Genomic DNA, 55,976 nt, shown 5'->3' on the forward strand with positions numbered 1-55,976 from the left:
GCAGTTTCTGGACGACCTCGGGCTGCAGTCGCTCGACCAGTTGCCCGTGATGGAAAATCCGGCCGTGCAGGCCAGCGTGCTCGAAGCGCTGGGTTCTGGCGGCACCTTGCCGCTCGACGCACCTGCCGAGCCGGCGCCGGGGGATCACCCCCCTGTGGCAGAGGCGGTGCCTTCGGTGCCGCAGGGCTCCGAAACGGAGCCGGTCACCGGCCCATCCACAGAAGACACGCCGCGCCCATCCGACGAAGAAGACGTGCTGGCCCCCTCGCACGAGAAGCCAAAAGACGCCGACAACGGCACACCAGAGAGTCTCCCATGAACGATCCCATTTCAGAACCTGCCGACGACCAGCCCGCGTTGCCCGCCGAGGCAGACGCCAGCGTGAAGAAGCCCGCGGCCCGCAAGCCGCCCCGCAAGAAGGCGCCGAAGGCGTCCGACGCGGCAGCAGGCCAGCCGGTGGAGGCTTCTGCCGAGTCAGCGCAGGATGTCGAGGCTGTCGCTGTACCGGCCGGGACGGCGGTGGAGGCTGCCCCTGCGCCAGTGCGGACTGAGCCCGCTTCGCCCAGATCGGAACGTTCTTCGGGGCCTCGCCCTGCCGCGGGGGCGCGTACCACACCGGGCTATCAGTTCGCCGACGTGGTGTCCGGCCGCCTGGATGAGGACGAGACGGCCGCCGACGCAGTGCCAGCGCGTCGCGTCCTGCTGCCGCAGGTGGAAACGCCCAAGCTGCACAAGGTGCTGGCCCAGGCGGGGCTGGGCTCGCGCCTGGAAATGGAGCAATTGATCCTGGAAGGCCGGATTTCGGTCAACAACGAGCCGGCGCACATCGGCCAACGCGTGCAGTTCGGCGATCAGGTGAAGGTGAATGGCCGGCCCATTCGCTACCGCATCGATCCCCCTCCGGCCCGGGTCATCGCGTACCACAAGCCAGCGGGCGAAGTGGTGACGCACGACGATCCCCAGAATCGGCCCACCGTGTTTCGCAAGCTGCCGCGGCTTGCCCACGGAAAGTGGCAGTCCGTGGGGCGGCTGGACCTGAACACCGAGGGCTTGCTGCTGTTCACCAGTTCGGGCGAGTTGGCCAACCAGTTGATGCACCCCCGCTTTGGCCTGGAGCGTGAATATGCCGTGCGGGTGCTGGGCGCACTCAGCAACGAAGAAAAGCAGCGGTTGCTCGACGGCGTGCAGCTCGACGACGGCATGGCTTCGTTCGGCTCCATCGAGGATGGCGGCGGCGAAGGCTCCAACTGCTGGTATCGCGTGACCATCTCCGAAGGCCGCAACCGTGAGGTTCGGCGCATGCTGGAGGCCGTGGGCCATGCGGTCAGCCGGCTCATCCGCATCCGCTACGGCGCGATGATGCTGCCCCGCGGGCTCAAGCGCGGCGCGTGGCTGGAACTGGACGAGCGCGATATCCGCGCGCTCATGCAGGCCGTGGGTGGTGGCAACAAGGCCCCCAGAGAGACGGTCGAGGCACCTGCCGGACCTGCGGACCGCAAGAGCGGCTTGCGCCGTGGCGGGCCCCGTGGTCGCAACAATGGCGCGCCGCGCGATGCGGCCGCGCCATCTTCTGCGCGCAAGCCGGGCTATGGATCTGGCGCAGGGCGCGGCAAGGACGGCGCACCCGGTGGGCGCCAGGGCGGCGGTGGCGGCGCTGGCAGCCAGCCGGATCCGATGAAGACGTCGGTGGGCTACATCGGCACGGACAGCTTGTCGCGCTACCGGCAGGACCAGAAACGCAACGGCCCGCCGCGCCGCGGCGGTCGCTGAGCCTTCGCGCCTTGGGGAATTAATCCGCCCAGTTAGAATCGAGGGCTTTGTCCGCAGGGCGAAAAATTCAAATAGATCAACCACTCTCCAGGAAAATCAACATGGCTATCGAACGCACCCTCTCCATCATCAAGCCCGACGCAGTGGCCAAGAACGTCATCGGCCAAATTTACGCCCGCTTCGAAGCCGCTGGCCTGAAGGTTGTCGCAGCACGCATGGCCCACCTGTCGCGCCTGGAAGCCGAACAGTTCTACGGCGTGCACAAGGAGCGTCCTTTCTTCAAGGACCTGGTGGACTTCATGATCTCCGGCCCGGTGATGATCCAGGCCCTGGAAGGCGAGAACGCCATCCTGAAGAACCGCGAACTCATGGGCGCCACCGACCCCAAGAAGGCAGAAGCCGGCACGATCCGCGCTGACTTCGCAGACAGCATCGATGCCAACGCCGTGCACGGTTCCGACGCCGTGGAAACCGCTCAGGCAGAAGTGGCTTTCTTCTTCCCTGGCCTCAACATCTACTCGCGCTGATATGCGATCCACCCTTGCGCCGGAGCGCTGCCCAGGCCGCGCGCCCAGCGCAGGGGGCGGTGATCGACGTGAACAGCCTTCGCTCCGATGACCACCAATCTCCTTGACTTCGACCTCGACGGTCTGGCTGCGTTTTGCGAGCAGCTGGGGGAGAAGCGTTTTCGGGCGACCCAATTGTTTCGCTGGATTCACCAGCGGGGCGCGCACGATTTCGACCAGATGAGCGATCTGGCGAAGTCGCTGCGGGAAAAACTGAAATCCTGCGCCCATGTGCAGGCATTGCCGGTGGTGAGCGAGCATGTCTCGACGGACGGCACGGTCAAGTGGCTGTTCGACGTGGGTGACGGCAATGCGGTCGAAACCGTGTTCATTCCAGAGGATGACCGGAGCACCCTGTGCATTTCTTCCCAGGCCGGATGCGCCGTGGGATGCCGTTTCTGCTCTACCGGACACCAAGGTTTCAGCCGCAACCTGACCACAGGCGAGATCATTGCCCAGTTGTGGTTCGCGGAGCATGCGCTGCGCCGAAGGCTGGGCAGCGAAGAACGCATCATCTCCAACGTCGTGATGATGGGCATGGGTGAGCCGCTGCAGAATTACACCGCGCTCGTGCCCGCGTTGCGTGCCATGCTGGACGATCACGGCTACGGCCTGTCCCGGCGCCGCGTGACGGTGTCGACCTCGGGCGTCGTTCCCATGATGGATCGGCTTTCCCAGGACTGCCCCGTGGCACTCGCCGTTTCGCTGCACGCGCCCAACGATCCGCTGCGTGACAACCTGGTACCGCTCAATCGCAAGTACCCATTGCAGGAGCTTCTGGATGCCTGCCAGCGCTATCTGGCGCATGCGCCGCGCGATTTCATCACCTTCGAATATTGCATGCTCGATGGCGTGAACGACCAGGCAGAACATGCCCGGCAACTCATCGATCTGGTGCGACCCCGCCATGGGCAGGGTGTTCGCTGCAAGTTCAATCTGATTCCATTCAATCCCTTTCCCGCTTCCGGCCTCCACCGATCGACCCCGCAGCAAGTTGCGGTTTTCGCAAAGTTGTTGAGTGATGCGGGTATCGTTACGACCGTGCGCAAAACGCGTGGCGACGATATCGACGCCGCGTGCGGCCAACTGGCGGGAGATGTGAAAGACCGCACCCGGGCCGCCGAGCGCATGGCCAAGCAGCGCACCATCGTGCTCAAGCCTGTGATGTGATTTTCGGTGCTGCGTGACCCCCATGGGCCCGCCATCTCGGAGAGCGCCGTGACGGGCAAAGGGGTGAAGCGATGCCGCCATTGGGATTTTCAAATCACCTTTTCCGGAAGCTGGCGCATGGCACGCATTGCCCTTAAGCAGGAAGGATCTACATGACGAGATCGGTCGCGGTTGTTGAGCGGCATGCCCGATGGGCGATGGCCTTGTGCCTTGCCGCGGTCGGGTTGGCGGGCTTGAGTGGGTGCGCAGCGCCTGGCGGCTCGAATGCCTCGTCTGGCAGTGCGGAGTACGTCACGCCATCGGAAGAGACGGAAACCCGCCGCCGCGCCAGGCTCCGGTTGGAACTGGCTGCCAATTATCTCGAGATGGGCCAGACCACGGTGGCGCTGGACGAAGTGCGCCAATCGCTGACCACCGACCCGTCGTACGGCGATGCCTACAACCTGCGCGGGCTGATTTATCTGCGCCTGGGGGATCTGCCGCTGGCGGAAGAGAGCTTCCGCCGTGCACTCGGCTTTCACCCGTCCGAGCCCAACCTGCTGCACAACTATGGCTGGCTTTTGTGCCAGCAGCAGAAGTACGCGGAAAGCCAGCAGTATTTCGAGCGAGCCCTGGCCAGCCGGACCTATACCGCTCGCAGCAAAACGCTCATGGCCCAAGGCCTTTGCCAGGAGCGTGCCGGGCAGATCGCAGAAGCCGAGCAGACATTGCTCAAGGCGTATGAACTGGATGCGGGCAACCCTGTGGTGGGATACAACCTGTCGTCGCTCATGTTTCGCCGCGGCGAGATCAAGCGTGCTCAGTTCTACATTCGCCGCCTGAACAACAGCGAGTTCGCCAATGCGGAATCGCTTTGGCTGGGCATCAAGATCGAGCGGGCGTTGAGTGATTCGGTGGCGATGCGGCAGCTCGCCGAACAACTGCGCAAGCGTTTTCCTGACTCCAAAGAATTGATGGCATATGACCGAGGGGCGTTCAATGAATGAGCCGGTGGTGGGGCACGAGGGACAGCCTTTGAACAGTGAAGTCTCGCCAACCCAGGACAGCGTGGCTGCGGGCCTGATGCTGCGTCAAGCCCGCGAATCCGCAGGTGTGCACATCGCGGCGCTGGCCGTGGCCCTCAAGGTGCCGGTGCACAAGCTGGAAGCCTTGGAAGCGGGTTATTTCGAGGTTTTTCCGGACGTGGTTTTTGTGCGTGCCCTGGCCTCCAGCATGTGTCGCACGCTCAAGGTGGACCCTGCGCCCGTGCTGGCGCTGCTGCCGCGCAATGAGCCGCCTGCACTGTCGGCGCACCGAGGCATCAACGCATCGTTCAAGCCTGGCAGCGGCCAGTTGGCGTCGTCTTCCAGCGGGTCGGGTTCACGCACCGCCATCTTCGCGGTGATCGTGTTGCTGGTGGGCGCTGCTGCCGTTCTGCTGTGGCCCCATCGGCCCGATGGCGTGGCCGGAAATGAAACAGTTGCGGTGACAGGCACGGCCCCGGAAGCCGAAGGGACCAAAGGGGCTGATCCTGCCAGTCCCGCTCAGCCAGTGACTGCACTTTCGGCTCCAGCCCCGTCGGCTTCTTTGCCATCTTCCATGGCAAGCCCATCGGGCGTATCGCCCGCGGCGACGGCTGCAGTGGCCGCGCCTGAGGCCCCGGCATCTGCACCGGCAGGTAGTCCGGATGCCGCCCTGGTCATTCGCACGCGCGGAGAATCGTGGGTTCAGGTGCGCAGTGCGGCGGGAGCCACCGTCCTTCAACGTGTCCTGGCGGCCGGCGAGAGCGTGACGGTTCCGGGAACCCCGCCATGGTCCGTGGTCATCGGCAAGGCCGACGTCACCGAAGTGGTCGTCCACGGCAAGCCTTTGGAGCTCAAAGGCGTTTCGCGCGAAAACGTTGCCCGATTTGAGGTGAAACCGTGAATCATTTCTTGACCCCCACTTTTCCGATCGCGATGGCGGCGCCCCAGCCGCGACGCTCGCGGCAAGCCCGAATCACATGGGGCTCGCGTGTTGTCACGGTGGGTGGAGACGCACCCGTTCGCGTGCAATCCATGACCAATACCGACACCGTTGATGCAATTGGCACTGCGATACAGATCAAGGAACTGGCGCAGGCCGGCTCCGAGTTCGTCCGGATCACCGTGAACACGCCCGAAGCGGCTGCGGCGGTTCCCTATATCCGTGAACAGCTCGATCGCATGGGCGAAACCGTTCCGCTGGTGGGCGACTTCCATTACAACGGGCATCGGCTGCTGACTGAATACCCCGATTGCGCCCAGGCGCTGTCCAAGTACCGCATCAACCCTGGCAATGTCGGCAAGGGCGACAAGCGCGACCGCCAGTTCGGCCAGATGATCGACGCGGCCATGCGCTGGGACAAGGCCGTGCGAATCGGTGTCAACTGGGGCAGTCTCGACCAGGAGTTGCTCGCCGAGCTCATGGATGCCAACAATCGACGGCCGTCTCCTTGGGATGCGCGGCAGGTCATGTATGAAGCGCTGATCACTTCGGCCATCGAATCGGCAAAGCGCGCCGAGGAAATGGGTCTGGATGGCAACCAGATCATCCTCTCGTGCAAGGTCAGCGGAGTGCAGGATCTGGTGTCCGTTTACCGTGAGTTGGCAAAGCGCTGCGACTACGCTTTGCACCTGGGCCTGACCGAGGCGGGCATGGGCACCAAGGGAACCGTGGCATCCACCACGGCCTTGTCGATTCTTTTGCAGGAAGGCATCGGCGACACCATCCGCGTCTCCCTCACGCCGCAGCCTGGCGAGGCCCGCACCCAGGAAGTCGTCGTGGCTTCGGAAATTTTGCAGGCGCTGGGGTTGCGCATGTTCGTGCCCAGCGTGACCGCTTGCCCCGGTTGCGGGCGCACGACCAGCACCACCTTTCAGGAATTGGCCAAGCAGATCGATGACTTTCTGCGGTCGCAGATGCCGGTCTGGCGACTCAAATACCCCGGGGTCGAAAAGATCAAAGTGGCAGTGATGGGCTGCATCGTGAACGGCCCGGGTGAAAGCAAGCACGCCGACATCGGCATCAGCTTGCCAGGCACCGGAGAGGCCCCGGCCGCGCCTGTCTTCATTGACGGAGAGAAGACCTTGACCCTGCGCGGCGACAATATCGCGCAGGAGTTCCAGCAACTCGTCGAACGCTACATCGCCGACCGCTTCAGCACGGCGGTCGCTGCTTCTTGATCTGAATTGAAAGCCGCCTTCCGAGCCTGCGCATGCGCAGGCCGCTGCTGGCGTGCCAGTCACTTAACCCATTGATGCATTCCGTGAGCAACAAGACAAGCAATCCTCTGCCAAAGACCGGCAAATTGGTGGCCGTCAAAGGCATGAACGATATTCTTCCCCCTGACTCGGCGCGCTGGGAATGGCTGGAAGACAAGGTGCGGGCACTCATGGCCCGATATGCCTATCGCAATGTGCGAACGCCCATCGTCGAACCGACGGCGCTGTTCGTGCGTGGCTTGGGCGAAGTGACCGATATCGTCGAAAAGGAAATGTATTCGTTCGAGGACCGTTTGAACGGCGAGCATCTGACGCTGCGTCCCGAGGCGACGGCAGGCGTTGTTCGTGCCGCAGCGGAGCATTCGATGCTGTACGACGGCGGCAAACGCCTGTACTACATGGGTCCGATGTTCCGCCATGAGCGTCCCCAGCGGGGCCGATACCGGCAGTTTCATCAGATCGGTGCCGAAGCCATGGGTTTCCATGGCGCTGAGGTCGACGCCGAGCTGATCCTGCTGGCGTATGCGCTCTGGAAGGAACTGGGCCTGAAAGACGTTCGCCTGGAACTCAACAGCCTTGGGCAACCTGAAGAGCGCAAAGCCCACCGCGCTGCACTCATCGCCTATCTGGAAAGCCATTCCGAGCTCTTGGACGAGGATGCTCGCCGCCGCCTGCACAGCAATCCCCTGCGCATCCTGGATACGAAGAATCCAGCCATGCAGAGCTTGGTGCAAGCGGCCCCCAAGCTCCTGGACTACCTTGGCGAAGAATCCAGGCGCCACTTCGATACCGTCAAGGCCATCCTCGATGCGAATGGCGTGGCCTGGACCGTCAATCCGCGCCTGGTCCGGGGCATGGACTACTACAACCTCACGGTCTTTGAGTTCGTGACGGAGCAACTCGGCTCCCAAGGCACCATTTGCGGCGGGGGGCGCTACGACTATCTCTTCGAGCAAATTGGGGGCAAGCCCGCGCCGGCGGTGGGATGGGCCCTTGGAGTCGAGCGTGTGCTGGAACTCGTCAAAGAGCAAGAAGCGGCCCCACCCATGCTGGTGGCCGATGCCTATGCCATCGTGCCGGACGAGAAGTCGTTGCCCGCAGTCATGGCCGTGCTGCAGCAGTTGCGGGCCTTGGGTGTGAGCGTGCAGATGCACAGCCCTGCGGTTCGGGGCGAAGGCATGGGCAGCATGAAATCGCAGTTCAAGAAGGCCGATGCCAGCGGCTGCAGGCATGCATTGATCTTTGGTTCCGACGAGCTTGCGCGATCGGCCGTGACGATCAAACCACTGCGGGAAGGCGGGGGTGACCAAGTGGAGCGGGCGCTCGATGCGCTGCCCGACTGGGCGCCCACTCTACAATCCCCCCGCTAACAGAGACCCTACATGGCAAATCACCTCGATCTTGAAGAACAAGAGCAGCTTGACCAACTCAAGCATTTCTGGAACACCTGGGGCACGCTGATCAGTGGCATCCTGGTGTTGGTTTTCGGCGCGTTTGCGGCATGGAACGGATACCAGTATTGGCAGAACCGACAGGCGGCACAAGCCGCTGCGCTGTCCGATGCCGTGGAAACGGCTGCGCAGGCAAAAGACACCGCGCGTTTGGAGCAGGCTTTCGGCGACCTCAAATCGCGGTATGGCGGTACGACAAAGGCGGGGCAAGCCGGTCTTCTGGTGGCCAAAAGCTTGGTGGAAAGCGGCAATCCAGACGGTGCCAAGGCGGCCCTGGCTTGGGTTGCCGACAATGCTTCGGATGCGGGCTACAAAGCACTGGCCAGACTGCGACTTGCCAGCCTACTGATGGACCAAAAGGCATACGACGAAGCGCTGAAGCAGTTGTCTGGAAGTTTTCCTGCAGAGTTCGATGCCTTGGTTGCGGACCGCAAGGGCGACGCATTGGCGCTGCTGGACAAGAAGTCGGAAGCCATCGCTGAATACCAGCGTGCCTACAAATCGCTGGAAGAAGGCATGGAGTACCGCCGCTTGGTCGAGGTGAAGCTCCATGCCCTGGGTGTGCAGCCACAATTCGTGGCCTCGGCAGCGACTGCAGGAGACTCCAAATGATGCGCGGTCACATGGGTTTCCGTGCAATGCGTTTGGGTACGCCACGCGCAGCGGTCGCTGCCGTGGCAGCGGCGTGCTTTCTCCTGGCCGGCTGCTCCCTGTGGAGCGGTCCCTCAAAGCCGAAGCCGGCTGAGTTGGGTGCAAACGTGCCGGTGATCGGTGTGCGTCAGGCGTGGACGTCGAAAGTGGGCGGCATCGGTCGCCTGCCGCTGGATGTGCATGTCAATGGCAACACAGTGACGGTGGCTTCTTCGGATGGCGTGGTCGCTGCCGTCGATGCGCGCACCGGCGGTGATGTCTGGCGAGCCAGCCTTGGCACGCCTTTGTCTGCTGGTGTGGGCAGCGACGGCAAGTGGGCCGCTGTGGTTTCCGTCGATAACCAGTTGATTGCCTTGTCCGATGGCCGCGAGATCTGGCGCAAGCCGCTGTCCGCGCAAGCGTACACAGCGCCGTTGGTTGCGGGCAATCGCATCTTTGTCTTGGCGGCCGATCGGTCCGTTTCGGCGTTTGATGCTGCGACCGGGCTTCGTTTGTGGAATCAACCCAGGCCGGGAGAGCCTTTGGTGTTGCGCCAGTCGGGTGTATTGACGGCGGTGGGCGACACGCTGGTCGCGGGACTGGCGGGCCGGATGGTCGGATTCAATCCCGACAATGGCACGGTACGTTGGGAAGCGCCGCTGGCCAGCCCCAGAGGAACCAATGACGTCGAGCGGCTGGTTGAATTGGTCGGCCGCACCAGCCGCGAGGGCGACAGTGTTTGTGCCCGTGCTTTTGTGTCCACGGTGGGCTGTGTGAACACGGTGCGAGGTACCGTGGCCTGGACACAGCCGGCCAACGGAACGGAAGGCATTCACGGCGATGACACCACGATTTTCGGCACGGAGAGCAATGGCGTGGTGGTTGCCTGGCGGCGTGCCGATGGCTCGCGCGCTTGGTCTTCGGACCGACTTCAATACCGCCGCTTGACCGCACCGCTGTTGCTTGGCAGGTCGGTCGTCGTCGGAGATGACACGGGTTTGGTGCACCTGCTTTCGCGTGAAGATGGTTCACCGCTGAATCGGATGACGACGGATGGTTCGGGCATCGCTGCAGCGCCGGTGTCGGCCGGGGGCACTCTGGTGGTCGTAACGCGCAATGGCGGCGTTTACGGCTTTCGCCCGGATTGACGGGTTGATCTGGATGAAGCCAGTCATCGCTTTGGTCGGTCGCCCCAATGTGGGGAAATCCACACTCTTCAACCGGCTGACGAAATCGAGAGATGCGATCGTTGCCGACTTTGCAGGCTTGACGCGTGACCGGCACTACGGGAACGGAAAGCAGGGCAAGCACGAATACATCGTGATCGACACCGGAGGCTTCGAGCCTGATGCCGCCAGCGGCATCTACCGCGAGATGGCCAAGCAGACGCAGCAGGCCGTTGCGGAGGCCGATGTCGTCATCTTTGTTGTCGATGCCCGCGCCGGGCTTTCTGCTCAGGACCATGACATCGCCAACTACCTGCGGCGCCTGGGCAAGCCCTGCCTCCTTGTCGGCAACAAGGCCGAGGGAATGCGCGAGGGGGTGCAGCTCGTCGAGTTCTATGAGTTGGGGTTGGGCGAGATCTATCCCATTTCAGCAGCCCACGGACAGGGTATTCGCAGCTTGGTTGAGTTGGCTCTGGAGCCTCTGCACTTGCCGGATCCGGATGAAGACGCGGAAGCCGAAGACAAGAGCGTGGTCAAGCTTGCGGTAGCTGGTCGCCCGAATGTCGGTAAGTCCACCCTGATCAATACGTGGCTGGGCGAGGAGCGCTTGGTGGCATTCGATATGCCAGGGACCACGCGGGACGCCATTTCCGTTCCTTTCGAGCGCAATGGCCAGCGTTTTGAGCTGGTCGACACCGCAGGCTTGCGTCGAAAAGGCAAGGTGTTCGAAGCCATCGAGAAGTTTTCGGTGGTGAAGACACTGCAAGCCATTGAGTCTGCCAATGTGGTGCTTCTCGTCCTCGATGCGACACAGGGGGTCACCGACCAGGATGCGCACATCGCTGGATACATTCTTGAAAGTGGCCGCGCGGTGGTTTTGGCGGTCAACAAATGGGATGCCATGGACGACTACGGTCGCCAGCTGCTGGAGCGCTCCATCGAGACGCGGTTGTCGTTTCTCAAGTTTGCGTCGTTGCATTTCATTTCGGCAAAGAAGCGCCAGGGGTTGGGCCCTTTGTGGACATCCATCGTGCAGGCCCAGAAAGCGGCGATGTGCAAGATGTCCACGCCCGTATTGACGCGGTTGTTGCTGGAGGCGGTGCAGTTCCAGGCACCCAAGCGTTCTGGCATGTTCCGGCCAAAGTTGCGATACGCCCACCAAGGCGGCATGAATCCGCCTGTCATCGTGGTTCATGGCAATTCGTTGGAGCATGTCACGGAAGCGTACAAGCGCTTCCTAGAAGGCCGTTTCCGCAAAGAGTTCGATCTGGTCGGGACCCCCCTTCGCATCGAGTTGAAGACGTCGCACAATCCCTTCACCGACAAGGGTGACCACTAGCCCAGCGCTTGCGAGGGGTTTCGTCGGTTTTCCTTCGATACCCTTGCAGCTGTGGTAAGGTGCCGCTTTACAACAATATTCCTGAACACGGAGAATATCGTGAGCAACAAAGGCCAACTTCTTCAAGATCCCTTCCTGAACGCGCTTCGTCGCGAGCATGTACCCGTCTCGATCTACCTCGTGAACGGCATCAAGCTTCAGGGCCAGATCGAGTCATTTGACCAATACGTGGTGCTGCTGCGTAACACGGTCACCCAGATGGTCTACAAGCACGCCATCTCCACCATCGTCCCAGGTCGCGCTGTCAATTTCTCGACGGCCGAAGCGCCCGACGCCGAGGCCGGTAACTCTTGAACGAAGGTGGTATGCCCGACGGGCATGTAACGGATACGCCTTTGGGCGGATCGTCTTGAGTTCATACGATACGCCTGACTCGCCGAAGACGCCAGTCATCCTGGTTGGCGTTGATTTTGGTTTGCCCCATTTCGACGGTGAGTTGGAAGAGTTGGGTCTGCTTGCTCAGACGGCGGGCTTGAATCCAGTGGCGCGAATCACCTGCAAGCGCAAAGCCCCTGATGCTGCCTTGTTTGTAGGCAGTGGCAAGGCGGACGAGATCCGGCTGCTCGCGCAGATGCATCAGGCCGTGGAAGTGCTGTTCGACCAGGCCTTGAGTCCGGCGCAACAACGCAATCTCGAACGGCATCTGGATCTCCCGGTCAATGATCGAACGTTGTTGATCTTGGAAATCTTTGCCCAGCGTGCCAGAAGCCATGAGGGCAAGCTGCAGGTAGAGTTGGCAAAACTCCAATACCTGAGCACTAGGCTTGTCAGACGCTGGTCCCATCTGGAGCGTCAGCGCGGGGGCATTGGAGCCCGGGGTGGGCCAGGCGAAACACAGATCGAGCTTGATCGAAGAATGATCGGTGAGTCGATCAAGCGCACGCGCGAAAGACTCGAAAAGGTCAAGCGTCAGCGCTCCACACAGCGACGCCAGCGCGAGCGCCGGGATACCTTCAACATATCGTTGGTGGGGTACACGAATGCCGGTAAATCCACACTGTTCAATGCACTGGTAAAAGCGCGAGCGTACGCCGCAGATCAGCTGTTTGCCACATTGGATACGACGACTCGCCAGCTCTATCTTGCAGAGGCAGGGCGATCGGTGTCTTTGTCGGACACCGTGGGGTTCATTCGTGATCTTCCCCATGGACTGATTGATGCGTTCCAGGCCACTCTCCAGGAGGCAGTGGATGCAGATCTTTTGCTGCATGTGGTGGATGCATCTAATCCCAACTTTCCAGAGCAAATTGCGGAAGTCCAGCGGGTGCTCTCTGAAATCGGCGCTGCGAACGTGCCCCAGATACTGGTCTTCAACAAGCTGGACATGTTGTCGCCCGACCAACGGCCGGAAGTCCTGAATGACATCTACGACATGCAAGGTACCCCCGTTCAGCGGTTCTTCCTGAGTGCTGGCTCTGGAGAAGGGCTTCCTTCCTTGAGGCGCGGATTGTCGGACAGCGTGCCCAAGGCCCAGCCGACATCCATGACCCTAGGTGCCGATGCTGAATTGCCTCCAGACAGTGCCTGATTGGGCACAATGCCGCTTTGTTCACGTATTCAGAGAAACAGAGATTTTGCGAATGAATCCTCAAAGCCGTACCCCGCGCTGGGCCATATTGCCTGAGCGCATCCGGGGAATGTTGAATCTGAATGACCCCCGGTGGGGTCGTGGCGATGATAAGAACGATGGCGCGGGAAACTCCGATTCGGAGCGTCCTCCATCTACGCCTCCATCGGGTAATCGAGGACGTGACAAAAATACGGCCGGCCAGCCTCCTGACCTGGATGAACTCTGGCGTGACCTCAATCGCAAGCTGGGCGGTCTGTTTGGTGGGAAGCAGGGTGGAGGCCGCGGTCCTTCCGGCGGGGGGTTTCAGCCAGATATGAAAAATGCGGGTTTCGGCGTCGGCTTGATTGCTGCAATTGCGGTGCTGATCTGGCTTGGGACCGGTTTTTTCATTGTGCAGGAAGGTCAGCAGGCCGTCATAACACAGTTCGGGAAATACAAGAGCACGGTGAATGCCGGTTTCAACTGGCGGTTGCCTTATCCAATTCAGCGTCACGAACTCGTTTTCGTGACGCAGATTCGGTCTGCCGATGTCGGTCGGGATGTGGTGATCAAAAGCACTGGCTTACGTGAATCGGCAATGCTGACTGAAGACGAAAATATCGTCGAAATCAAATTTGCTGTGCAATATCGTTTGAACGATGCCAGGGCTTGGTTGTTTGAGAGCCGTAACCCAGCAGATGCCGTGGTGCAAGCAGCCGAAACAGCGGTGCGGGAGATCGTCGGCAAGATGCGGATGGACACCGCCTTGGCTGAAGAGCGAGATCAAATTGCGCCAAGGGTGCGTACCCTCATGCAGACGATCTTGGATCGCTACAAGGTTGGTGTAGAGGTCGTGGGCATCAATTTGCAGCAGGGGGGAGTGCGTCCTCCTGAGCAAGTACAGGCAGCTTTCGATGATGTTCTGAAAGCGGGGCAGGAGAGAGAGCGGGCCAAGAACGAAGCTCAAGCGTATGCCAACGATGTCATTCCCCGCGCGGTCGGGTCTGCCTCTCGGTTGGCTGAAGAAGCTGCAGCTTACAAGTCGCGGATTGTGGCTCAGTCTCAAGGCGATGCGCAGCGGTTCAGTTCGCTGCTTGCCGAATATCAAAAGGCGCCTCAGGTGACAAGGGACCGCCTGTACATTGAATCAATGCAGCAGATCTACACGAACGTCACCAAAGTGCTGGTGGAGTCCCGTCAAGGGTCGAATCTCCTATACCTGCCCTTGGACAAGATCATGCAGGGTGTCGCACAGACTGGTGCTGCAGCCTCGAATGATTCCTTGCCGCCAGCAGCGGCTTCGTCTGCTGTTCCGCCTTCGGGAACTGCTTCCACTTTCCCCGCTGACCCCCGTGCTCGGGACTCCAGCCGTACGCGTGAGCGCGAGTCTCGATAGGAGCGCATTGTGAACAGAGTCGGATTTTTTGTTTCCACTGTCTTGGTTTTGCTCGCTCTTTTGAGTTCGACCTTGTTTGTAGTGGACCAGCGCCAATTCGGTGTGGTCTACCAGCTTGGACAGATCAAAGAGGTTATTACGGAGCCAGGTCTGAACTTCAAGATGCCTCCACCTTTTCAAAATGTGCGATACATCGACAAGCGGTTGCTCACACTGGATAGCACTGATACCGAATCGATGCTCACTGCAGAAAAGCAGCGGGTTGTAATTGACTGGTATGTACGCTGGAGGATCTCCGATCCATCTGCTTACATTCGCAACGTTGGTCTTGATGAGAATTCTGGAGCTTTGCAGTTGAATCGGGTCGTGCGCAACGCCTTCCAAGAAGAGGTCAACAGGCGGACAGTCAAAGAACTGTTGTCTCTTAAGCGCGATGCATTGATGTCGGACGTGAAGCGCGAGGTGCTGGAGGTTGTTCAAGGTGCCAAGCCTTGGGGCGTTGACGTCGTTGATGTGCGCATCACTCGGGTTGACTATGTTGAAGCCATTACGGAATCCGTCTACCGTCGTATGGAGGCGGAGCGGAAGAGGGTGGCCAATGAATTGCGGTCCACAGGGGCTGCAGAAGGCGAAAAAATTCGTGCTGATGCGGACCGTCAGCGCGAAGTCGCCATCGCCAATGCCTATAGAGATGCGCAGAAGGTGAAGGGCGAAGGTGATGCAGAAGCCGCTCGTGTTTATGCAGAGGCGTTTGGACGTGACCCTCAATTCGCGCAGTTCTATCGTAGCCTGGAAGCCTACAAGTCAAGCTTCAATAAGAAGAGTGATGTCATGGTTGTAGACCCGTCCTCCACTGAATTTTTCAAAGCTTTCCGTGGAGGTGTGGCCAGTCCTGGTGCTGCACCTTCCCCCACTACACGCAAGTAGAAGACACGGATAGCGCGCTCTCGCTGGGCGCGCTTACTTTTTTGTGAATTCTGACACTGCTGTCTTGGTGCAGCACGTGTTCCGTCGATCCATTGCCTCGATGGCGCGTGCATTTGAGCGCTTGGTCAGTTCGCAGCGCTCTGTGGAGGCAGTCACTGCCGACTGTCATGCCGGTAGAATCGCGTTTTTAACAGCCTCCCACTTTCCATGTCTGCCTGGGTCCTGCCGGATCACATTGCCGATGTCTTGCCCTCCGAGGCTCGCCACATCGAAGAACTACGTCGCGGGCTGATAGACACCGCTCAAGGCTACGGCTACGAACTAGTCATACCTCCCTTGATGGAGCACTTGGAATCATTGCTGACGGGCACGGGCGAGGCGCTCGACCTTCAGACCTTCAAATTGGTGGATCAGCTGTCGGGACGATCCTTGGGCGTACGTGCGGACATGACACAGCAGGTTGCCCGCATTGATGCCCATTTGCTTAACCGCAAAGGTGTCACGCGGCTTTGTTATTGCGGGCCTGTGCTGCATACGAGGCCCGATCGACCCCATGCTACGAGAGAGCCGCTGCAGTTTGGTGCTGAAATTTATGGTCACGCTGGTCTAGAAGCTGATCAAGAGGCGGTTTTGCTGGCGTTGCACTGTCTGCGTGTGGCTGAAGTTCGTGATACCAGTGTGGATTTGGCTGATGTGCGCATCGTGCGGCGCCTTCTCGCTGACCTCTCTTTGGATGCGCTAACGGTACGCAGAGTCCATGCCGCACTTGCTGCCAAGGATGCGAGCGAATTGGCAAGTCTCACTCGCAGCTTTCCTTCCGCATCGCGTGATGGGCTGAATGCGCTACTGAAGTTATATGGTGACGTTTCTGTTTTGGACGAGGCGCAAAAAGCGCTTCATCACGTTCCCGGCGTAGACGAAATATTGTCCAACTTACGATCTTTGGCCGCTCACCTTGTAGGGTCCAGCGTCACGTTCGATTTGGCGGACTTGAGGGGATACGCCTACTACAGCGGAACTCGCTTCACCATCTATGCCAAGGGGGCAAGCGATGCTGTGGTTCGTGGTGGTCGGTACGATGAGGTTGGAGCGGTGTTTGGCCGCAACCGGCCGGCAGCCGGGTTTAGTTTGGACATCAAACAATTGGTAGGAGTCGTCTCCCCACGGGCGTTGAAGACTGCTATCAGGGCTCCGTGGATACAAGATCCCGGAGTGAATGAGGCCGTTGCCGATTTGCGAAGCCGCGGTGAAACCGTTGTGTGCGTTTTTCCTGGTAATGAGAGCGAGTTCGACGAGTTTCGTTACGACCGAGAGTTGGCCAAAGTTGCTGACCGTTGGATCGTAAAAGTTATCTGAAGCATTAGCTATATTGAATCGGGTTTGAAATGAAAGCAACCAAAGGTCGAAACGTAGTCGTTGTAGGCACCCAATGGGGTGATGAAGGCAAGGGAAAGCTAGTAGATTGGCTTACTGAAAGCGCCCAAGGCGTTGTTCGTTTCCAAGGCGGCCACAATGCAGGCCACACTTTGGTCATCAATGGCGTCAAGACGGCATTGCACCTGATTCCAAGCGGCATCATGCGGCCGGGCGTCAAATGCTACATCGGCAATGGTGTCGTACTGTCGGTTGCGAAGTTGTTTGAAGAAATAAAAGGCTTGGAAAAAGCTGGGGTCGAGGTTCGATCGCGCCTTCGAGTAAGCGAAGCCTGCCCACTTATTTTACCTTTTCACGTAGCCATCGACGTGGCCCGTGAGGCTGCGCGCGAGCACCAGGGGACCGAAAAAATAGGAACAACAGGTCGTGGCATTGGTCCTGCTTACGAAGACAAAATTGCTCGACGCGCACTTCGTGTCCAAGACCTGAAGTATCCAGCCCGTTTTGCTGAAAAGCTGCGTGAGTTGCTGGCACTGCATAACCATGTTCTAAAGACTTTTTTAAACTCCGGCTCTTTTGTTTTTGGCGAGTCGTTGGCACCCTATTTGGTTGACGGAGAAGTGCAATTCAATACGGTCTTCGACGAGGCTATGCAACATGCGAAACTGCTTGGTCCCATGATTGCAGATGTATCTAGCGAATTGAATGCCGCCCATGTAGCGGGAGCCAATTTGCTTTTTGAGGGTGCACAGGGAACCTTGCTGGATGTCGACCATGGCACTTACCCCTATGTGACATCCAGCAATTGTGTCGCTGGCAATGCTGCTGCGGGATCTGGCGTGGGGCCCAACCTGCTTCACTATGTTTTGGGCATCACCAAAGCCTATTGCACGCGGGTTGGAGGAGGTCCTTTCCCCACGGAGCTGGATTGGGAGGTTCCTGGTACACCGGGTTATCACATGAGCACGGTAGGCGCGGAAAAAGGCGTCACTACAGGCCGCAGTCGCCGTTGTGGTTGGTTCGATGCAGCACTTTTGAAGCGAAGTGCCCAAGTCAATGGACTGACAGGGCTTTGTATTACGAAGCTGGACGTGTTAGATGGGTTGTCGGAACTCATGCTTTGCACAGGGTATGAGCTTGATGGAGCACATATCGAAATTTTACCGATGGGTGCAGAGGAGATTTCCCGCTGCACTCCCATTTATGAGTCGATTCCCGGCTGGGCTGAATCGACTGTGGGGGTGACAAGATATGAAGAGCTACCTGCTAATGCGAGAAGGTATTTGGAGCGAATTGAGGAGGTGACTGGGGTTCCAATTGCTATGATTTCCACAAGTCCTGATCGAGATCACACCATTACATTGCATAACCCATACTTGGTAAGTTGAAATTTACTAGTTAGTCACTGTGTGAGGTTGGTGCGTGAATCAGGAGTAATGAATGTTAACGGAAGACGGTAAGCATCTATATGTGAGTTATGATGAATATCATGGCTTAATTGAAAAATTGGCACTTAAGATTCACCAGTCTGGTTGGGAGTTTGATACGATTTTGTGTCTCGCCCGTGGCGGGTTGCGTCCTGGTGATATTTTGAGTCGAATATTTAGCAAGCCGCTTGCAATCATGTCCACTAGTTCATATCGCGCAGAAGCGGGGACAATTCAAGGGCACTTGGATATAGCGAGATTTATCACTACACCAAAAGGCGAAATCGCAGGTAAGGTACTTTTGGTAGATGATTTGGCTGATTCTGGGCATACTTTGAATGCGGTTATAGAATTGCTGAAGACTCAATATGCTCCCATTGTGGAGTTGCGGAGTGCTGTAATTTGGACTAAGGCAATTTCAAGCTTTACCTCGGATTATTCCGTTGAATTTTTGCCTACTAATCCTTGGATTCATCAGCCTTTTGAGGGGTATGATAATTTGAGTCCTGAGAAATTAATGGATAAATGGCGATTGTGATTTTGGCTGCAACCTATATAAAGAGTTTTCTAGGGAAGCTCTGCAGAAAGCACGCACGAACGTGCTGATGCCCTGAGCCAGTTGGAATGCGATGCGGCCAACCTGATTTATCTCAGCTCCGGTGCCTGTGGCACGAACTGGCGGCCTGAATGGCCGGTTTGGCGAACTACGGGCGCACTCATGCCGATGCTCCCAGCAGTTTGCGCCGCACCATCCATAGATTGGCCAGCGCAAACAGCGTGTGCAACTGTGCGGTGTTCTTGCCTAGCCCTCGGTAGCACACCTTGATGTGGCCGAACTGGCGCTTGATCACTCGGAAAGGGTGCTCCACCCGCGCCCGAATGCTGGCCTTCACGCGCTCCAGTTTCCCGGTCAGGGCCTCGATCGGTTTGGCCGGGTCGAGCAGGCGACGTTTGCCGGGCCGCATGGCGATGTGCCAATTCACGTCGCGCCTGGCATCTGGGCGTTGACCCGCGCCTTGGTAGCCGGCATCGGCATAGACATCCCGGTCGCTTGCGCGCACCAGACGGTTGGTCTCGATCACATCATTGACCGCGCCACTGGTGCCGCGCACGGTATGCACCAGGCCCGAGTCGGCGTCCACTCCGATATGGCACTTCATACCGAAGTACCACTGCGGTCCCTTGCGGCTTTGTTTCATCTCCGGGTCGCGCTCTCCGCTGCTGTTCTTGGTCGAGCTGGGTGCTGCGATCAAGGTGGCATCCACCACCGTGCCGCTCTTGAGCATCACGCCCTAGGCGCTGAGCAGATCGTTGACGGTCTGCAGGATTTGCGCAGCCAATTTGTGCGTCTCCAGCACATGCCGGAACCGAAGGATCGTGCTCTCTCGTCGGGCAGCCGCTCGTCCCAGCCTTCAAGCCCTGCGAACTCGCGGAATACCGGCATGTCGTGCAGCGCTTCTTCCATCGCCGGGTCGCTCAGCGCGAACCACTGCTGCATGAAATGGATACGCAACATGGTCTCGCACGGGAACGGAGGACGCCCCCGCTTGCCTTCGGGTAGGTACGGCGACACCAGGGCCACCAGTTCGGCCCACGGTACGACCTTCTCCATCTCATCCAGAAATTCCCGCCGCCGCGTTCGCTTCGCCGTCATTCCCAAGCCCAGGCTGTGCTGCTTCATGTGACTTATCGTCTCAGTGCTTCACGCCGGTGCCAAGGATGCCGCGGGGCGATTTATGCAGACCTTCCCTAAGCGTCAGGTCCTGCCACCATACCTGCCACGGCGCGATGTTCAACACGAGACTGAAAACATCACCTGCCGCACCCCGGGCTGCGGCTGCCAGTTCAAGCGCATCGGCGAAGACATCTAGGAGAAACTCGACTACCTATCGGGCAGCTTCGCGGTCGAGCGGCATGTGCTAGGCCAGTGGGCTTGCGCCAAATGCCAGATGCTCATCCAGGCGCCGGTGCCGGCGGCTGTCATTGGCAAAGGCATCGCAACTGCCGGCCTGATGGCGAATCTGGTCGTGTCCAAGTACATTGACCACCAACCACTATTCCGCCTGGAGGCCATCATGGGTCGCTCGGGTGTGTCCGTTTTCCGTTCCACTCGGCCGAGTGGGTGGGCACCATCGGCGTGCAACTGGCGCCAAATGATCCAGGCCATGCTTGAGGACCTTCTCATCAGGCCATGTATTGCATGCCGACGAGACACCGGTGGTCATGCTTAAGCCGGGCCTTAGCGAGACGCATCGTGCTTACCTCTGGAGTTACTGCACCATGGTCTGGAATGACATCAATGCGGTCGTCTTCGACTTCACCGCGAGCCGGACCGGGCGCACAACGCCCGTCGCTTCCTGGGCATCGGTGACGGCGGGGTGGGCGGCTGGCGCGGCACGCTCATCTGCGATGACTACTCGGGCTAAAAGCAATCCCTGAATGCAGGCGTGACCCAAACGGGTTGCCTGGCACATGCACGTCGCAAATTGCATGAGTTGTGGTCAGCCACACCAGTATCCTGGCCGAGCGCGCCTTGAAGCTGTTCTGCGTCCTCTACGACGTCGAGCGTGAGGTCAAGTAAATGGACGGGCAGCAAAGGCTGCGCATCCGCCAGATCAAGAGCCGGCCGGCGGCTAATCTGCTGCATGCCATCGTTGATGGCCAACCAGCAGAAACCCACTCGATGGCAGCGCGACAGCCAAGGCCGTCGACTACAGCCTCGAACGCTGGGCGGCGCTGACGCGCTTCATTGACAACGGCGATCTGGTAGCCGACAACAACCGCATCGAAAACATGATCCGCCCAATCGCGTTGGGACGCAAGAACTGGCTGTTCGCTGGCAGCCTGCGCGCGTGCCAGAGAGCTGCAGCCATCATGAGCCTGCTGCACACACCGCACGACTTAACGGGCTGGAGCCCTACGCTTATCTCAAGAACGTGTTGGAACGACTGCCGAAGCAACTTAATACCTGCATCAGAGATCTATTGCCATACCGCGGGCAACCCTGATCAAATTCATCCCTGGCGTCCACGTCACTGTGTCGCAAAACGCGAGCGCACGATGAACTGGAAGGTGCTTGGTGCAGCGTGGTTTTCCCCTTACGCCAGCCCCCGCAGCGGCAAGCTGATCGTGAATACGCATCCCTTGCCCGGCCTGTCTTGCACTGTCAACCGCCCGCGATCTGCCTCGACACTGCGCCTTGCGATTGAAAGTCCCAGTCCGAGGCCCCGCTTGTCGTCGAAGCCTTGCTTGAAAGGCTTGAACATCGTGTCAGCGCTTCCTTCGGGAAGCCCACCACAGCAATCTTCGACATCGATGTTGATCGAATAAGCGGACGTCTGCGCGCGCAGCGTGACCTCGCTACCAGGACGAGTGAACTTGAAGGCGTTCTGTAGCAAATTGCCGAGTGCCGCCATTAGCAGTTCGCGATTGCCTTCAATCGCGAACTGGGCATCCACTTCCGAGATGCGAAGCACGCACCCCGTGTCGGCCGCATAGAGCTGCGCAACGCGACCGGCATCGGCCAAAAAGATTGCGAGCGAGAAGATTCGCGGATGCAAGGGTGCAAGAGCCGCGTCGCGAACAGCCGCCAAGGAATCGTTGATCAAACCTTCCATCGAGCCAAGGCTGCGTCTGAGAACCGCACCAGTCGAGCCGCCAACCGGAAGCCTGCCTGACTCCAGGGCTGCGAACGCGAGCTTGGCGACGTGCAAGTGGTTGCGCAACTCGTGCGCGAAAAAGCCAAGCCGTTCGTTCTCATCCTCGACCTGCCGTCTTGCCACTTCGACGTCGCGCTGGGCAGCAAATTCGGTCACTGCATCGGCGATGGCATTGTCCAGGCAGCGGTTCAGCGTACGGAAATGGTCTACCGAAAATGGGGCGTCACGTTCAACGGCGAGATCAGTGATTGCCTGACACAGGTCGCCATAGTCATGGACAACTTGATCTACGGTGTAGCCGAGTGCAAGCAGTTCGCCGCCATGAACTGTCGCCGAGACGCCCATCTCAGTGAGCGCCGAGCCTTCGCCCCCAGACGCCCCTGAAATTCGCATCCCTCCTGCAATGTCACCATCATCCTCGGCTTCGATGGTGCGAGTCAGCTGATCAAGAAACATCGGAATGCCGTGTGATAGTTGCTCAAGGGTAGCGCCTCGTAAAGGTCGCTGCGCAACTTTGGCTTTGCATCGCTGAATGAGCTCTTCGCGATTGTTCAGTAGAAATCCGCGCATGTTGATCGCCTTGGTGGGGCTGCGGCGTGGCGCCGGTCGCAGCGAGGTGATGGCGGAATCGTCTCGCGTCGCCTGGGTTTGGCACAGTATGCGCCAAGGTCAGTGTCCCCAGTTCCTGCCGATCCAGCGGCATGCATGGAATGTTAAAAAAATGCAAGGTGCTTTTGTCGTACGCATACCAATGACGTGGCGAGATAACAAATCGATCACCACGCTCAGGTACAGCCAGTCTTCTTGGGTGCGGATGTAGGTAGTGTCCGTGACCCAAGACTGGTTGGGCTCGCAGATGATGAAGCGTCGCTGCAGGCGATTTGGCGCAACCACAGCAGGCTTGTCACCACGACCTCCAATCCGTCGCCAGTAGCCCATCTGGGAAAGCAGTTCTTCGAGCTTGAGCAGAAGAGCCACGCGGTGCTTGCCGCACGTGTCGCCCAGATCGCACATGTTCATGGTCAGCTTGCGCTAGCCGTAGACGCCACCACTCGCCAGCCAAGTGGATTGAGAAGGCCCAACAGACGATGATCGTCCTTGCCACGAAGACTCGTCGGCTTGGTCTTCCAGACGTAATAGCCGCCGGGATGAATGGCTATGCCTTGCGAAGCCTGCGAACGCTGTGCTCGCGTTCATGGCGCTGTATGAACGCGAACTCACCGGACTGCTTGGCAAAGTACGCTGCGGCCTTTTTTGGGATGTCGCGCGCTCCTCGGTGAAACGCTTGAGCTTTAGCCGTCGCAGTTTGTCTGTCTGCGAGGCCTGCGCCTGCCGATCACCGATCGACGTGCGGTGGGTCTTGATCCATTGAGAAAGACTGTGCTGGACTCACGCCCAGCCGGGCCGACACGTCTAGCACCTTGTGGCCGCGCTCGGTGATCTGCTTGACCGCTTAGTCCTTGAATTCTTCGGAATATCTCTGCCTACTCATGGCACCTCCTGTTGGACCTCGGGTTTGAGGCTCGGAGGTGCCTAGTGAAAGCCGGGGACTCAATCTTCCTGAATATCGATAGCTCGGAGAAATCGGGCAGATCTGCGGTGATGTAAGGACTTTGACGAAGGCATGTCCCTGATACACGCAGTTGGCATTGATCAAGTAGCGTTGTTCGTGGATGCGTTGGAGGCCGGAGTGAGGGGAGGGGGTTGATGACAATTTTTTGTCATCTTTCTCCTACGGGAGTGAGGAAAGTGGTCTATACTGGCGGGCTTGGCAGGTGAGACGGATGACTGAGTTGTCCGGAGAGTCTGACAAGAAAGGTTGGTTTTGAGTTGTGGCCGGGTTGAAATTCGGTATATAATTCGAGGCTTCGCTGGTTGGATGTAGTCATATGCACAGTCCTGTTCCTATCTCCAAAGATAAGTGACAGGACGGGGCCGGGGAATCAGGGGGCTATCTCAGGTCATGCCTGTGAGCTTCACTGCCGTATAGGCAGCTCAGAAAACGCCTCACTCTGGCCGACCTTGCGCCAGCGCCTTCACTGCCGTATAGGCAGCTCAGAAATTTTCAGGGTCTGCCCAAGGCCTTCGGATTGGCCTCACTGCCGTATAGGCAGCTCAGAAAACTAAGGGCAAGATCAAACGCAAAGGCATCTTCTTCACTGCCGTATAGGCAGCTCAGAAACCGCACACCAACCGGGAAGACGTGGGCACGGTGCTTCATTGCCGTATAGGCAGCTCAGAAATGCATCGGCCATGGCGCGAGTGCGTGCCGCGCCTTCACTGCCGTATAGGCAGCTCAGAAACACCATCGGCCATTGCCTGTCTTATTGCTGATCTTCACTGCCGCATAGGCAGCTCAGAAAATCTGCGGCCCGACCTGAGGCAGACAAATCGGCTTCACTGCCGTATACGCATCTCAGAAATGTGAGCATCGAGGTGTTGCCCGCGCCGTTCTCTTCACTGCCGTGTAAGCAGCTCAGCTATAGACAGCTCAAAATGACAAAAAAGTGCCGCCAGGCATGCCTGCCGTGGACGGTGTCCACTGCCGTTCATGCGTGCTACTTGCGAGAAGCATGCGCCCCCACCAAACACCGCTGAAACGCCTGCGCCGCCCTCGGCGGCTCGGGCGACCTTCGCAGCAGGCTCACGAACTGGCATTCATAGCGCAGCGCCTCGCGCCGTACGGCCTGCAGGCGGCCGGTGCGTTCGAACGCCTCGGCGTAGTGGTCGGGCAGGAAGCCCAGGTAGCGGCCCGAGAGCACCAGCGTGGCGATGGATTCCTGGTCGAAGCCCGTGGCGGTGCGGGTGAGGCGGGCCTGGTGGCTCAGCTCCATGTTGGGCGAGTGGTAGCCCAGGCCAGCGAACGGGTGGGTGCGCACGGCGTCCCAGTCGAGCGCCGAGTGGTCCGCCCCGAACAGCGGGTGGCCCGCGCCGCAGTACAGCAGCATGGTCTCGCCGAACAGGTCGGTGTACAGCAGGCTCTGCGAGGCGCGGTGGGCGGGGATGATGCCCACCTGGTAGGTGCCGTCGATCACGCCGCGCTCGATGGCGTTGATCGAGCCCACATGCATCTGCAGGTGCACGTCCGGCGCCTGGGCGGTGAAGGCGGCAATCGCTTCGCCGATGCGCGCGGCCGGGTTGCTGGCGGTCTTGTCGAACACGGCGACGGCCAGTTGGCCGCCCATGCGGGAGTGGATGCCGTCCACGCTGTCGCGAAAGCCCTGCACGGCGGCCAGTAGGCGCAGGGTTTCGTCGTACACGCGCTGGCCTTCCGGGGTGAGCGCGAAGCCCGCCCGGCCGCGCCGGCACAGGGTCAGCCCCAGGCGGGTTTCGAGGTCCTTCACGTGGCGGCTGACGGTGCTGGTGCCGATGTTCAGCTCCAGTTCGGCCGCGGCCATGCCGCCGCAATCGACCACGCTCTTGAACACCTGCAGCAGGCGCAGGTCCATGTCGCTCAACTGGCCGAGCACCGCGCGTTCGCGCGCGGCCTGGGGCGCCGGGGACGGCAGCGTGGGCGAGGCGGGGGGCGGGGCGTCGTCGGGCATGGCGAGCGGGGTGGGCTTTACTTGCATGAATCGTCAAGTAAACATTGATATTTGTCCATTGGAGGGATTATCGACCGCCGGAACAATGGGGTCACCCGCCCGCTGGCAGGGCCACCTGCGGCCTGTGCGGCAGCGCCTTGCGCCCCTTTTGTTTTCTTTGTGATTGGACCGACCATGAGCTTCACCGTCCTCGACTCCGTTCCCGAAGCCACCGCGCCGCGCATGGACGCGGCCTGGCTGGATGCGCACTGGATGCCCTTCACCGCCAACCGGCAGTTCAAGGCCGCGCCGCGCATGATCGTCTCGGGCCAGGGGGCCTACTACACCGATTCCGAAGGCCGCAAGATCTTCGACGGCCTCTCGGGCCTGTGGTGCGCGGGGCTGGGCCATGGCCGCAAGGACGTCGCCGAGGCGATCGGCAAGGCGGCCGCCACGCTCGACTATTCGCCGGCCTTCCAGTTCGGCCACCCGGCGTCGTTCGCGCTGGCCAACAAGATCAAGGAGCTCACGCCCGCGGGGCTCGACTACGTGTTCTTCACCGGCTCGGGCTCGGAGTCGGCCGACACCTCGCTCAAGATGGCGCGCGCCTACTGGCGTGCCAAGGGCCAGGCCGGCAAGACGCGCCTGATCGGCCGCGAGAAGGGCTACCACGGGGTGAACTTCGGCGGCATCTCGGTGGGCGGCATGGTGGGCAACCGCAAGACCTTCGGCCAGGGCGTGGAGGCGGACCACCTGCCGCACACGCAGCCGGCAATGGGCTCGTTCGTGCGTGGCATGGCCGAAGAAGGCGGCCGGGCGCTGGCCGACAAGCTGCTGGACGTGATCGCGCTGCACGACGCCTCCAACATCGCGGCGGTGATCGTAGAGCCGTTCTCGGGCTCGGCCGGCGTGGTGATTCCGCCCAAGGGCTACCTGGAGCGCATCCGCGAGATCTGCACGCAGAACAACATCCTGCTGATCTTCGACGAGGTCATCACCGGCTTCGGCCGCTGCGGCGCGTGGACGGGGGCGGAGGCCTTCGGCGTGACGCCCGACATCCTCAACTTCGCCAAGCAGGTGACCAACGGCGCGCAGCCGCTGGGCGGCGTGGTGGCCTCCAAGGAGATCTACGACACCTTCATGGCGCAGGGCGGGCCCGAGTACATGCTCGAATTCCCGCACGGCTACACCTATTCGGCCCACCCCGTGGCCTGCGCCGCCGGCCTGGCGGTGCTCGACATCCTGCAAAAGGAAGACATGCCCGGCCGCGCCAAGGCGCTGGCGCCGTACTTCGAGCAGGCGGTGCACAGCTTGAAAGGCGCGCAGCATGTGCTGGACATCCGCAACTACGGTCTGGCCGCGGGCTTCACCATCGCGCCGCTGCCGGGCGAGCCGGCCCGCCGGCCCTACGAGATCGCCATGAACTGCTGGAAGAAGGGCTTTTACGTGCGCTACGGCGGCGACACGATCCAGCTGGCGCCGCCGTTCATCAGCGAACGCGCCGAGATCGACCGGCTGGTGAGCGCCCTGGGCGATGCGCTGGCCGAGACGGCTTGACCCCCGCTGCCAGCGTTTGCTATTCATTTTGTAGCTATAAGCCCTAGTGAAATATGCACTGGGGGCACTTTTCACCCTGAACTCCATTCCCATGCACCAAGACCAGAACGTCACCGCCACCATCGGCCACCTGATCGACGGCCAGATCGTGGCCGACACCGCTCGCACGCAGCCCGTGTTCAACCCGGCCACGGGCCAGTCGTCCACCAGCGTGGCGCTGGCCTCGCAGGCGACGGTGGAGCAGGCCATCGCTTCGGCCGAAGCAGCCTTCCCCGCCTGGCGCAACACGCCGCCGCTCAAGCGCGCCCGCGTGATGTCCAGGCTCAAGGTGCTGCTGGAAGAGCACGCCGATGAAATCGCCGCCCTCATCACCGCCGAGCACGGCAAGGTGCTGAGCGATGCGCACGGCGAGCTGCAGCGCGGCATCGAGAACGTGGAATACGCCAGCTACGCGCCCGAGCTGCTCAAGGGCGAGCACAGCCGCAACGTGGGCCCGAACATCGACTCGTGGAGCGAGTTCCAGGCGCTGGGCGTCACCGCCGGCATCACGCCGTTCAACTTTCCGGCCATGGTGCCGCTGTGGATGTGGCCCATGGCCATCGCCTGCGGCAACACCTTCGTGCTGAAACCGTCCGAGCGCGACCCGAGCAGCACGCTGTTCATCGCCCAGCTGGCGCTGCAAGCCGGCCTGCCGCCCGGCGTGCTGAACGTGGTCAACGGCGACAAGACGGCGGTGGACACGCTGCTGCGCGACCCGCGCGTGAAGGCGGTGAGCTTCGTGGGCTCCACGCCGATCGCCGAGTACATCTATTCGGAAGGCTGCAAGCATGGCAAGCGCGTGCAGGCCCTGGGCGGCGCCAAGAACCATGCGGTGCTCATGCCCGATGCCGACGTGGACAATGCCGTGAGCGCCCTGATGGGCGCGGCGTATGGCTCGTGCGGCGAGCGCTGCATGGCGATCCCGCTGCTGGTGGCCGTGGGCGATGCCGTGGGCGACGCGGTGATCGCCGGCCTGAAGACCGAGATCGCCAAGATGAAGGTCGGCCCCGGCACCCAGACCGACAACGGCGGCAACGACATGGGCCCGCTGGTCACCCAGGCGCACTTCGAGAAGGTGAAGGCCTATGTGGACAGCGGTGTGGCCGAAGGCGCGACGCTGGTGGTCGATGGCCGCGGCATGCAGGTGGCCGGCCATGAACAGGGCTACTTCCTGGGCGCCTGCCTGTTCGACCACGTGAAGCCCGGCATGAAGATCTACCAGGAAGAGATCTTCGGTCCCGTGTTGGGCGTGGTGCGCGTGAAGACGCTGCAGGAGGCCATGCAGCTCATCAACGACCACGAGTACGGCAACGGCACCTGCATCTTCACGCGCGACGGCGAAGCGGCCCGCTATTTCACCGACCACATCCAGGTCGGCATGGTGGGCGTGAACGTGCCACTGCCGGTGCCCGTGGCCTACCACTCGTTCGGCGGCTGGAAGCGCAGCCTGTTTGGCGACCTGCATGCCTACGGCCCCGACGCCGTGCGCTTCTACACCAAGCGCAAGACCATCACGCAGCGCTGGCCCTCGACCGGCGTGCGCGAAGGTGCGGTGTTCGCCTTCCCGAGCAACCGCTGAGCCCCCAAAGCACAGCGGCCCGGAGCGCGCAAGGCGCCCGGGCCGCCGGGTGGCCTGCTCGGGCGATGACCCCGGTGCAGGCGACGGAGGCGCGCGCGATCAGCGCGGCAGCACGGTCACCGCGTTGCGGGCCTGGTCGGTGCTGAACATCACGCGCAGGTTCTTCGCCGGCACGCCGCGCGACACCAGTTCCTTGCGCACGGCCAGGGCACGGGCCAGGGCGATCTCGCGGGCGTTCTTGGCGGTCTTGCGGTCGGCGTAGCCCTTGATCTCCCAGCGCTGGTTGCCGGCCTTGTCGGCGGTCAGGATGTCGAGCAGCGCAGGCGTGTCGGCCGGCAGTTCGGTCTCCAGGCCCGAGAACTCGGCCACGGTGCCGTCTTCGGGAATGCGCAGCGGCTCGGGTTCGGGGGCTGGCGGGGGCGCGACGGGCGCCGGGGCGGGCGCTGCGGCCGCCTGGGCCGATGCGTCCGCAGCCGCCGTGTTGGCTTCGGTGTTGGACGTGTTGGCGCAGCCGCCCAGGAGCGCGGCGCTGAAAAGAAGACCCAGAAGTTTGCTGTGAGAGGCCATGGAGATCACCTGTTGCTGTGAATGAAAAAAACGGATCGGGGGAGGGGCCGGGCGGGGCGGCGAACGGCTTACTGCACCAGCTGCCAGAAGGTCACGCTGGCGAACTTGGCGTCGCTCGCCCAGGGGTCCCAGATGGTCTTGTCGCCCTTGCTGCGGGCGCCTTCCCAGTTGCCCAGCGAGGTGGACATCGCGGGCGGGTAGCTGCCGCGGGTGCGCAGCGTTTCGGTCTTGCCGCCGCGGGTGTAGGCATAGCCGCCGGCGGCCTTGTCGGGGCCCGGGTAGACCACGATGACGTGGCCGTTGCCCGACTCCTTCTTGCCCCCGACGATGACCGCCCCGCCGCGCGCGAGGTCGCCCACCTGCGAGGCGGGCACGGAGCGCCAGTGGCGCTGCCCCTGCACGTGGTCCATCAGCGCGTTGGCGCTCATGTAGGGCTGGTCGGGCAGGTACTGCTTGATCACGTGCCAGACGGCGTGGCTGCAGGAGTTGGGATGGAGGTCGGCGGCCTGGTCGCAGGCCTGCTTCAGCTTCGCGACCGCAGTGGCGTCTACGGGCATGGGGTCTTGTCCTGGTCCGGGGGCGTCGGGGGCTTGGCGGAGGCGGGCCCGGAGGCTGCCGGCCGGTACAGGCGGTTCTTGGCATCCCACCGCAGGGTGGGCAGGTGGTAGTCGCCACCCACGGCGGGCGAGCGCACCTGGAGCTGGATCTCGTGCGGCACGCCGTCGCGCCAGCGGCCGGGGACCACGTCCAGTTCCTCGGGCGGGTCCGCGGGAAAGAGGTGGGTCAATTTGCCGACGCAGCGGCCGGTGTCGTCCACCAGCAGGGGCAGCGGAAAGCGCTCCCACGGCGCATCGGGCGGCAGGCCGCGGTAGTGGGCGTCGGTGAACACGGCCAGCAGGCGCACCTTGGCGGCCTTGGCCGGCGCATTCCCGGCGGCGCCGCCCTGCACCAGTGGGCAGGCGCGCACCGCGTCGCGGTAGGGCTCCCAGGCCGCCGGCAGCGAAAGGTCCGCGTCCGGGGGCTGGCACTGGGCGGGGTCGAGCGCCATGGGGGGTTTCGCCCCGGCGTGGACCGCAGCGGACAGCATGGCGGCCGCCAGCCAGCCGGCCCACGGAAGAACTGCGTTCATGGGTGCATCAAAGAATGGAAATGGAATGTATCGGGTGCCCGAGCCGGCCGCGCCCTCCCGGTCGCGCTTTCCCGGTCATTGGGGGCCCGCAGGCGCGAAGTGTCGCCGCGGAAGCCGCGAAATCGATGTCAAAGGTTCCCGAAGATACCAATTGATTCAAAAATAACACGCCCCAACACCAACTTTTGGCGTTTTGGGGAGTCCGGCGCGCCGTTCAGCGGCTGCGGACGTGGGCCGAGCGGGGGCTGCGCAGCGTGTCGGCGTCCAGGATCAGGCGCCCCTGGATGCGACCTTTCATGCGCTTGACGCTGCTGGCCGCATCCAGCATGTGCCGGGCCATCAGTTCGCGCACTTTTTCTGCATCCCGGGCGCGCGCCGCCTGCACGATCTCGCGGTGGAAGTTGGCGTTGGCCTCGCCGAAGCGCCGGTGCTCCGACTTCGGGGTGCGGTTGCCGTACACGATGAGCTGGCGCAGCATCTCGTTGATCAGCTCGCAGGTGAAGCGCAGGAACGGATTGGGGTTGGCCGCGGCCAGGATGTCGTGGAAGTTGACGTCCTCACGGCGCTGGCTCAGCAGGTCCTCGCTGCTGGAGTTGGGATCGCAGCAGGCGATGCTGTGCTCCAGCGCCTCGAAATCGGCCTCGGTCAGGTGCGGCACGGCGCCGGCGGCCAGCTCGGGCTCCAAGAACTGGCGCACGGCGTAGATGTTGTCGATCGTCACGTCCTGGAAGAACAGGTAGTTCTGCAGGAACTGCAGCGTGCGGTCCAGCGACACCTCGGCGATGGTTCCGCCGCCCGAGGGGCCGGTGGAGATGGTCACCAGGCCCTGCACCTCCAGCGACTTGAGCGCCTCGCGGATGGTGCCCTTGCTCACTTCGAACTGCGCCTGCAACTCGCTCTCGCGCGGCAGGCGGTCGCCCGGGCTCAGGTTCTTTTCGGTGATGAGCCGCTTGATTTCCTGCGCCACCAGGTCGGGGCGCTTCAGGGGCTTGATCGGCTTGCCGGCGGGCGGTTTCGTGGCCATGGGTGCGTTGCTGGGTTGAAGACGGGGCAAGGCGCAGCGCGGTGCCTGGCACCCGGCTGTCGCTTCCGTGGTGCAGTGTATGCACCAGGGCCGTGCAGCGGCGGGTCGGGCAGGGTTTACGTGCACGCGATTTGTTCTATTTATCACTATAAATAGGAAAAACACGTGGCACGCCGCGTGCTTTGCAAAAAGCCGTGCCCTGGCCTGCAGGCCGGCCGACCCAACCCCCACAGGAGCCCCTTCATGCACCGTCGTCAACTCTTGCAACTCTCCGCACTGGGCGCGCTGCCCGCATCGCTGGGCCTGGCGCGCAGCGCCTGGGCGCAGCCCGCCGGCGCCATCCAGTTCGGCTGCCCGGTGCCCATGTCGGGCGCCTTCGCCGCCAACGGAAAGTTCGCCGACCTGGGCATGAAGCTGGCCATCGAGCAGTACGGCTCGGCCCTCAAGCGCCCCCTGGCCTACACGGTGCTGGACACCGAGGGCAAGCCCGCCACGGCCGTGCGCAAGGTGCAGGAGTCGTCGCAGCAGCAGGGCACGCGCTTTTTCGCGGGCGGCATCCTGTCGTCCGAATCGCTGGCCATGGGCAAGGAGGCCGAGAAGGCGGGCGGCATCTTCATCACCACGGCCGGGGCCGACGAGATCACCGGCAAGGACTGCAACAGCGCCACGTTCCGCTGGTCGGTGCCGACCTTCGGGGCCATCGAGCAGACGGTGCGCCCGCTGGCCGACGCGCTGCCCAAAGCCAAGCGCTGGTACACCATCACGCCGCAGTACGTGTTCGGCGACGGCCTGCTGTCGGCCGCCAAGAACGTCTTCAAGGAAAAGGGCCTGGAGCACGTGGGCAACAGCTACCACTCGCTGGCCGAGAAGGAGTTCAGCGGCTACCTGACCAACGCCATGGCCGCCAAGCCCGACGTGCTGCTGCTGCTGAACTTCGGCTCGCAGTCGTCGGATGCGCTGCGCCAGGCGGTGAGCTTCGGCATGCACAAGAACATGACCATCCTGATCGCCTGGGCCTCGGGGCTGGAGCAGTTCGAGTCGCTGGGCGCGGACCTGTGCGACGGCGTGTATTTCGGCGCGCAGTACTGGCACACCGCCGATGCCCCGCTGAACCTGGAGCTGGTCAAGCGCAGCAACGACAAGTTCAAGTCCAACCCCAACTACAGCCTGGCGGGCTCGTACATCTGCACCAAGCTGCTGATCGACGGCATCCTCAAGGCCGGCACGGTGGACCAGAAGGCGGTGATCGCCGCTCTGGAGGGCATGAAGTACGCGGGCCTCACGGGAGATGAAGAGATCCGCAAGGGCGACCACCAGGTGCTCAAGAACTACTACCTGCTCAAGGGCAAGCCCAAGGCCCGCATGGCCAACAAGGACGACTACGTGGACGTGGTGAGTTCGGGCAAGTCGTTCCTGCCGCTGGACCAGACCGGCTGCAAGCTGGGCTGACCGCTCGCTCCCGCCTTCCTGCGCCCCGCGCCTTGGCCCTTCACCGTCCGCCCCGCAGCTGCGGGGCCAAAGCCTTGACTGCCCCACTTCCATGAGCATCTACCTGCTACAGGTCATCAACGGGATCGGCATCGGCATGCTGTATTTCCTGCTGGCCGTCGGCCTGTCCATCGTGTTCGGCCTGCTGCGCTTCGTGAACTTCGCGCACGGCGCGTTCTACCTGCTGGGCGCGTATTTCTGCTACCAGATGACGCGCTGGGGGCTGAGCTTCTGGCTCGCGCTGGCCGTGGTGCCGCTCGTGGTGGGCGCGCTCGGCTGGCTGACCGAAAAGCTCGTGCTGCGCCACGTCTACGCCAAGCCGCACGAGTTCCACATCCTGGTCACCGTGGGCCTGGCGCTGGCGATCCAGGAGCTGGTCATCCTGCAGTGGGGGCCGCTGGGCGACAGCGTGGCGGTGCCCGACCTGCTGCAGGGCGTGGTGATGTGGGGCAGCTTCGTGTATCCCAAGTACCGCCTGTTCGTGATCGGCTTCACCGCCGTGCTGGCCGTGGGCCTGTGGTGGGTGCTCGAAGGCACGCGCCTGGGCAGCGCGGTGCGCGCGGGCAGCGAATCGACCGAGATGGTGTCGCTGCTGGGCATCAACGTGTTCCGCATCTTCAGCCTGGTGTTCGCGCTGGGTGCGGCCACCGCCGCCATCGCGGGCGTGCTGGCCGCGCCGATCCGCGGCGCCGAGCCCTTCATGGGCATCGAGGCGCTGGGCGTGGCCTTCGTGGTCGTGGTGGTGGGCGGCATGGGCAGCTTCGGCGGCGCGCTGGTCGGCGGCCTGCTGATCGGCATCGTGCAGAGCGTGATGAGCACGGTGTGGCCCGAAGGCGCGCGCCTGATGATCTACATCGCCATGGCCGCCGTGCTGCTGCTGCGCCCGCATGGCCTGCTGGGCCGCAAAGGATGAACACCGCCATGACGATCTTGCGCAAACACTTCCACCTGCTGCTGGCCCTGGCCTTCGTGCTGGCGATGCCGCTCACCATGCAGTCGGGCTCGCTCGCCAGCGAGGTGCTGATCTACGGCCTGGCGGCCATGGGCTGCAACCTGCTGCTGGGCCACACGGGGCTGCTGTCCTTCGGGCAGGGCATCTTCTTCGGGCTGGGCAGCTACACCATCGCCCTCACGCTCACGCGGTGGCCGCTGCCCATGCCGCTCGCGCTGGCGCTCGCCGTGGCGGCGGGCGCGCTGGGCGCGGCGCTGGTGGGCTGGGTGGCCATCCGCCAGCGCGGCACCTACTTCGTGATGCTGACGCTCGCGTTCGCGCAGATGTTCTATTTCCTGGCCTATTCCCTGCCCAGCCTCACGGGCGGGGACAACGGCCTGATGGACATTCCGCGCCCCTCGCTGGCCGTGGGCGGGTTCACGCTGTGGCCACTGCAGTCGCCCTGGCAGTACTACGGCTTCGTGGCGGTGGTGTTCCTGCTGGCCTTCTGGCTGCTGCAGAAGGTGTCGGCGTCGATCTTCGGGCGCACGCTGCTGGCCGTGCGCGACAACGAGGAGCGCGCGGGCGCCATCGGCTACAACCTGCGGCTGCTCAAGCTGCAGGCGTTCGTGATCTCGGGCGCGGTAACGGGCCTGGCCGGCGCGCTGCATGCCATGATGACCGGCATCGCCCCGCTGGCGAGTGCCGAGTACCACACGAGCGAGATGATCCTGGTGATGACGGTGATCGGCGGCACCGGCAACCTGCTGGCCTCGCTGCTGGGATCGGCCTTCTACCTCATCGTGGGCGACTGGCTCTCCACCTTGTGGCCGCGCTGGCTGCTGCTGCTGGGCGTGGTGCTGATGGCGGTGAGCCTGGGCATGCAGCGCGGCCTTTGGGGCCTGCTGGAATCCGCATGGGGGCGCCTGCGCGGCCTTCGGGGCGGCGCGAACGCCACCACCGCCGGCACGGGAGACAAAGCATGACCGCCGCACCCATCCTGCTGGAAGCCATCGGCGTGGAAAAGCGCTACGACAAGTTCGCCGCGCTCTCGGGCGTGGACTTGAAGGTGCGCGCGAACACCGTGCATTCGGTGATCGGCCCCAACGGCGCGGGCAAGACCACGCTGTTTCACATGCTCACCGGCACCAAGGGCGTGAGCGGCGGACGCATCGTGTTCGACGGGCACGACGTGACGCGCGAGCCCGACCACCGGCGCGTGCAGCGCGGTATGGCCCGCTCGTTCCAGGTCACCAGCCTGTTCCTCACCCTGCCCGTGCGCGAGAACCTGCGCCTGGCCGCGCAGGGCACCGCGCCCGCGCAGGCCCTGAACTGCTGGAGCGCGCCCGTGGGCCCTCGCTCCCGCGCCGACGTGGTGGCCAGCGTGCTGGCGCGCCTGGGCCTGGAGCGCCATGCGGACACGCCGGTCGGCAACCTCTCGCACGGCCAGCAGCGGCGGCTGGAGGTGGGCATGGCGCTGGCGGCGGGGCCGAAAGCCATCTTCCTGGACGAGCCCACCTCGGGCATGGGCATCGACGACCTGGACGAGATGAAGCGCCTGATCCAGGGCCTCAAGGACGAGCACACCGTGGTGCTCATCGAGCACAACATGAACATCGTCATGGACATCTCCGACACCGTCACCGTGATGCAGCAGGGCCGCGTGCTGGCCGAGGGGCACCCGCACGCCATCCGCAGCGACGAGCGGGTGCGCAGCGCCTATCTGGGCAACATGATCACCGGAGGCAAGGCATGACGATCCTGCAGATCGAAGGGCTGCACGCCCACTACGGCAAGAGCCATGTGCTGCAGGGCGTGGACCTGCACGTGAACGATGGCGAACTGGTCACGCTGCTCGGGCGCAACGGCGCGGGCAAGACCACCACGCTCAAGGCCATCTGCGGCGTGGTGCCACCCAGCCAGGGGCGCGTGCGCTGCATGGGCGACGATGTGCAGGGCCTGCCCGCGCACCGCATCGCCCAGCGCGGCGTGTGCCTGGTGCCGGAGCACCGGGGCATCTTCCGGCTGCTCACGGTGGAAGAGAACCTGCTGCTGGGCCTGCGCAAGCAGTCGCCCTGGCAACTGGCCGACATCTACCGCATCTTTCCGCGCCTCAAGGAGCGGCGCCGCAACGGCGGCGGGCAGCTGTCGGGCGGCGAGCAGCAGATGCTGGCCATCGGCCGCGCGCTGATGAACGCGCCGCGCCTGCTCATGCTCGACGAGCCCGTGGAGGGCCTGGCCCCCGTGATCGTCGAGGAGATCGTGGCCCAGCTCCAAGCCATCAAGGCCGCCGGCGTGGCCATCCTGCTGGTGGAGCAGAACCTGGAGGTCTGCACCCAGCTGGCCGACCGCCACTACATCATCGAGCAGGGCGCCATCGTGCACGAGGCCGGCAACGCCGCGTTCCTGGCCGACGAGGCCACCAAGGACCGCTACCTGGGCGTGGGCCTGGCCTGAGCCCCCTTGTTCGAAACCGGCTTTCTGCTTTCTCTTTCAGGATCACCACCGTGGACATGAAGACCCTCTCCCCTGCCCTGCAACCCCGCGTGAACGGCGCGCGCCTGTGGCAATCGCTGATGGACCTGGCCCGCATCGGCGCCACGCCCAAGGGCGGCGTGTGCCGGCTGGCGCTCACCGCGCTGGACGGCGAAGGCCGCGACCTCTTCGTTCGCTGGGCGCGCGAGGCCGGCTGCAGCGTGCGCATCGACGCCATCGGCAATCTGTTCGCGCGCCGCGCGGGCCGCAACGATGCCCTGCCCCCGGTGATGACCGGCAGCCACATCGACACGCAGCCCACGGGGGGCAAGTTCGATGGCAACTACGGCGTGCTGGCCGGCCTGGAGGTGGTGCGCAGCCTGAACGATGCTGGCATCGCCACCGAGGCGCCGATCGAGGTGGCGGTGTGGACCAATGAGGAAGGCTCGCGCTTCGTGCCCGTGATGATGGGCTCCGGCGTGTTCGCCGGGGCCTTCACGCTCGAGCATGCGCTGGCCCAGCGCGATGCGCAGGGCACCAGCGTGGCCGAGGCGCTGGCCGCCATCGGGTATGCCGGCACATCGGCTCCCACGCCCGCGGTGGGTGCGTATTTCGAGGCGCACATCGAGCAGGGGCCGGTGCTGGAGGCCAACGACTGCGTGATCGGCGTGGTGCAGGGCGCGCTGGGCCAGCGCTGGTACGACGTGACCGTGCAGGGCATGGAGGCCCACGCCGGCCCCACGCCGATGGAGCTGCGCCGCGACGCGCTGCTGGCAGCGAGCCGCCTGGTGGCCGAGGTCAATCGCATCGCCCTCGACCACGCCCCGCATGCGCGCGGCACGGTGGGCGTGCTGGACGTCTTCCCCAGCTCGCGCAACGTCATCCCCGGCAGCGTGCGCATGACCGTGGACCTGCGTGCCGCCGACGACGCGGTGCTGCTGCAGATGGACGCGGCCCTGCGCGCCGCCTGCGAGCGCATCGGCGCGGCCCACCGCACGCCGGTGGCCGTGGAGCAGGTCGTGTACTTTCCGCCGCAGCCCTTCGCCCCGGCACTGGTCGAAGGCGTGCGCGCCGATGCCCAGGCCCTGGGCTACACCGCCATGGACGTGGTGAGCGGCGCCGGGCACGACGCCGTGTACCTGGCGCGCCTGGCGCCCACCGCCATGGTCTTCGTGCCTTGCGCGGACGGCATCAGCCACAACGAGATCGAAGACGCCCGGCCCGAGCATCTGGAGGCCGGCTGCAACGTGCTGCTGCAGGCCATGCTGCGCAGCGCGGGGGTGGCGGCATGAAGATCCTGATCGCGCGGCTCAACCACGAGACCAACACCTTCTCGCCCGTTCCCACGCCGCTGGAGGCCTTTTCGCCCGCCTATGGCGCGCAGGCGCTGCAGGAGAACGAGGGCATGCGCACGGCCATGGCGGCGTTCATCGACCTGGCCAAGGGGCTGGGCGCCACACTGGTGACGCCCGTGTCGGCCATGGCCAACCCCAGCGGGCCGGTGCATGCCGCGGCCTACGATGAACTGACCCGCCGCATCGTGGACGCCGCCCCGGGCTGCGATGCCATCCTGCTGGACCTGCACGGCGCCATGGTGGCCGAGAACAGCCCCGACGGCGAAGGCGACCTGCTGGAGCGCGTGCGGGCCGCCGCACCAGGCGTGCCCGTCGGCGTGGCGCTGGACCTGCACGGCAACATCACCCCCAAGATGGTCGCCAATGCCGACGTGATGGTGGGCTTCAAGACCTACCCGCACATCGACATGTACGAAACCGGCGAACACGCCGGGCGCCTGCTGCTGGCCATGCTGCATGGCCAGGCGCGCTACACCGTCCGCTGGCACCCGCTGCCCATGATGGGCCACACGCTGCGCAGCACCACGCTGCAGGGTGCCATGCTGCGCGCGGTGGACGCGGCCCGCGCGGCCGAGGCCGGCGGCATTCCGGCGGTGACGGTGTTCGCCGGCTTTTCGCTCGCCGATATCGAGGCGCCGTGCATGAGCGTGGTGGTCACGGCCCCGGCCGACGATCCCGAACCGGCCCAGGCGGCCGCCGACCGCATCGCCGCCGCCATGTGGAGCGAGCGCGCCGAGTTCGTCTACGACAGCGAGCCGCTAGATCAGTCCCTGCAGCGCGCGCAGGCCCTGGCTGTGGGCGCGGACCGCCCCGTGCTGCTGCTGGACCACAGCGACAACTGCATGTCCGGCGGCACCTGCGATGCCATGGACGTGCTGCAGGCGGCGCTCGCCAACGGCCTGCAAGACATCGCCGTGGGCCCGCTGTGCGACCCCGGGGCGGTCGCCGAACTGGTGGCGGCCGGCGTCGGCGCGCGCATCGCGGTGCGGCTGGGCAACAAGGTGCCGCTCACGCAACTCGGCGTGGCCAAGGCGCCCGTGGCGGTCGAGGGCATGGTGGTGGCCGTCAGCGATGGCGAATACACCGTGACCGGCCCCATCTACACCGGCCAGCGCTGCGCCATGGGGCGCACGGTGCTGTTCGATACCGGCGCGGCGCGCATCGTGGTGACCGAGCGCACGCACGAGCCGTGGGACCTGGGCGTGTTCTCCTGCGTGGGCCTGGACCCCACGGCCCACCGTTTCGTGCTGCTCAAATCGCGCATGTACTGCCGCCCGGTGTTCGTGCCGCTGTCGCACGCGCTGGTCGAGTGCGACAGTCCCACAGGGGTGACGAGTTCCAACTACGCGCTGTTCCCGTTCAGGAACGTGCGCCGGCCGGTGTTCCCGCTCGATCCGGCCTGAGCGGCGGAGCGGCGCTGGGGGTTTCCAGGTCATGGGTGCTTTGCCCCGGTTAAGCGGAATTGCTTACCAGGGTTTCTACGGCGGGCTGACTACAATCTCACACCCTTGAAGACGTGACCTCGCCCTGGAACCCTCCGTGGCGCGGGGTTCGGCAGAATTTCATAGAGCTGGAGACGCTTGATGTCCGAGACCCCCCCGGTGAATGCCACGCCCGACAAACGCGCCCTGCTGCGCCAGGCTGCCCTTGAGTACCATGAGTTTCCGAAGCCGGGGAAGATCGCGATCGCCGCGACTAAGCAGATGGTCAACCAGCACGATCTGGCGCTGGCCTACTCCCCGGGCGTGGCCGCTCCCTGCGAAGAGATCGTCAAGGACCCTGCCGCCGCCTTCCGCTACACCTCGCGCGGAAACCTCGTTGGCGTGATCTCCAACGGTACCGCGGTTCTCGGACTGGGCGACATCGGCGCGCTGGCTTCCAAGCCCGTCATGGAAGGCAAGGGCGTCCTGTTCAAGAAGTTCGCCGGCGTGGACGTGTTCGACATCGAGATCAACGAGAAGGACCCGGTCAAGCTCGTCGAGGTCATCGCCGCGCTGGAGCCGACCTTCGGCGCCATCAACCTGGAAGACATCAAGGCGCCCGAGTGCTTCTACGTGGAGCGCGAGTTGCGCAAGCGCCTGAACATCCCCGTCTTCCACGACGACCAGCACGGCACCGCCATCACGGTGGCCGCCGCCATGCTCAACGCCCTGAAGGTGGTGAACAAGGACATCGGTTCCGTGCGCCTCGTCACCTCGGGCGCGGGCGCCGCAGCACTCGCCTGCCTGAACCTGCTGCTGAAGGTGGGCCTGAAGCGCGAGAACGTGTTCGTCACCGACCTGGCCGGCGTGGTCTACGAGGGCCGCACCGAGCTGATGGACGAGGACAAGATCCTGTTCGCCCAGAAGACCGAAGCCCGCAGCCTGTCCGAAGTCATTGAGGGCGCCGATGTGTTCCTGGGCCTCTCCGCTGGCGGCGTGCTCAAGCCCGCCATGGTGGCCAAAATGGCCGCGCGCCCGGTCATCTTCGCGCTGGCCAATCCCAATCCCGAGATCACGCCCGAAGACGCCCACGCCGTGCGCGGCGACGTCGTGATGGCGACCGGCCGCACGGACTACCCGAACCAGGTCAACAACGTCCTGTGCTTTCCGTACATCTTCCGCGGGGCGCTGGACTGCGGCGCGACGACGATCACGCTGGAGATGGAAATCGCCGCCGTGCACGCCATCGCCGAACTGGCCCAGGCCGAGCAGAGCGAGGTGGTGGCCGCCGCATACGTGGGCGAGCCGCTGGCCTTCGGCCCCGAATACCTGATCCCCAAACCGTTCGACCCGCGGCTGATGATGAAGATCGCCCCGGCCGTGGCCCAGGCCGCCGCCGACAGCGGCGTGGCCCTGCGCCCGATCATCGACATGGACGCGTACCGCGACCATCTGCAGACCTTCGTGTATGCCTCCGGCACCACGATGAAGCCCATCTTCACCGCCGCAAAGACGGCCGCCAAGAAGCGCGTGGCCTATGCCGAGGGCGAGGAAGAACGCGTGCTGCGCGCCGCGCAGATCGTGGTGGACGAAAAAGTCGCACGGCCCACGCTCATCGGGCGCCCGTCCATCATCGCGCAGCGCATCGAGAAGTTCGGCCTGCGCCTGAAGGAAGGCGTGGACTACGACGTGGTCAACGTCGAGAACGACCACCGCTACCGCGACTTCTGGCAAACCTACCACCGCATGACCGAGCGCAAGGGCATCACCGTGCCCATCGCCAAGATCGAAATGCGCCGCCGCCTGGCGCTGATCGGCTCCATGCTGCTGCACAAGGGCGAGGTCGATGGCCTCATCGTCGGTACCTGGGGCCACACGGCGCTGCACCTGAACTACATCGACCAGGTGATCGGCAAGCGTGCCGGCGTGAACACCTACGCCTGCATGAACGGCCTGCTGCTGCCCGACCGCCAGGTGTTCCTGGTGGACACGCACGTCAACTACGACCCGACGGCCGAACAGCTGGCCGAGATCACCGTCATGGCAGCCGAGGAAATGATGCGATTCGGCATCAAGCCCAAGGCCGCACTGCTGTCGCACTCCAACTTCGGCAGCAGCAACCAGCCGAGCGCCGTCAAGATGCGCCAGACCCTCGACCTGCTGCGCATCCAGGCGCCGTGGCTCGAAGTGGATGGCGAGATGCACGGCGATGTCGCCCTGGATGCGGCCCAGCGCGCCGTGGTCATGCCCCACAGCACGCTCGCCGGCAGCGCCAACCTGCTGGTCCTGCCCAACATCGACGCGGCCAACATTTCCTACAACCTGCTCAAGACGGCGGCCGGCGGTGGCATCGCCATCGGCCCCGTGCTGCTGGGCGCGGCGGAACCGGTGCACATCCTGACAGCCAGCGCCACCGTGCGCCGCATCGTCAACATGACGGCACTCACGGTGGCCGATGCAAATGCCTCCCGGTAGAGCGGTGATGACGTAGCAAGCGCTAACTTTTAGACGCGTTTGGCCTTGAAAGCGCCTGCCCAATTATTGGGCAGGCGCTTGCTTTTTGGGGGCGATTAAGTCAAACTAACGGCTCGAAATTTCGGGTAAACCCGTAGTTTCTGAAAGGTGTAGTTGATGCTGAAGGCTATCGCCATCCAGGCGTACAAGACAGGTCTTGCGTGCGTACTGGGTGCAGCGTTCGTTCTGGTCCCGACCACGGGACAGGCCCGAAAACCCCCGTCTTCCGACGGAGTGACCACCATCGCACTGGCCGAGTTGCCCCCGCAAGGGCGGGCGACCTACGGGCTCATCCGCGAAGGTGGACCATTTCCTTACGACAAGGATGGTTCGGTGTTCGGCAATCGCGAACGGTTGCTGCCCCTGGAAAAACGGGGCTATTACCGCGAATACACCGTCAGAACGCCGGGTGCGAAGAACCGTGGTGCCCGGCGCATCGTGTGCGGAGGAGCGCCCCGCGTTCCCGATGCCTGCTACTACACCGGCGACCACTACGCGAGCTTTCGAAAAATTGTTGAATGACGCTGGACGCCAAAAGCGCTCGCCGGCATTGCCGCGATCGGTTGCCCGCCTGTCGGCCCCCCGCCTTGGTGGCGGGCCGCTGGACCGAACTTCCGGATATTCCTCATTGGTGACTACATAAAGAAAGAGCAGCGGAGATGGAAATGCCACTTCGTAACGATCAGGAAAACCCATTGCGTGGCGTGCGCCCCAACATCGTGCAGTCTATTCGCGCTTTTCGCGTGCAAGACCTGCAAGAGTCGGCCAAGGCGCTCGGCCAACACTTCCTGTACGCCAACCTTGCACACGCACAAACCAAACAGGACGTGCTGGACCTGATCGCAGGCCAGTTCATGTTCCCGGCGCACTTCGGAAAGAACTTCGACGCGCTGTACGACTGCATGACGGACCCATTGCATAAATCGGGCCCGCAACCGGGCTTCATCGTGGTGCTGGAGCAGATTCCGACCACGGTGAAGTTCGACAAGGAAGCACGCGAGCAGTTGCTCGACATCTTCCGCGAAGCGGCGGACTACTGGAGCGATCGAAAGATACCGTTCCGGTGTTTCTATTCTTTTCTGTAGCCCGTTCTGCATCCACCAGCCAGGCAGAACGGGCGAACGAGGCTAACGAGACCGCCGCAGCGCAGCCCATTGAAATCGCAGTCGATCCTTCCGCGGAAAAAATGCCGACCGACAAGCTCGTTGACGTATCGCCCCTGGCGCTGCGCATGAGCAGCCCGTTCAACGCGGGTTACTGGCTCGCCGCCGCCTGACCTCAGGCGGTCATGCGCGACAGGCAGGGCCCTCAGGCCACTGCTTGCCGCGCTTGACTCTTTTCAGTGCACGGGGCCGGGTGGCCCGGTCCCCGCATTGCACCGCCTGCGCTCAGGCAGGGTGCAGTGACTGAGCCAGGGCCACGTACTCGTGCACTGGCACTTCCTCGGCCCGGCGTTGGGTATCGAAGGTGCCCGGGAAGGCGCGCTCCTGCAGCCAGCGGCCCAGCGTGTGCCGCAGCAGCTTGCGGCGTTGGCTGAAGGCCACCTGCACCAGTTCGGACAGCAGGGCGGGTGATACGGGGGCCGGCGAGGCATGGGGCACCATGCGCACGACGGCGCTGTCCACGCGCGGCGGCGGATCGAAGCTCTCCGGCGGCACGAACAGCACATCCTCCATCGCATAGCGCCACTGCAGCATGACCGACAGCCGCCCGTAGTCGCCCGTGGAGGGGCTCGCCACCATGCGGTCGATCACTTCCTTTTGCAGCATGAAATGCTGGTCTTCGATGACATGCACCTGCTCCAGCAAATGGAACAGGATGGGCGTGGAGATGTTGTACGGCAGGTTGCCGACCACGCGCACCTTGGGCACGTTCAGCGATTGGGCGACCTGGGCGAAGTCCACCTTCAGCACGTCGGATTCGATCACGTCCAGCTGGCCGTGCAGGCGCAGCCGCGCTGCCAGGTCGCGGTCCAGCTCGATCACGGTGAGGCGCCCCAGGCGCTCGACCAGCGGCTGCGTGAGTGCGGCCAGGCCGGGACCGATCTCCACCATGGGCTGGCCCGGCTCGGGGCCGATGGCGCGCACGATGGCATCGATGATGCCGTGGTCCGACAGGAAATGCTGGCCGAAGCGCTTGCGCGGGATGTGCTTCATGGCGCTGCGCGGCGAAGGCGCGTGGGCAGGCGGCGCGTCATTGCGGCGGATCGCGGTATTCCACATACGCGCGGGCCCGGGCTTCCTGCGCCCAGGTGGCGTAGGCCTCGTCCAGCTTCTTTTCGCGCACCACGTCGCGCACCATGTCGCGCTGTTCGCGCTGGGTGAGCTTGGCCTCGCGGCGCTCCAGCAACTGGATCAGGTGCACGCCGAACCGCGTGACGATGGGCTCGCTGATCTCGCCGGGCTTGAGCGCATTGAGCGCTTCCTCGAACTCGGGCACGTAGCGGCCCGGGCTGGCCCATCCAAGGTCGCCGCCCTGCTTGGAGCTGCCGTCCTGCGAGTTCTCGCGCGCGAGCGTGGCGAAGTCCGCCTGGCCCGCCAGGATGCGCCGGCGGTAGTCGGCCAGCCGTGCGGCCGCCGCGGTCTCGGTCAGCTGCGGATTGGCACGCAGCAAGATGTGCCGCGCATGGCTTTGCACCGCCACGGTGGGGGCGGCGGCATTGGTCTTTTCCACCACTTTCAGCACGTGGAACCCGGCCGGCGACCGCACGGGGCCGACGATGCCGCCCACGGGCGTCTGCTGGGTCGAGCGCACGAAGAGCTCGGGGTAGCGATCGGCGGGGCGCAGGCCCAGCAGGCCGCCGGAGGCGCCTTCGGCCGCATCGGAGAACTCGCGCGCCACCTGGCCGAAATCGTCTCCGGCACGCACCTTGTCGGCCGCCTGCTGCGCGCGCAGCCGGCGCTGCTCCACGACCTCGGGGCTGGCGTTCTCGGGCACGAGCACCAGGATGTGGCCCAGGTTGAGTTCGACCTTGGCCGGATCGGAAGCGGACTGCTGCTCGCGCAGGTACTGGTCCACGTCCAGGTCGCTCACGCGCACCCGGGCTTCGACGTCGCGCTCGCGCAGGCGCTGCACCAGCAGCTGGTTGCGCAGTTCTTCGCGGAAGCGGTCCTTGCTGATGCCGTCGATCGCGAGGCGGCGGTGCATTTCCTCCAGGCTCACGTTGTTCTGGCGCGCCACCGACTGCTCGGCCTGGGAGACGGCGATGTCGTCCACCTTGATGCCGCTTTCGTTGGCCATCTGCACCTGGATCTTTTCATTGATCACGCGCTCGAGCACTTCGCGCGCCACCACGTCCCGGGGCGGGCGCTCGCCGCCCTGGGCGGCCAACTGCTGCTCGACGCGCGCCACGCGGGTCTGCACCTCGTTGTTGGTGATGGGGGCGGTGTTGACCACGGCCACGATGTAGTCCGCCTGGCGGATGCCGCTGCGGTCTGCGCCGGTGCGGGCGTCGGGCACGGTGACGGGCGGCAGGGCGCGCGAGGACAGCCCGGTACCGCCGGTGCCGCCGGCAGCGCCCGAGGCGCGCAGTCCTTGCGCGGAGGCGCCCGCGGGTGCGAGGGAGGCCAGGGTGGCCAGGCACACCAGGCCCAGGGTGAAAGCGCGATGGTTCATGTGGTTGGCAGGTGTCGGGTTAGTCGTAATTGGTGAAGCGGCTGGGCGTGCTGGTCTGCTCGCGCAGGTACTGGTAGCGCGGAATGTTCTGCTTCAGGCTGGTGAGGGGGTTGGAGCCGAGCGAGAGGCGGGAAAAGCCCACGAACTCGATCTGGAACAGCAGCCGGGTGTTGGCCGTGGTCACGCTGCTTTGCAGGCGCTCGAGCACCACGCGGCCGACCCAGCAGCAGCTGTCGTATTCGAAGCCCACCACGGTGTCCACCAGCTTGCGGTCCTGCATGCTGTAGTTCAGGCGGCCCACGGTGTACCAGCGGCCAGGGCCCTGCCCACGGCCCGGGCCGAGGTCCTGGCCCTTGTCGCCCCACAGGTCGTTGATGGGCCATTGCCAGCCCACGTCGATCTGCTCGCTGGTGCCGCGCTGCAGGCGGTAGGCGGCGCTGATGACGCGGTAGGCGCTGGGGTTGTAGCGCGCGCCCACGGTGGATCGGATGGAGCGGCCCGTCTTGGGGTTGTATTGCACCGTGGAGTCGAAGCCCCACTGCTTCGTCCAGTTCAGGCCCGCGCCCAGCAGCACGTCCGACAGCCGTTCGCTGACGGTGGACTCGCCGGGCAGCACGACCTTCTGGTCGGAGAACCGCACCCGCTGGGCGATGCCGAAGCGGGCCGCCTCGGCGCCGTCGTCCGGGTCCAGCAGCCGCGTGGTCACGCCCAGGGTGAGCAGGTTGTTGTCGGCCAGGCGGTCGTTGCCGCCGTAGCCGTTCTCGGTGTAGATGGTGGCGAAGTTGAAGTCGTTGGCCGCCGTGTCGTACACCGGCAGCAGGCTCTGGTCGCGGTAGGGCGTGTAGGTGTAGAAGGCGCGCGGCTCCAGCGTCTGCAGGAAGTTGCGGCCGAAGTAGCGCGCATCGCGCTCGAACACCAGGCCGCTGTCCAGGCTGAACGTGGGCAGCGTGCGCTGCGCGTTGCGCTGGCCGTTGGCCAGCGGGCTGTCGAACTGGTATTGCGTGGCGTGCAACTGCACGCGCGGTGTGATGAAGCCGGCGGGCGCGAGGAATGGCCGGCTGATCTGCGCCATGGCGTAGCTGCGCTGGGCGTTGGGCTGGCCGGTGAGGGCGCGGTCCGCATGGAAGCTGGTGTAGTCGGCCTCCACGCTGGCATCCAGGCCGTAAGGCAGCATGGTGGGGTTGTAGCCCCAGCGCAGCTGCGGCATGCGGTCGTAGGGCGGCACGATGGGCGCGCTCACGTCCTGCAGCGTCTGCCACTTGAGGGTGCGCAGGCTGAGCGACATGTCGTCCTTGCCCCAGGACAGCGTGGCGTCGCCGGGCAGCAGGCGCTGGGTGAGCTGGGTCATGCCGGTCACGTTGCGCGTGAAGTCGCGCCAGTAGTTGTCGTCGCTGACCCGGCTCACGTCCATGTTGAAGTTCAAGCCGCCCAGCGGCGTATCGAACGTGCCGCTGTGCTTGAGGCCGTAGCCCCAGCGGTCGCGGTCGCGCAGCTTGTCGTTCGGCATGTAATCGCCGCGCAGCTCGCCCCGGTAGGTGGGCTCCAGGTAGCGGAATTCGCCGCCCAGGTTCACGCCGCGCTTGGACATGACGGTGGGCGTGATGGTGGCGTCGCGGTTGGGCGCGATGTTCCAGTAGTAGGGCTGCGCGTACTCGACGCCGCTCACGTTGTCGATGGCCACGGTGGGCGGCAGCAGCCCCGACTTGCGGCGGTCGGACAGCGGGAACGTGATGTGCGGGATGGGCAGGATGGGCAGGCCCTTGAACTCCAGCACCGCGCCGTCGGCCGTGCCCACCTGCTCTTCGTTGTCGATGCGGATCGACCGCGCGCGCAGCACCCAGTCGGGCTGCCAGGTGGCTTCGTCGTTCTTCTGGCAGGTGGTGTAGGTGGCGTTGTGCACCACGGAGCGATCGCGGTCGATGAAGTCCACGCGGCTGGCCTCGCCGTGGGCGCCGTTCATCAGGAAGCGGTAGTTGGCGGCATCGAAGTAGCCCGAGAAGGCGTCGACCCGCAGTTCCAGCTCCGAGCCTTCGTACACGTTGCCCGCGCGGTTGATGCGCACCTGGCCGCGCGCCTTGGCGAGGTCGTCGGGCACCGCGTATTCCAGCCGGTCGGCGTGGATGATGGTGTCGCCGCGGCGCAGTTCGGCATTGCCTTCGACGACGGCGTTGATGTCCGGCTGGCCGGTCACGCTGTCGCCTTTCACGAAGATCGGCAACTGCGGGCGAACGGCTTCGGGGATCTTTTCCTGCAGCAGGGGGCTGGCGCGCAGGGCGGGCGCTGCCTCGGGCACGGCGGGTGCGCCGGGCTCGGCCTCCGACTGGGCGAGCGCTGCCAGGGGCGCGCCGCACAGCATCCAGGCGATCAGGCGGGCCACCGCGCGGCGCTCGAACGCGGGCGCCGAGGGACGGTGGGCCACAGCGCCGCGGCGGGCGGGCAGGAAGGGGGGCGTCGGTCGGAACGGATCGGGCAAGGAAGGGATGTCCATGGAATCAGCCGGTCGGCGGCGCGGAGCAGGCACCGCAGGCCACCCGGTCCGGGCAGGCCGGGTTTGTAAAATCGGATTATCCATGAGCCACCCTCCTTCCCCCATCGTGGCCGATCCGGCCCCGGCCGGCGCCGCTGCTGCCGCTTCCGCCTTTCCCGCCGTCGCCTGGCCTGACGCCGCCCGCCGCACCGCGTTCGAGGCCTGGCTGGCGCCACTGGCCGCCACGCACGGCCTGCACCCCGCGAGCCTGCGCCCCGCCTCGGCGGACGCGAGCTTTCGCCGCTACCTGCGCATCGACGCCGCCGACGGCACCAGCCGCATCGTGATGGACGCCCCGCCGGACAAGGAGGATTGCCGCCCCTTCGCCTACGTGCAGCGCCTGATGGCCGACGCGGGCCTGCACGTGCCCGAGGTGCTGGCCTGGGACGCGCCCCACGGCTTCATGCTGCTGTCCGACCTGGGCGCGCAGACTGTCATCGAGCGGCTCGACCCCGCGGCGCCCGAGGCGGCGCACGCCTGGTACCTGCAGGCCAGCGACGTGCTGCTGCAATGGCAGCAGGCCTCGCGCCCCGGCGTGCTGCCGCCCTACGACGAGGCCCTGCTGCGGCGCGAACTGGCCCTTTTTCCCGACTGGTACCTGGCGCGCCACCGCGGCGTGGCGCTCACCGAGGCGCAGCAGGGCGTGCTCGCCAAGACCTTCGACGTGCTGGTCGCCAACAATCTGGAAGCCCCCAGCGTGTTCGTGCACCGCGACTTCATGATGCGCAACCTCATGGCGCCCCCGGCGGGCGGGCCGCTGGGCGTGCTGGATTTTCAGGATGCGGTGCACGGCCCCATCACCTACGACATCGCCAGCCTGCTGCGCGATGCGTTCATCAGCTGGGAAGAGGATTTCGTCATCGACATTACCGTGCGTTACTGGGAAAAGGCGCGAAAGTCGGGATTGGTCGGTGCGGCGAGCGCCAGCGGCTGGGGCGCGGACTTCGGCGAGTTCTACCGCGCGGTCGAATGGATGGGTCTGCAGCGGCACCTGAAGGTGGCCGGCATCTTCGCGCGGATCACGCTGCGCGACGGCAAGCCCAAGTACCTGGCGGACACGCCGCGTTTCATCGGCTACATCCGCGCGACGGCCAGCCGCTACCGCGAGCTCAAGCCGCTGCTGCGGCTGGTGGACGAGATCGAAGGCACGCAGGAAGCCACCGGCTTCGCTTTCGGAAGAGTTTGAGTCAAAACCGCTACCGCCGCAATCATTACTAGGGCGTGTAGCTATAAATAGTAGCAAATGCCCCGTTTCCATTGCCCCTTGCCCCTGGCGGGCGGCGCCGCGCTGGCGCTGCCGCCTTCGGCCGCGCGCCACGTGCAGGTGCTGCGCCTGCAGCCCGGCGACGCGATCACGCTGTTCGACGGGCGCGGGGGCGAATACGCCGCCACCATCACCCGCATGGGCCGCTCCGATGTGGACGTGGAGGTCGGCGCGCACGACCCCGTGGAGCGCGAGGCCGCGCGCGCCGTGCACCTGGTGGTGGGCATGCCGGCCAACGAGCGCATGGACTGGCTCGTGGAGAAAGCCGCCGAACTGGGCGCGGCCAGCATCCAGCCGGTGGCCGCCGCGCGCAGCGTGCTGAAACTGTCGGGCGAGCGCGCGCAAAAGCGCCAGGCCCACTGGCAGGCGATCGCCGTGGCGGCCTGCGAGCAGTGCGGGCGCAACCGGGTGCCCGAGGTGCATGCCCCGCTGGCCCTGGCCGACTGGCTGCGCGCGCACGCGGCCGACGCCCACGCGGAGGAGGGCGGCCTGGCGCGCCTCGTGCTGTCGCTGCGGGACGGCTCCCGCCCGCTGCGCGAGGCGGTCGGCAGCGCCGGCCGCGTGCAGGTGCTGCATGGCCCCGAGGGCGGGCTGACCGCGCAGGAGGAAGACCTGGCGCTGGCCCACGGCTTCGCGCCGGCCAGCCTGGGCGCGCGCGTGCTGCGGGCCGAGACCGCTTCGGTCGCCGCGCTGGCGCAGCTGGCCTTCGAATGACGACGGAACACTGAACAGGACGGCATGGAGAGCACTGTGTTGGCGGCCGAGGCGCCGTGGCCTGGAGGGGCGGAGAACGAGGGCGGGCTGTTCGACTTTTTCCGGGATGCCGATGCGGCGGGCGATTCCGCCCTGCTGTGGCGCATTGCGCGCGAGCAGGCCGTCACCCAGGCGCTGAGCGGGCTGTTCCACGGCCCGGCGGCGCTGGTGCAGCTGCGGCTGTGGGCCTTTTTGCAGCTGGCGCGCCAGGGCGAGGCCACGCTGGCGCGCGAGCGCATCGACGAGATCTTCCACGCCCTGCGCCCGGAGGCGCTGGACACCGTGCTCAAGCGCTTTCGCGACGTGGGCCTGCTGGCCTGGGACGACAGCGCCCGCACCTATGCGCTGCCGCCGCTCGCGCAGCGCGTGGCCGGCCTGCTGGCGCCCCTGGCCAGCGACGGCGGCGGGGACGAGGATGGCGGCGAGCTGGCCGCGCTGCTCGGCCAGGTGGTGGGCGCCAACCAGCTCGGCGCGCTCGATGCGGGCCAAGTGCAGCTGCTGCAGGCGCAGCTCACCCGGCTGCACGGCGAATTCGCCGACGCCATCGCCAGCGGGTCGGAGTTCCGCCTGCGCGCCGCGCGCCAGCGCTACGACCGCGCAGCGGTGCTGATCGACCGCGCCTCCGAGGCCATCACCGCCATCATCGGCCACGCGCACGGCCACATCGCGCTGGAGCGCGCCGCGCGCGGGCTGGGGCAGGCCCAGTCGCGGCTGCTGGCCATGGCCAGCCAGTTCAACCGCGCGCTGCAGCAGGTGGACCGCCAGCGCGTGACCCTGGGCACCACCGGCATCACCAGCACCGACGTCAAGCGCTGGCTGCAGACCGTGCGCTCGCCCCATGCGCTGCTGGAAGGCGCCCTGGGCGTGCCCGCCGGCCTGTCGGCCCTGGCCCCGCACGAGCTGCTGGATGTGACCGAGGCCGAGTTCGAACGCGATCGCCCCGTTGCCGGCCCGGCAGAGGAATTGCCTGGCGCGCAGCCGGCGCCGGCCGGCAACCTCACCGCCGTGGCCCTGCCGAGCGAGCTGGGCGACCTGTCGGCCCTGCTGCAGGCCTGGTCGATCGAAGGGAATGGCGAGGCGGTGCCGCACGGCGTGGCCGCGGCGCTGCTGGGCGCCACGCCCGCCGATGCCCGTTACGCCCAGGTCGCCTACAAGGCCCAGTTGCTGCCCCTGCTGGGCGACCCCCAGGCCGGCGTGCTGCCGGGCGCCACCGGCGCGCTGGCGCGCCTGCCCTGGCGCGTGCAGTGGGAGGCCGCCACCGAGGCCATCGACCATCCCCAGGTGGAGCTGCTGAGCCAGGGCCGCATGGTGCCCGCCACCGCCGTGCCGGCCGACGCACCGGCCAAGGCCGCCACCGCGCCCGACCCTTCGCCGAACCTCGGCCCCGAGACCCTTTGAAGACCCCCATGGACGATGCCGCCCTGCTGATTGCCGAACTCCTCACGCGCCGCTGGCTGCCGCGCAGCCACCCGCGCGTCAAGCGCGCGCTGGTCGATGCCGAACTCTTCGCCCTGGTCGAGCAGCGCCTGGCCCAGGTGGGCCTGCGCTTCATGGACAGCATCTACGCCGACCACGTGAGCGTGGCCCTGCTGCCGCCCGCGCAGACCGCCGTGCTGGGCGAGGCCGGCGTCAACGCCAACAACAACCTCGACCTGCCGCGCGACGCGCAGGCGCTGCTGGTGGTGCTGTGGGCGCTGATCGTTTTACCGAAGCGCGAGCGCCAGACCAGCCGCGTGGAGCAGGCCGACGAGGGCCAGAACGACATGTTCCCCGGCGCCAAGCCGCTGCCGTCCGCGCGGCTGGTGAGCCCCGTGCTGTCGTACAAGACCCTGCTGGAGGACTACGGCAACCAGCTGGGCAAGAAGATGCGGCTCGATGCCAACCTCAAGCTGCTGGAGCGCCACGGCTTCATCCTGCGCCGCCAGGACGAGATCGCCGAAGGCCCGCTGCTGGACGTGCTGCTCGATTACGACGTGATGGCCCCGCGCATCCTCGACGGCGCCCTGGCCGACGTGCTGGCGCGCGAGCGCAGCGAGGCCGCCGCCACGCCGGGCGCTGCAACGTCCGCCACGGACCCCACCCCGGCGCCCGCCGCCTGACCGACGACGAACCCCGCGCCCCCATGTTCCACCTGCAAACCCTCGAACTCGTCCACTGGGACTACTGCCAGCGCGTGGCCCTGCCGCTCGATGCGTCCATCATCACCATCGCCGGGCCCAACGGCTCGGGCAAGACCACGCTGCTCGATGCCATGCGCACCCTGCTGGGCCTGCGCTGCTCGGCCCCGCGCGACTACCGCACCTACGCGCGCCACGCCGGCGCGCAGACCGCCTGGCTGCGCGCCGTGGTGGACAACCGGCCCCAGGGCCGCCAGACCTCCAGCCGCCCGTTCGCGCGGCGCCTGCTGTACGGCGACCAGGTCACGCTGGCCTGCCGCATCGACCGCAACGGCGGCGACTGGCAGCGCCGCTACTGCCTGCTCGACGGCGACGTGGGCATCGAACAACTGCGCGACACGCCCGAGAAAGACCTCGGGTTCATGGGCGTGGAGGCCTGGGGCCGCGTGCTGGGCGCGGCGGGCCTGTCGCCCGCCATCGCCCGCGTGCTCTCGCTGGAGCAGGGCCAGACCGACCGCCTGTGCGAATTCAGCCCGCGCGAGCTGCTGCGCCTGGTGTTCGACGTGTTCGGCGACCAGCAGGTGCTCGATGCCTACGACCAGGCGCGCGAGCACCAGCAGCAACTCGTGCGCGAGATGGCCCAGGCCGAGCGCGAGCTCGACCACGGCCGCGCGCAGCTGGCCGAGCTGCAAAACCGCGTGGCCAGCTACCAGAGCTGGCAGTTCAAGGTGGCCGAGCGCGAGCGTCTGGCCACCGAGGTGCTGCCCGTGCTGGCTTGGCATGGCGAGCGCGAGGCCCTGGCCAGGCAGGCGCGCGAACTGCGCCGCCAAAAGACCCAGCACCGCAGCGCCCTGGCCGACCAGGCCGTGCAGAACAAGCGCCTGCTCACGCTGATCGAAGAAAGCGCCCGCGCCCAGTCCGACGCCACCCGGCTGCTGGCCGAGCGCGACGAGGCCCGCACTGCGCTGGACGACGCCACGCGCCACGAATCGCCGCTGGAGCAGCTCGCCAAGCGCGAGCAGGAGCTGTTGGCGCTGGTGGACAAGGGCAGCAACGCCGACGAGCTGCAGGCCCACCTGGCCCGGCTGCAGGCCGAAGAGGCCGAGGCGCAGGACGAGCGATCGGCCCTGCAGCAGCGGCGCAAGCTCGCGCAGCAGGCCCTCCAGGCCCTGGAAGGCCAGCACCTGCCGCCGCTGCCGCACGAGGTGCAGCAGTTCCGCAAGCGCCTGGTGGCCCAGGGCATCGGCCACCGGTTCGTGGCCGAGGTGGTCGAGGTGGCCGACGAGCAATGGCGCGCCGCCATCGAAGGCGTGCTGCGCGGCCACCGCTGGGTGGTGCTGCTGGACAAGGAGGCCGACCTGGCCGAGGCCTACGAGATCGGCGAGCGCGAGCGCTACCGCCACTACCTCGTCGGCCCGGGCGAGAAGGCCTTGAAGGGCGATCCCGGCACGCTGCTGTCCCACGTGCGCTTCACCGCGCCCGTGCCGCGCTGGCTGGTGCAGCAGATGCAGCAGCTGCGCTGCGTGGCCGATCCGCGCGAGGGCAAGCGCCTGGGCGGCACCTGGATCACGCCGCAGGCCTACATGCACGACGGGCGCGGCGCCCGCTCCATGTGGGTGGAGCCGCGCGAGCACCAGTTCGGCGCCGCGGCCGTGCATGCCCGCCGCGCCGCCGCCGAGCGCGACGCGGCCCAGATCGATGCGCAGCTCGCGCCCGTGCTGGACCGCGTGCTGGCGCTCAAGCGGCAGATCACCGACACCCGCCGCGCGCTCGAAGGCCACAGCGCCGCCGAAGAACTGGCGCGCCGCAGCGACGAGTTCGCCCAGGCGCGCGAGGTGCTGCCCGCGGCCAGGCAGGCGCGCATCGCCGCCGCCCAGCGCTGGCAGCGCCTGGACACCGAGGCCACCCGCGCCCACGACCGCCACCGCGCCTTCGCCGACGAGCACCAGCGCCTGGAGCAGCAGCTGCAGCGCGCCCGCAGCGACAGCGACCGCGCCGCACACGAATGGACCGCCCGCCGGCGCAACCACGTGGCCGCGGCCGGACACAGCCAGCGCCAGCGCCACGGCTTTCCGCCGCGCTGGATCGCCCCGGCCACGCGCGAGGCCCTGGTGGACGAATACGTCAACGACACCCAGGCCCGCCTGCGGCTGCAGTCCGTGGAGCAGGAGCTGGAGCACAACACCTGGGAGCAGGACGCCACGGTGGAGGAGCGCCACCGCCGCATGGAGACCACCGTGCGCGAGCAGACCCTGAGCCTGTCGGACCACCAGGCCAAGAATGCCCAGGCCGGCACCGCCGTGCACAACGCGCGCGAGAGCTACATCGAGGTGCTGCGCAGCACCGTGCGGCGCTACCGCAAGAACATCCAGGAGCTGGGTGCCCTCGCCGGCGTGGAGGTGGCGGCCGACCTGCCGCTGCTGGAGAACGACGACACCGTGCTCGCGCAGGCGGGCCTGAAGGTGCACTTCGCGTTCGACGGCAAGGGCAGCATCGGCATGAACGACGGCGAGGCCTCGGGCGGCCAGCAGGTCATCAAGTCGCTCATCCTGCTCGTGGGCCTGCTCAAGGACGAGGAAAGCGGCTCGGGCGGCTTCGTGTTCATCGATGAGCCCTTCGCCCACCTGGACGTGCGCAACATCCAGCTGGTCGGCCACTTCCTGCGCTCCACCCAGGCGCAATACGTGCTGACCACGCCCATCACCCACAACCTGGAAGTCTTCGAGCCCGCCGAGATCACCCTGGTGACCAGCAAGAAACCCCAGGGCTCGCGCTGGGCCCCACCCATCGCCGTGGCCAAGCGGCGCGGCGTGCCGGTGCTGGAGCCGGTGCCCGCATGAAAGATGCCATTGCCATGACCCAAGACCCCGCCGATGCCCTGCAAATCCAAAGGCTTCTGCCTGCGCAGTGGAAGGACGCCCATCCGGTGATGGCGCAACTGCGCGCGCTGGACGAGGCCGAGTTCCTGCGGCGCGTGCGCCAGCAGTCGTGCGCCGGCTATGAACTCGTGGGCGCCTACCAGGGCGGCGCCTTGGTCGGGGTCATGGGAATGCGGCCCGTGCAGACCCTGGCGCGCGGAGCCTACCTGCATGTCGATGACCTCGTGGTGGATGCCGCCGTGCGGGGCAGCGGCGCCGGCCGGGCGTTGATGGCCTACGCCGAAGCCGATGCGCAGGCACGCGCCATGGCCCTGGTGTTCCTGGACGCACGGCCCGAGGCCATCGCGTTCTACGAGCGCGGGGGCTATGCGCTGCACCCCGCACCGTCGATGAAGAAACGGCTCGCGGCCGTCCCCTGACAGCGACAGGGCAGGGCCCGCGTGGCAAGGCCGGGCCAGAGGGATGGGTGTAAACCCTCCCATGGCGGGTGGGCGCGCGGGCGACAGGACTCCTAGAATTCCGCAGGCACCATCGGTGCTGGCCCACCCGGCGGCGCCGTGGGCCGCCCGATGGCCGGCCTGGCCTGCGACCCACTCCAAGGAGACCCCTTGCCGCCACGGCTTGCGAGATGGCGCGACCGCGCCCTGTTCCCGACCCCGTCCCGCGTGCTCGATGGGCTGCTGGGCACGGAACGGCGCCTGCGCGTGCGATCGGCCATGGCGGGACTGGCGGGGCTGCTCATGCTGTGCTGCGTGGTGGCGATGCACATCGTGGCGCGGGCGGGCATCGCGGATGCGCAATGGGTCCGCTGGTGGACGCTGTTTTGCATCTCGGGCCTGATCGGGGTCTTCACGCTGATCCGCAGCGGGGTGTCGCGGCGCTTTCGCGACCCTTCGCTCACGCTGTTCCAGATGCTCTATGCCGTGGCCTGCAACGCCGCGGCCTTCGTGATCGCGGGGCCGGCGCGGGGCATCACGCTGCCGATCCTGGCGGTGATCCTGATGTTCGGGATCTTCGGTCTGTCCACGCGGCAGATGGTGGGGGTGCTGTTCTATTCGCTCGCGGCGTTCGGGGCCGGGGGCGTGCTGCTGGAACTGCGCGAGGACCTGCACCAGGGCCCCGCGATGGCCGCCGCCTACGCGATCATGATCCTCGTGGTGCTGGTGGGCAGCACCTTCCTCACCACGCGGGTGCAGGCCACGCGCCAGCAGCTGCGCCAGCAAAAGCACGATCTGGCCGAGGCGCTGGAGCACATCCGCGAGCTGGCCACGCACGACGAGCTGACCGGGCTGCTCAACCGCCGCCACATGATCGAGCTGATGCGGCTGGAGCAGCGCCGCACCGCGCGCAGCGGGCATTCGCTGGTGCTGGTGCAGCTGGACCTGGACCATTTCAAGGCCATCAACGACACCCATGGCCATGCGGCGGGTGACCGCGCGCTGCAGGCCTTCGCCCGCTCGGTGAAAGCCAGCGTGCGCGACTCCGACGTGCTCTCGCGCTGGGGCGGCGAGGA

50 protein-coding genes, 3 pseudogenes and 1 CRISPR repeat array (2 of these 54 cut by a window edge) are annotated in these 55,976 nt (G+C 64.9%); of the genes and pseudogenes, 42 read left to right on the forward strand and 11 right to left on the reverse strand.

The genetic code is table 11. The annotated features are described in order from the left end of the window. The 18 genes from scpB to R1Z03_RS11590 form a co-directional block, all read left to right on the forward strand. Nucleotides 1–319 carry the final stretch of an SMC-Scp complex subunit ScpB gene (gene scpB / locus R1Z03_RS11505; RefSeq protein WP_317359790.1) on the forward strand. 449 nt of this gene lie to the left of the window's left edge, so 319 of the gene's 768 nt are visible here — the last part of the coding sequence; the start codon falls outside the window, past its left edge; it ends in the stop codon at nucleotides 317–319. Further along, the gene (locus R1Z03_RS11510; RefSeq protein ID WP_317359792.1) at nucleotides 316–1,770 is read left to right on the forward strand and encodes a pseudouridine synthase; all 1,455 of its coding nucleotides are present in this window, start codon (nucleotides 316–318) and stop codon (nucleotides 1,768–1,770) included. Before scpB ends, R1Z03_RS11510 begins: the two co-directional genes overlap by 4 nt. A gap of 101 nt (nucleotides 1,771–1,871) precedes the next feature. Further along, nucleotides 1,872–2,297 (forward strand): nucleoside-diphosphate kinase, encoded by a 426-nt coding sequence (gene ndk / locus R1Z03_RS11515; protein ID WP_272568219.1) that lies wholly within the window; start codon nucleotides 1,872–1,874, stop codon nucleotides 2,295–2,297. 87 nt (nucleotides 2,298–2,384) lie between these two features. Next, entirely contained in the window at nucleotides 2,385–3,506 is a 1,122-nt protein-coding gene (gene rlmN / locus R1Z03_RS11520) for a 23S rRNA (adenine(2503)-C(2))-methyltransferase RlmN (protein ID WP_317359795.1), read from the forward strand. A gap of 152 nt (nucleotides 3,507–3,658) precedes the next feature. Continuing rightward, on the forward strand, nucleotides 3,659–4,492 hold the full coding sequence (gene pilW, locus R1Z03_RS11525; protein ID WP_284430212.1) for a type IV pilus biogenesis/stability protein PilW: 834 nt from the start codon (nucleotides 3,659–3,661) through the stop codon (nucleotides 4,490–4,492). Further along, nucleotides 4,485–5,411 (forward strand): helix-turn-helix domain-containing protein, encoded by a 927-nt coding sequence (locus R1Z03_RS11530; RefSeq protein ID WP_317359798.1) that lies wholly within the window; start codon nucleotides 4,485–4,487, stop codon nucleotides 5,409–5,411. Before pilW ends, R1Z03_RS11530 begins: the two co-directional genes overlap by 8 nt. 32 nt (nucleotides 5,412–5,443) lie before the next feature. After that, entirely contained in the window at nucleotides 5,444–6,688 is a 1,245-nt protein-coding gene (gene ispG, locus R1Z03_RS11535; protein ID WP_317360343.1) for a flavodoxin-dependent (E)-4-hydroxy-3-methylbut-2-enyl-diphosphate synthase, read from the forward strand. Nucleotides 6,689–6,762: 74 nt separating this feature from the next. Next, complete coding sequence (gene hisS / locus R1Z03_RS11540; protein WP_372588275.1) at nucleotides 6,763–8,097, forward strand: histidine--tRNA ligase; 1,335 nt, start codon at nucleotides 6,763–6,765, stop codon at nucleotides 8,095–8,097. 12 nt (nucleotides 8,098–8,109) lie between these two features. Beyond that, entirely contained in the window at nucleotides 8,110–8,790 is a 681-nt protein-coding gene (locus R1Z03_RS11545) for a tetratricopeptide repeat protein (protein ID WP_317359800.1), read from the forward strand. A 26-nt stretch (nucleotides 8,791–8,816) separates the two neighbouring features. Beyond that, the gene (gene bamB / locus R1Z03_RS11550) at nucleotides 8,817–9,956 is read left to right on the forward strand and encodes an outer membrane protein assembly factor BamB (RefSeq protein ID WP_317360346.1); all 1,140 of its coding nucleotides are present in this window, start codon (nucleotides 8,817–8,819) and stop codon (nucleotides 9,954–9,956) included. A 13-nt stretch (nucleotides 9,957–9,969) separates the two neighbouring features. Continuing rightward, a complete protein-coding gene (gene der, locus R1Z03_RS11555) occupies nucleotides 9,970–11,313 on the forward strand; it encodes a ribosome biogenesis GTPase Der (RefSeq protein WP_272568223.1) in 1,344 nt (447 codons plus the stop codon). A 99-nt stretch (nucleotides 11,314–11,412) separates the two neighbouring features. Then, nucleotides 11,413–11,667, forward strand: coding sequence for an RNA chaperone Hfq (gene hfq / locus R1Z03_RS11560; RefSeq protein ID WP_272568224.1), 255 nt, complete (start codon nucleotides 11,413–11,415; stop codon nucleotides 11,665–11,667). 55 nt (nucleotides 11,668–11,722) lie between these two features. After that, entirely contained in the window at nucleotides 11,723–12,901 is a 1,179-nt protein-coding gene (hflX, locus tag R1Z03_RS11565) for a GTPase HflX (RefSeq protein ID WP_284406105.1), read from the forward strand. Nucleotides 12,902–12,953: 52 nt separating this feature from the next. Continuing rightward, a complete protein-coding gene (gene hflK, locus R1Z03_RS11570; protein ID WP_317359805.1) occupies nucleotides 12,954–14,318 on the forward strand; it encodes an FtsH protease activity modulator HflK in 1,365 nt (454 codons plus the stop codon). A gap of 9 nt (nucleotides 14,319–14,327) precedes the next feature. Further along, a complete protein-coding gene (hflC, locus tag R1Z03_RS11575) occupies nucleotides 14,328–15,245 on the forward strand; it encodes a protease modulator HflC (protein ID WP_284430219.1) in 918 nt (305 codons plus the stop codon). Between the two features lie 207 nt (nucleotides 15,246–15,452). Then, complete coding sequence (locus R1Z03_RS11580) at nucleotides 15,453–16,601, forward strand: ATP phosphoribosyltransferase regulatory subunit (protein WP_317359808.1); 1,149 nt, start codon at nucleotides 15,453–15,455, stop codon at nucleotides 16,599–16,601. 29 nt (nucleotides 16,602–16,630) lie between these two features. Then, on the forward strand, nucleotides 16,631–18,007 hold the full coding sequence (locus R1Z03_RS11585) for an adenylosuccinate synthase (protein WP_317359810.1): 1,377 nt from the start codon (nucleotides 16,631–16,633) through the stop codon (nucleotides 18,005–18,007). A gap of 52 nt (nucleotides 18,008–18,059) precedes the next feature. Further along, complete coding sequence (locus R1Z03_RS11590; RefSeq protein ID WP_284430222.1) at nucleotides 18,060–18,584, forward strand: phosphoribosyltransferase; 525 nt, start codon at nucleotides 18,060–18,062, stop codon at nucleotides 18,582–18,584. 178 nt (nucleotides 18,585–18,762) lie between these two features. Here R1Z03_RS11590 and R1Z03_RS11595 read toward each other — a convergent pair. Beyond that, nucleotides 18,763–19,727, reverse strand: a pseudogene (locus R1Z03_RS11595) (IS5 family transposase). A gap of 268 nt (nucleotides 19,728–19,995) precedes the next feature. Between R1Z03_RS11595 and R1Z03_RS24935 the strand changes: the two are divergent. The 4 genes and pseudogenes from R1Z03_RS24935 (at nucleotide 19,996) to R1Z03_RS24950 (ending at nucleotide 21,054) form a co-directional block, all read left to right on the forward strand. Further along, nucleotides 19,996–20,277 (forward strand): transposase, encoded by a 282-nt coding sequence (locus tag R1Z03_RS24935; RefSeq protein ID WP_372588255.1) that lies wholly within the window; start codon nucleotides 19,996–19,998, stop codon nucleotides 20,275–20,277. Further along, complete coding sequence (locus R1Z03_RS24940) at nucleotides 20,270–20,485, forward strand: hypothetical protein (protein WP_372588256.1); 216 nt, start codon at nucleotides 20,270–20,272, stop codon at nucleotides 20,483–20,485. Before R1Z03_RS24935 ends, R1Z03_RS24940 begins: the two co-directional genes overlap by 8 nt. Nucleotides 20,486–20,776: 291 nt before the next feature. Beyond that, a pseudogene (locus tag R1Z03_RS24945) lies at nucleotides 20,777–20,845 on the forward strand (hypothetical protein); the annotation flags it as partial. A 53-nt stretch (nucleotides 20,846–20,898) separates the two neighbouring features. Then, nucleotides 20,899–21,054 carry a transposase domain-containing protein gene (locus R1Z03_RS24950; RefSeq protein WP_372588257.1) on the forward strand — a complete coding sequence of 52 codons (156 nt, stop codon included), beginning with the start codon at nucleotides 20,899–20,901 and terminating at the stop codon, nucleotides 21,052–21,054. A gap of 90 nt (nucleotides 21,055–21,144) precedes the next feature. Here the strand turns inward: R1Z03_RS24950 and R1Z03_RS11605 are convergent, their stop codons facing one another. The 3 genes and pseudogenes from R1Z03_RS11605 to R1Z03_RS11615 all read right to left on the reverse strand — a co-directional run bounded on the left by R1Z03_RS11605 (nucleotide 21,145) and on the right by R1Z03_RS11615 (nucleotide 25,250). Then, nucleotides 21,145–22,161 (reverse strand): HAMP domain-containing sensor histidine kinase, encoded by a 1,017-nt coding sequence (locus R1Z03_RS11605; RefSeq protein ID WP_317359813.1) that lies wholly within the window; start codon nucleotides 22,159–22,161, stop codon nucleotides 21,145–21,147. A 296-nt stretch (nucleotides 22,162–22,457) separates the two neighbouring features. Continuing rightward, a pseudogene (locus tag R1Z03_RS11610) lies at nucleotides 22,458–23,146 on the reverse strand (IS3 family transposase); the annotation flags it as partial. A gap of 533 nt (nucleotides 23,147–23,679) precedes the next feature. Further along, nucleotides 23,680–24,188: direct repeats of the CRISPR family, unit length 28 nt; unit sequence CTTCACTGCCGTATAGGCAGCTCAGAAA. A gap of 75 nt (nucleotides 24,189–24,263) precedes the next feature. After that, complete coding sequence (locus R1Z03_RS11615) at nucleotides 24,264–25,250, reverse strand: LysR family transcriptional regulator (protein WP_372588258.1); 987 nt, start codon at nucleotides 25,248–25,250, stop codon at nucleotides 24,264–24,266. Nucleotides 25,251–25,424: 174 nt separating this feature from the next. On the opposite strand from R1Z03_RS11615, the gene R1Z03_RS11620 reads away from it, so the two are divergent. Then, the gene (locus R1Z03_RS11620; RefSeq protein WP_317359815.1) at nucleotides 25,425–26,786 is read left to right on the forward strand and encodes an aspartate aminotransferase family protein; all 1,362 of its coding nucleotides are present in this window, start codon (nucleotides 25,425–25,427) and stop codon (nucleotides 26,784–26,786) included. 91 nt (nucleotides 26,787–26,877) lie between these two features. Beyond that, nucleotides 26,878–28,404 (forward strand): CoA-acylating methylmalonate-semialdehyde dehydrogenase, encoded by a 1,527-nt coding sequence (locus R1Z03_RS11625; RefSeq protein ID WP_317359817.1) that lies wholly within the window; start codon nucleotides 26,878–26,880, stop codon nucleotides 28,402–28,404. A gap of 99 nt (nucleotides 28,405–28,503) precedes the next feature. Here R1Z03_RS11625 and R1Z03_RS11630 read toward each other — a convergent pair whose 3' ends face one another. The 4 genes from R1Z03_RS11630 to R1Z03_RS11645 all read right to left on the reverse strand — a co-directional run bounded on the left by R1Z03_RS11630 (nucleotide 28,504) and on the right by R1Z03_RS11645 (nucleotide 31,124). Continuing rightward, complete coding sequence (locus R1Z03_RS11630; RefSeq protein ID WP_317359820.1) at nucleotides 28,504–28,971, reverse strand: OmpA family protein; 468 nt, start codon at nucleotides 28,969–28,971, stop codon at nucleotides 28,504–28,506. Nucleotides 28,972–29,039: 68 nt separating this feature from the next. Continuing rightward, the gene (locus tag R1Z03_RS11635; protein WP_284409944.1) at nucleotides 29,040–29,528 is read right to left on the reverse strand and encodes a hypothetical protein; all 489 of its coding nucleotides are present in this window, start codon (nucleotides 29,526–29,528) and stop codon (nucleotides 29,040–29,042) included. After that, entirely contained in the window at nucleotides 29,519–30,100 is a 582-nt protein-coding gene (locus R1Z03_RS11640; RefSeq protein WP_284407123.1) for a hypothetical protein, read from the reverse strand. The genes R1Z03_RS11635 and R1Z03_RS11640 overlap by 10 nt, the downstream gene beginning before the upstream one ends. Nucleotides 30,101–30,314: 214 nt before the next feature. Continuing rightward, complete coding sequence (locus R1Z03_RS11645) at nucleotides 30,315–31,124, reverse strand: FadR/GntR family transcriptional regulator (RefSeq protein WP_284397492.1); 810 nt, start codon at nucleotides 31,122–31,124, stop codon at nucleotides 30,315–30,317. Between the two features lie 243 nt (nucleotides 31,125–31,367). Here R1Z03_RS11645 and R1Z03_RS11650 point away from each other — a divergent pair, with 243 nt between their 5' ends. From R1Z03_RS11650 to R1Z03_RS11700, 11 genes are all read left to right on the forward strand, one after another. Next, nucleotides 31,368–32,573 (forward strand): ABC transporter substrate-binding protein, encoded by a 1,206-nt coding sequence (locus R1Z03_RS11650; protein ID WP_317359823.1) that lies wholly within the window; start codon nucleotides 31,368–31,370, stop codon nucleotides 32,571–32,573. Nucleotides 32,574–32,664: 91 nt separating this feature from the next. Then, entirely contained in the window at nucleotides 32,665–33,525 is an 861-nt protein-coding gene (locus R1Z03_RS11655; protein WP_284397499.1) for a branched-chain amino acid ABC transporter permease, read from the forward strand. Between the two features lie 8 nt (nucleotides 33,526–33,533). Next, a complete protein-coding gene (locus tag R1Z03_RS11660; RefSeq protein WP_284430549.1) occupies nucleotides 33,534–34,529 on the forward strand; it encodes a branched-chain amino acid ABC transporter permease in 996 nt (331 codons plus the stop codon). Then, nucleotides 34,526–35,299 carry an ABC transporter ATP-binding protein gene (locus R1Z03_RS11665; RefSeq protein ID WP_272566356.1) on the forward strand — a complete coding sequence of 258 codons (774 nt, stop codon included), beginning with the start codon at nucleotides 34,526–34,528 and terminating at the stop codon, nucleotides 35,297–35,299. The genes R1Z03_RS11660 and R1Z03_RS11665 overlap by 4 nt, the downstream gene beginning before the upstream one ends. Further along, complete coding sequence (locus R1Z03_RS11670; protein WP_317359827.1) at nucleotides 35,296–36,000, forward strand: ABC transporter ATP-binding protein; 705 nt, start codon at nucleotides 35,296–35,298, stop codon at nucleotides 35,998–36,000. Before R1Z03_RS11665 ends, R1Z03_RS11670 begins: the two co-directional genes overlap by 4 nt. A 56-nt stretch (nucleotides 36,001–36,056) precedes the next feature. Beyond that, the gene (locus R1Z03_RS11675; RefSeq protein ID WP_317360350.1) at nucleotides 36,057–37,310 is read left to right on the forward strand and encodes a Zn-dependent hydrolase; all 1,254 of its coding nucleotides are present in this window, start codon (nucleotides 36,057–36,059) and stop codon (nucleotides 37,308–37,310) included. Next, nucleotides 37,307–38,776: a M81 family metallopeptidase gene (locus R1Z03_RS11680; protein WP_317359829.1), complete on the forward strand. Its 1,470-nt coding sequence runs from the start codon at nucleotides 37,307–37,309 to the stop codon at nucleotides 38,774–38,776. Before R1Z03_RS11675 ends, R1Z03_RS11680 begins: the two co-directional genes overlap by 4 nt. A gap of 180 nt (nucleotides 38,777–38,956) precedes the next feature. Continuing rightward, nucleotides 38,957–41,269 (forward strand): NADP-dependent malic enzyme, encoded by a 2,313-nt coding sequence (locus R1Z03_RS11685; RefSeq protein ID WP_284409933.1) that lies wholly within the window; start codon nucleotides 38,957–38,959, stop codon nucleotides 41,267–41,269. Nucleotides 41,270–41,425: 156 nt separating this feature from the next. Further along, nucleotides 41,426–41,830, forward strand: a complete 405-nt coding sequence (locus R1Z03_RS11690; protein WP_284409931.1) for a ribonuclease — start codon at nucleotides 41,426–41,428, stop codon at nucleotides 41,828–41,830. Nucleotides 41,831–41,967: 137 nt separating this feature from the next. Next, nucleotides 41,968–42,393, forward strand: a complete 426-nt coding sequence (locus R1Z03_RS11695) for a barstar family protein (RefSeq protein ID WP_092742419.1) — start codon at nucleotides 41,968–41,970, stop codon at nucleotides 42,391–42,393. Next, entirely contained in the window at nucleotides 42,372–42,584 is a 213-nt protein-coding gene (locus R1Z03_RS11700) for a hypothetical protein (RefSeq protein WP_217640151.1), read from the forward strand. The genes R1Z03_RS11695 and R1Z03_RS11700 overlap by 22 nt, the downstream gene beginning before the upstream one ends. A 112-nt stretch (nucleotides 42,585–42,696) precedes the next feature. Here R1Z03_RS11700 and rsmA read toward each other — a convergent pair whose 3' ends face one another. The 3 genes from rsmA to R1Z03_RS11715 are packed head-to-tail and all read right to left on the reverse strand — an operon-like array spanning nucleotide 42,697 to nucleotide 47,411. Beyond that, nucleotides 42,697–43,464 carry a 16S rRNA (adenine(1518)-N(6)/adenine(1519)-N(6))-dimethyltransferase RsmA gene (gene rsmA, locus R1Z03_RS11705; protein ID WP_317359838.1) on the reverse strand — a complete coding sequence of 256 codons (768 nt, stop codon included), beginning with the start codon at nucleotides 43,462–43,464 and terminating at the stop codon, nucleotides 42,697–42,699. Between the two features lie 37 nt (nucleotides 43,465–43,501). After that, nucleotides 43,502–44,923: a peptidylprolyl isomerase gene (locus R1Z03_RS11710; protein ID WP_317359840.1), complete on the reverse strand. Its 1,422-nt coding sequence runs from the start codon at nucleotides 44,921–44,923 to the stop codon at nucleotides 43,502–43,504. 19 nt (nucleotides 44,924–44,942) lie between these two features. Then, the gene (locus tag R1Z03_RS11715; RefSeq protein ID WP_317359842.1) at nucleotides 44,943–47,411 is read right to left on the reverse strand and encodes an LPS-assembly protein LptD; all 2,469 of its coding nucleotides are present in this window, start codon (nucleotides 47,409–47,411) and stop codon (nucleotides 44,943–44,945) included. 82 nt (nucleotides 47,412–47,493) lie between these two features. Between R1Z03_RS11715 and R1Z03_RS11720 the strand changes: the two genes are divergently transcribed. The 7 genes from R1Z03_RS11720 to R1Z03_RS11750 all read left to right on the forward strand — a co-directional run. After that, nucleotides 47,494–48,636, forward strand: coding sequence for a phosphotransferase (locus R1Z03_RS11720; protein WP_317359844.1), 1,143 nt, complete (start codon nucleotides 47,494–47,496; stop codon nucleotides 48,634–48,636). Nucleotides 48,637–48,693: 57 nt separating this feature from the next. Next, a complete protein-coding gene (locus R1Z03_RS11725) occupies nucleotides 48,694–49,428 on the forward strand; it encodes a 16S rRNA (uracil(1498)-N(3))-methyltransferase (RefSeq protein WP_317359846.1) in 735 nt (244 codons plus the stop codon). A 24-nt stretch (nucleotides 49,429–49,452) separates the two neighbouring features. After that, nucleotides 49,453–50,865 carry a hypothetical protein gene (locus R1Z03_RS11730; RefSeq protein ID WP_317359848.1) on the forward strand — a complete coding sequence of 471 codons (1,413 nt, stop codon included), beginning with the start codon at nucleotides 49,453–49,455 and terminating at the stop codon, nucleotides 50,863–50,865. 8 nt (nucleotides 50,866–50,873) lie between these two features. Further along, nucleotides 50,874–51,566, forward strand: a complete 693-nt coding sequence (locus R1Z03_RS11735) for a hypothetical protein (RefSeq protein WP_317359850.1) — start codon at nucleotides 50,874–50,876, stop codon at nucleotides 51,564–51,566. A gap of 23 nt (nucleotides 51,567–51,589) precedes the next feature. Then, nucleotides 51,590–54,424 carry an ATP-binding protein gene (locus tag R1Z03_RS11740; protein ID WP_317359853.1) on the forward strand — a complete coding sequence of 945 codons (2,835 nt, stop codon included), beginning with the start codon at nucleotides 51,590–51,592 and terminating at the stop codon, nucleotides 54,422–54,424. Between the two features lie 14 nt (nucleotides 54,425–54,438). Further along, on the forward strand, nucleotides 54,439–54,882 hold the full coding sequence (locus R1Z03_RS11745) for a GNAT family N-acetyltransferase (RefSeq protein WP_284397588.1): 444 nt from the start codon (nucleotides 54,439–54,441) through the stop codon (nucleotides 54,880–54,882). 189 nt (nucleotides 54,883–55,071) lie between these two features. Next, nucleotides 55,072–55,976 carry the 5' portion of a GGDEF domain-containing protein gene (locus R1Z03_RS11750; protein ID WP_317359859.1) on the forward strand. The gene runs 286 nt beyond the window's last position, so the window shows 905 of its 1,191 coding nt (coding positions 1–905); its start codon is at nucleotides 55,072–55,074; its stop codon lies beyond the right edge, outside the window.

It is taken from the genome of Acidovorax sp. BLS4, from assembly GCF_032929295.1.
Lineage (GTDB): Bacteria > Pseudomonadota > Gammaproteobacteria > Burkholderiales > Burkholderiaceae_C > Paracidovorax.

Excerpts from the sequence above, each read along its gene's own strand:
- R1Z03_RS11510 (WP_317359792.1), top strand. The coding sequence starts at position 316 with ATGAACGATCCCATTTCAGAACCTGCCGACGACCAGCCCGCGTTGCCC.
- ndk (WP_272568219.1), top strand. The coding sequence starts at position 1,872 with ATGGCTATCGAACGCACCCTCTCCATCATCAAGCCCGACGCAGTGGCC.
- rlmN (WP_317359795.1), top strand. The coding sequence starts at position 2,385 with ATGACCACCAATCTCCTTGACTTCGACCTCGACGGTCTGGCTGCGTTT.
- pilW (WP_284430212.1), top strand. The coding sequence starts at position 3,659 with ATGACGAGATCGGTCGCGGTTGTTGAGCGGCATGCCCGATGGGCGATG.
- R1Z03_RS11530 (WP_317359798.1), top strand. The coding sequence starts at position 4,485 with ATGAATGAGCCGGTGGTGGGGCACGAGGGACAGCCTTTGAACAGTGAA.
- ispG (WP_317360343.1), top strand. The coding sequence starts at position 5,444 with ATGGCGGCGCCCCAGCCGCGACGCTCGCGGCAAGCCCGAATCACATGG.
- hisS (WP_372588275.1), top strand. The coding sequence starts at position 6,763 with ATGCATTCCGTGAGCAACAAGACAAGCAATCCTCTGCCAAAGACCGGC.
- R1Z03_RS11545 (WP_317359800.1), top strand. The coding sequence starts at position 8,110 with ATGGCAAATCACCTCGATCTTGAAGAACAAGAGCAGCTTGACCAACTC.
- bamB (WP_317360346.1), top strand. The coding sequence starts at position 8,817 with ATGCGTTTGGGTACGCCACGCGCAGCGGTCGCTGCCGTGGCAGCGGCG.
- der (WP_272568223.1), top strand. The coding sequence starts at position 9,970 with ATGAAGCCAGTCATCGCTTTGGTCGGTCGCCCCAATGTGGGGAAATCC.
- hflK (WP_317359805.1), top strand. The coding sequence starts at position 12,954 with ATGAATCCTCAAAGCCGTACCCCGCGCTGGGCCATATTGCCTGAGCGC.
- R1Z03_RS11580 (WP_317359808.1), top strand. The coding sequence starts at position 15,453 with ATGTCTGCCTGGGTCCTGCCGGATCACATTGCCGATGTCTTGCCCTCC.
- R1Z03_RS11585 (WP_317359810.1), top strand. The coding sequence starts at position 16,631 with ATGAAAGCAACCAAAGGTCGAAACGTAGTCGTTGTAGGCACCCAATGG.
- R1Z03_RS11590 (WP_284430222.1), top strand. The coding sequence starts at position 18,060 with ATGTTAACGGAAGACGGTAAGCATCTATATGTGAGTTATGATGAATAT.
- R1Z03_RS24935 (WP_372588255.1), top strand. The coding sequence starts at position 19,996 with ATGCTCATCCAGGCGCCGGTGCCGGCGGCTGTCATTGGCAAAGGCATC.
- R1Z03_RS24940 (WP_372588256.1), top strand. The coding sequence starts at position 20,270 with ATGCTTAAGCCGGGCCTTAGCGAGACGCATCGTGCTTACCTCTGGAGT.
- R1Z03_RS11605 (WP_317359813.1), bottom strand. The coding sequence starts at position 22,161 with ATGTTTCTTGATCAGCTGACTCGCACCATCGAAGCCGAGGATGATGGT.
- R1Z03_RS11615 (WP_372588258.1), bottom strand. The coding sequence starts at position 25,250 with ATGCCCGACGACGCCCCGCCCCCCGCCTCGCCCACGCTGCCGTCCCCG.
- R1Z03_RS11620 (WP_317359815.1), top strand. The coding sequence starts at position 25,425 with ATGAGCTTCACCGTCCTCGACTCCGTTCCCGAAGCCACCGCGCCGCGC.
- R1Z03_RS11625 (WP_317359817.1), top strand. The coding sequence starts at position 26,878 with ATGCACCAAGACCAGAACGTCACCGCCACCATCGGCCACCTGATCGAC.
- R1Z03_RS11630 (WP_317359820.1), bottom strand. The coding sequence starts at position 28,971 with ATGGCCTCTCACAGCAAACTTCTGGGTCTTCTTTTCAGCGCCGCGCTC.
- R1Z03_RS11635 (WP_284409944.1), bottom strand. The coding sequence starts at position 29,528 with ATGCCCGTAGACGCCACTGCGGTCGCGAAGCTGAAGCAGGCCTGCGAC.
- R1Z03_RS11640 (WP_284407123.1), bottom strand. The coding sequence starts at position 30,100 with ATGAACGCAGTTCTTCCGTGGGCCGGCTGGCTGGCGGCCGCCATGCTG.
- R1Z03_RS11645 (WP_284397492.1), bottom strand. The coding sequence starts at position 31,124 with ATGGCCACGAAACCGCCCGCCGGCAAGCCGATCAAGCCCCTGAAGCGC.
- R1Z03_RS11650 (WP_317359823.1), top strand. The coding sequence starts at position 31,368 with ATGCACCGTCGTCAACTCTTGCAACTCTCCGCACTGGGCGCGCTGCCC.
- R1Z03_RS11655 (WP_284397499.1), top strand. The coding sequence starts at position 32,665 with ATGAGCATCTACCTGCTACAGGTCATCAACGGGATCGGCATCGGCATG.
- R1Z03_RS11660 (WP_284430549.1), top strand. The coding sequence starts at position 33,534 with ATGACGATCTTGCGCAAACACTTCCACCTGCTGCTGGCCCTGGCCTTC.
- R1Z03_RS11665 (WP_272566356.1), top strand. The coding sequence starts at position 34,526 with ATGACCGCCGCACCCATCCTGCTGGAAGCCATCGGCGTGGAAAAGCGC.
- R1Z03_RS11670 (WP_317359827.1), top strand. The coding sequence starts at position 35,296 with ATGACGATCCTGCAGATCGAAGGGCTGCACGCCCACTACGGCAAGAGC.
- R1Z03_RS11675 (WP_317360350.1), top strand. The coding sequence starts at position 36,057 with ATGAAGACCCTCTCCCCTGCCCTGCAACCCCGCGTGAACGGCGCGCGC.
- R1Z03_RS11680 (WP_317359829.1), top strand. The coding sequence starts at position 37,307 with ATGAAGATCCTGATCGCGCGGCTCAACCACGAGACCAACACCTTCTCG.
- R1Z03_RS11685 (WP_284409933.1), top strand. The coding sequence starts at position 38,957 with ATGTCCGAGACCCCCCCGGTGAATGCCACGCCCGACAAACGCGCCCTG.
- R1Z03_RS11690 (WP_284409931.1), top strand. The coding sequence starts at position 41,426 with ATGCTGAAGGCTATCGCCATCCAGGCGTACAAGACAGGTCTTGCGTGC.
- R1Z03_RS11695 (WP_092742419.1), top strand. The coding sequence starts at position 41,968 with ATGGAAATGCCACTTCGTAACGATCAGGAAAACCCATTGCGTGGCGTG.
- rsmA (WP_317359838.1), bottom strand. The coding sequence starts at position 43,464 with ATGAAGCACATCCCGCGCAAGCGCTTCGGCCAGCATTTCCTGTCGGAC.
- R1Z03_RS11710 (WP_317359840.1), bottom strand. The coding sequence starts at position 44,923 with ATGAACCATCGCGCTTTCACCCTGGGCCTGGTGTGCCTGGCCACCCTG.
- R1Z03_RS11715 (WP_317359842.1), bottom strand. The coding sequence starts at position 47,411 with ATGGACATCCCTTCCTTGCCCGATCCGTTCCGACCGACGCCCCCCTTC.
- R1Z03_RS11720 (WP_317359844.1), top strand. The coding sequence starts at position 47,494 with ATGAGCCACCCTCCTTCCCCCATCGTGGCCGATCCGGCCCCGGCCGGC.
- R1Z03_RS11725 (WP_317359846.1), top strand. The coding sequence starts at position 48,694 with ATGCCCCGTTTCCATTGCCCCTTGCCCCTGGCGGGCGGCGCCGCGCTG.
- R1Z03_RS11730 (WP_317359848.1), top strand. The coding sequence starts at position 49,453 with ATGGAGAGCACTGTGTTGGCGGCCGAGGCGCCGTGGCCTGGAGGGGCG.
- R1Z03_RS11735 (WP_317359850.1), top strand. The coding sequence starts at position 50,874 with ATGGACGATGCCGCCCTGCTGATTGCCGAACTCCTCACGCGCCGCTGG.
- R1Z03_RS11740 (WP_317359853.1), top strand. The coding sequence starts at position 51,590 with ATGTTCCACCTGCAAACCCTCGAACTCGTCCACTGGGACTACTGCCAG.
- R1Z03_RS11745 (WP_284397588.1), top strand. The coding sequence starts at position 54,439 with ATGACCCAAGACCCCGCCGATGCCCTGCAAATCCAAAGGCTTCTGCCT.